Source organism: Desulforhabdus sp. TSK (genome assembly GCF_022836495.1).
Classification (GTDB): Bacteria; Desulfobacterota; Syntrophobacteria; order Syntrophobacterales; family Syntrophobacteraceae; genus Desulforhabdus.
Map to the genome: position 1 here is coordinate 1 of NZ_BQXM01000031.1, position 55268 is coordinate 55268.

The following is a 55268-nucleotide window of genomic DNA, read 5'->3' on the forward strand; positions in this document are numbered from 1 at the left end:
CTTCTTTTCTTGCCCCTGCAAGAGACCGCCTTTCTAACCCTTCCACTTCCTTCCGTCAAGAACTTTTTTTCCGTCCCCGACCGCCGTCTCTTTTTCCCGAAGCGAAGGTGCCTTTCTACACACTCTCACTTTCTCTGTCAAGCACCTTTTTTACTTTTTTCCCGCACCACGACGGCCCCCCTGATCCAAGACCCTTCCCGCGCTGCGAAGCCGTCCTTCTACACCCACTCCCGCTACCTGTCAAACCCTTTTTTCCTCAGCTGGCTTTTTCATTCGGTTCACGCCCGCCACAGCCCGCACATGCTCCACGTGCCGACTCCCGGCGGGCGATCCTCCTTCCAAAGCCCCTGCCTTTCACGGGCAGCAGCCTGCAGAGCTACCCGTCCTGCTTTGCCCGTTCCTTCTTGGCGTAATTGGCGGCTTCCATTCCCGCAACACACCCTTCACCGACGGCCTTGGCCATCTGCCATGGCGGACCACAGATGTCCCCTGCAGCGAAAACACCCGCCACATTGGTCTCCTGCTTCCTGGTCACCTCCACGTATTTCATGCTGTCCGGATCCAGGGTTACACCCAGTTTCGTTGCCAGCTCGAGGGCTCCTTTGGCTCCCAGTTCGATGAAGACACCCGTGGCTTCGATGCGCTCCCCGTTGTCCAGCAGGACGCCCTCCACGGCGGAGCTTCCCAGAATCTCCTTGATCTTCGCTCCCGGATGCCTTTGTATCCCACTGTTTTCCACCTGGTACTGCAGGTGCTCGTCCACCGCCAGCTGCCCATAGACGAGGTGAACTTCGCGAGCCACCAGCAGCAGGTGCAATGCTCCGGCACAGGCGGCACTCTCATTGCCTGCCACGACCACAGACTCGTTGCGAAAGAAATTGGCGTCGCATTCCACACAATAGCTGACACCCTTTCCCAGCAGCTCCTTTTCCCCCGGAACATTGAGCCTGTTGCGGGAAACCCCCATGGCGAGAATCAGGGCCCATGCGGTCAGGGTCTCCCCCGATTCCAGACCAAGGACAAAACGCCCTTTTTCATCGCGGTTCAAACTCATGACATCCATTTCAAAAAACCGAGCACCGAACTTTTCGGCTTGCAGCTTTCCCTGTTCGAGTATTTCCGCTCCATTGAGCGTAGTGTCCATGCAGCAATAGTTTTCCACATGGGCTTTGTAGAGGGAGCTCCTCTTCATCCTTCCCAGTACGGCCACGGCGGCCTTGGCCCGTGCAGCATGCACGGCGGCCTGCAACCCTGCCGGTCCACTTCCCAGAATGATCACATCGAAATCCAACGGAGCCTGATTCATCCAATCCTCCTTGCTGTTCGTTCAAAGGCCAGGCGAGATATTGCTTCCCATCTCTTCCAAGTCATGGGGAAAAGACATCACCCTCATTGCGTCACTTTTTCCATCTTGTCAGACAATGTGAAATCTCCGTGCGGCGGAAAAAATATAACAACTGCCCGGCCGGTTCGCAAAAATCTCCCTTCACAGAGTTTCCTGGAGACTGACAGGCTTCAGCGGCTTTCGCGCCATACCCGGCAGCATCCCCTTCCAGGAGTCTTCCGACAAACGCGCTGGCAGGCATCACGCCCGTCATTGAAATTTCACGGGTCTGTTTTATAAAGGTGAGCTGTTCCCTTGTGAATGGCCTTGTTTTGCACCGGGATGAGATGAAAAGAGCATCGAATGCCTGGAGCCCCTCTTGCCATTCCGATCGACAACGAGTTAATTATGGCGTTACATTGGTTTCTCATTCAATTGGAAAGGTTCAGAAAACATGCCACAACGAGTCGGCTTATGGCAGTCTCTCTACCAGAGTCTCGCTTCCCTGAAACTGTCGGTTTTTATTTTTCTCGCATTAGCCGCCGCGTCGGTCCTGGGGACCCTGCTGCCCCAGGGCATCACCGAACATGAGCTCCACCAGAATTTCAGCCCGACTGCCGTCTGGTGGATTGAAAAGCTCGGCCTTCACGATCTGTACCGCACCGGATGGTTTCGATCCCTCCTGCTTCTGCTCTGTCTCAACCTCATCGTCTGCACCCTGGAGCGCTTCCCCAAAACCCTGACGCTCCTGCGCTACCGTGAGGATCATATCGATCCCCAGAAGCTTTTGAAATTTGCCCACCACAAGGAGCTCACCTCGAGACTCCCCTGGGATGATATTCAGGAGCGCATCACCCGCACGGTTTCCAAGGAATTCGGCCCCGTGAGGCGGTTCGATGCTCAGGGGAGCTACAGCGCCATAGCCGAAAAAGGGCGTTGGAGCCTCCTGATGGTCTACGTCGTTCATTTCAGCGTGCTCATCGTGCTGTCGGGAGCGCTGGTAGGATCCATCTTCGGGTTCAAGGGTTTCATGAACATATCGGAGGGGCAGGCGTCCGACCAGGTGATGTTGACCGAAGAGGATCAGACTGTCCATCTGCCCTTCCAAATCCGATGTGACAATTTTGAAGCGTCATTTTACGAGACGGGAGCACCGAAGGAATTTCGATCGGACCTGACCATCATCGAGGGGGGGAAGGAGTCCCTGAAGCGCACCATCCGCGTGAACGATCCCTTGACTTATGGAGGAGTCACCTTTTACCAGTCCTCTTACGGCTCATCGGTGCGGCGGGCTGAGGTGGAATTTCGCGACCTGGATTCAGGAAAAACCTACCAGCTCACCCTTCCCTACCGCGAGCCCGTGGAGATCCCCGGCACGAAGGACCGTGTTCAGGCCATGCAGTTTCAGCAGAACATGGCGCAGTTCGGGCCTGCGCTGGGACTGGTGCTTTTCAGGGAAGGCCTGGAGCCTTCCGGATCCTGGATCCTCGTGGATATGCCTCAATTCCACGGCAACCGCATCCAGAATTACCAGATCAAGGTCAACGCAGTGGAACAAAGCGAGTACACCGGGCTCCAGGTCAAACGAGATCCCGGAGTCTGGCTGGTCTGGCTTGGCTTTGTAGCCATGCTGACCGGTATTGGGCTCACGTTCTATTCCAGCCACAGAAAGCTCTGGATCTGGAGCGAGCCGACTCCCGAAGGGAAAAGCTCGGGGAAAGTCATTCTTGCAGGCAGGACCAATAAGAATTCACTTGCTTTTGAACAGGATTTCGCTCAGCTTTGCGAACAATTACATGACGAGCTCAATCCGGACAAAAAGAGGAAATAGATAGATGCCCGACAGCTCCCTTCTTCTCAGCATCACCACCTTCGCCTACCTTCTCTGCGCCATCTTCTATCTTTCGGGAGTGGTCTTCCGGGTGGACCGAATGCTCCTGGCGGGCACTTTCACCGGCTTAGGAACCCTCGCCCTGCAAACGGTGGGGCTTCTCCTGAGGTGGAAGGAATCCTACCAACTGGGATATGGACATGCCCCCCTTTCCAATCTTTACGAGTCTCTCGTATTTGCCGCCTGGTCCATCATGCTCATTTATATCATCCTGGAATTTCGCAGCAAGCAACGGGTTCTCGGAATATTCCCTTCCCTGTTCGCCTTCCTGGCCATGTCCTATGCCTCGTATTCCGATCAGATCGATTCCAAAATCCAGCCCCTCGTTCCAGCACTCAAGAGCAACTGGCTGATTGCTCACGTGGTGACCTGCTTCCTGGGTTACGCCGCTTTCGCCATTTCCTTCGGCATCAGCATCATGTACCTTATCAAGAAGAATCAGACCTCTCAGGCCACTGCCCGAGGGCCGGCAGCCCTTCTTCCCGATCTCAAGCAGCTCGATGCCTTCAACTACCAGATGATCTTCTTTGGCTTCCTCTGGCTTTCCCTGGGCATCATCACCGGCTCCGTGTGGGCCAATTCGGCATGGGGCACCTACTGGAGCTGGGACCCCAAGGAGACTTGGTCTCTCATCACCTGGCTCATTTATGCGGCCCTGCTGCATGCCAGAACCATCAAGGGGTGGAGGGGCAACCGGGTGGCATGGCTGTCTGTGCTGGGGTTTGGCTGTGTTCTCTTCACGTACTTTGGCGTCAACTTTCTGTTGAGCGGACTGCACAGTTATGCCGTCAAATAAAGGAGTGAGCATCCATGTTTGGCATCGGATTCCCCGAACTGCTTTTGATTATGGCCATCGCACTCATCGTCGTGGGTCCGAGCAAGCTCCCGGATCTGGCCAGGGCACTGGGCCGCGGCTACGCTGAATTCAAACGGGCAACCAATGAGCTCAAGGAGACTTTCGATCAGGATGAAACCGTGAGAGAAATCAAGGATGAATTCCACTCCGCTCAACGTGAGATCCTGTCGGGAAAAAGCCTGTTCAAGCCGCTGGCCCCCTCACCAGATGGAAATCCCTTGCCTCAGGGGAAAACGCAGCCCTCCGGCATTTCGACCGATCCGCAGGAAGCCGATACACCGACTGCACCCCCCCAGGCCGGCGGAACCGAAAGCGATTCCAAACCGGCTGCCAAAACGAGCCATTCTGGTGAATAGCGAGGCCCGCTTCCCCGTGATTCTTTTCCTTGGTCTTTCCCTTGCGGATGGATTCGGTCAGGTCTTTCCCGCCCGGATCACGTGTTTTACAGAAACGTCCGGTTCCTTGCCGCCAGCCAACGAGTAAACGCCCATGTCGAACGATAAAATGCCCTTCACCGAGCACCTGGAAGAGCTCCGAAAAAGACTCATCATCAGCGCCGTTGCCATTGGAATCGGCTTTCTCATCAGCTACGCCTTCAAGGAGAAAATCTTTGAGCTGCTGCTGAAGCCCTGGCTGGAGGCACTGCCTAAAGGCCAAACATCCAAGCTCATCTATACGGCGCCCCACGAGGCATTTTTCACCTATCTGAAGGTTTCCTTCATCGCGGGGTGCGGTCTGGCCGTCCCCGTTGTGCTGCATCAATTCTGGCTATTCATCGCTCCCGGCCTCTACGAGAATGAACGGCGGTACGTTATCCCCGTCGTCTTCTTTTCGACCCTCTTCTTCCTCGGGGGAGCGCTTTTCGGCTATTTTTTCGTATTCCCCATCGGCTTTCAGTTTTTCACTTCTTTCGCCAACGACTACATCACTCCCATGATCAGTACGAAGGAGTTTTTGACATTCTCCACCAGGCTCCTCCTGGGATTCGGTTTTGTCTTTGAACTGCCCATCTTCGCTTTTTTTCTGGCCAAGTTGGGATTGATCACCGCTGCATTCCTGAAGAGACAGCGTAAAATCGCCGTTGTGGTCATTTTCATCGTCGCGGCGGCTCTAACGCCCGGCCCCGACGTGTTTTCCCAGCTCATGATGGCCGGCCCGCTTCTCATCCTTTACGAAGTCAGCGTTTGGATCGTTCACTTCTTTGGGAGGAAGGAAGAAACCGAAGAGGTGGAAAATCCGGTGGATACTGCCGCCTGACAAGGGCTCCATGAGGAGCGCTCGGCTTGCCCGCAGAATTTTAAGGAGAAAGGGACTCACCACCGATGGAAGGAATCATCCTGGTAGTTGCAACACGCAATAGTGGAAAATCTAAAGAAATTAAAAACTTTTTCCAAGGCTATCCCGTGGAGGTCAAGGATTTGAATGATTTCGGCCCGATCCCTGAAGTTCAGGAAGACGGCAGGACGTTCGAAGAAAATGCTTACAAGAAGGCCAGCTTCACGGCCAAAGTTCTGGGATTGCCCGCTCTGGCCGACGATTCAGGGCTGGAAGTGGAATCCCTCAAGGGCGAGCCCGGCGTCTATTCCGCCCGCTATGCCGGCGAAAAGGCCTCCGATGCCATGAACAACGCCAAGCTGCTGGAGGCCCTTGCAGGGAAAAAAGATCGCAACGCACGCTTCTCCTGCGTACTTTCCCTGGCGGTTCCCCTGGGGCAGGCCCTCACTTATGAAGCAACCTGCGAAGGGGTCATTCTGGAATCTCCGCGCGGTACCAACGGTTTCGGGTACGATCCCCTCTTCCTCTATCCGCCCATGGGCAAAACTTTTGCCGAAATGACCCTGGAGGAGAAATCCCGGGTCAGCCACCGGGGCAAAGCGCTCCAGGAATTGAAGGATGAGTTTGAAAAAGTTTTGAAGTGGATCCAAATCAGGCTGACCGAGGAAAAAAAGCTCCGGGGCATGGGCGAAGAGATGTGTCATCATTGAGGAAGCATACCTGATGCCGTATGCAGGCCCTGCCTCAATTGAGTCTCCTCCCGAGTACTTTTCAAAGCCATGCGCAGGGCCTCCACGGCCAATTCGGCACAATGGGCTTCGTTTTCGGGAAGTGTGCCCAGATATTCCATGACATGCTCGGGAGCCAGATCATGTGCCTCCAGGAGGGATCTTCCTTCGGCAAGATGCACGACGGCATTGGCGCATGCCACGGCATAGAGGCACCCATTGGTTTCAAAAGAAGCCGATCGAATTCTATCGTTTTCCAGCATGAGGAAAATTTCCACCGTATCGCCGCATTCCCTGGTGAGCTTCCCATAGCCATCGGGTTTTTCGAGTGTTTCCCGTTTATGGGTCTCAAACGCCATTTCTAGAAAATTCAGGGAATGACGTTCCCAAAATTCCAGACCACTCCGTTCCATATTTCTATCCCCTTGTATCTCACTCCGTTTCTTGTGTTCTTCTCTCACCCATTTTGATGGATTGTAACCTTCGGCGGGTCGCTCGGGTACCTTCCGTCCCATGAAACGGATGCAGCACTCGATGCATGAAGCGGGTGCATTTGCAAAGCCAATCATTGCACGGTATGCTCAACGCACTTATTATGGCCCCATAAACCCTACGTTCAGGAGGTAAATCCGATGGAAAAGCATTTTCTCGTTGCAGTGGGCGATGACCTGAGCTCCCTTCACGGGATCCGTTTCGTGGCATCCTTTTTTTCCCAGCGCAAGGACCTCAAGCTGACGCTCTTCAATGTTACGCCGTCACCCTACTCGTATGATTCCGACAAGAAAGTGCACACCAGACTCAAGACGAGCGGAACGGTCATCGATCCCGACAAACTGGAGGGGTATCCCTCCCTCCACGAAAGTCAGAAGCTTCTCCTGAGTCACGGGTTCCTTCCCCAAAATATCAGCATCAAGCTCTTTTCCAAGCGGACGAGCACGGTCAAAGACATTGTTCACGAAGGCAGGAAAGGCCAGTACGACGCCGTCATTCTGGGAAGACGCGGGTACAATATTTTTGAACAGGCTTTGGCGACCAGTGTCAGCCGAGAAATCCTGGACCAGGAAATCGATTTTCCCATCTGGATCTGCCGTCGCACGGAAGAGGGGCGGAAGAATGTGCTGCTCTGTGTTGATGAAACGGAGCCCAGCCTGCGTATCGCAGACCATGTGGGGTTTATCCTGCAGAACGAAAAGGACCACAGAGTGACTCTTTTCTATGTGGACGAGGGAGGAGGCAAAAAGGCGGAAAGCATTATGGAGGAGGCCCTTCGCAGGCTCACGGACAATGGCGTGGAAGAAGACCGAATTCAGAGCAAAGTCATTTGGACGCAGGATGTTCCCAAGGCCCTCCTGAGCGAAGCAGAGCACGGGGCTTATGCTGTTGTCGCCATGGGTAGAGGCGGGTCCCATCAGTCGGGATTCCTCAGGAAATGGCTCATCGGATCCAGGAGTCTGAAGGTGATGGAGGTCTTGGAGGGAAGCGTCCTCTGGCTGAGCAAGTAGTGCGTGCAGTACAACAATTCCTCAGCACGGGCCGTTATCCAGGAAAAAAACCTGGGCGAACGTCGTCCATGTTGTTATAAAAGTAAGTTTTCAGGTGTAAAGGTGTTTTGGTGATCGAGGATCGTGACTCATTCCAGAAAAAAGAAGAAATATGGATAAATTTATAGCATTGGGACTTTCCGAAACAACCATTTCCGCAATCCGTTCCAAGGGGTTTGAAGAACCGACAGAAATTCAGACCCTGGCAATTCCCCTGCTGCTCAACCGGGAAATCGATATTATCGCCCAGGCCCAGACGGGCACGGGAAAAACGGCGGCCTTTGCCCTTCCCCTCATCGAACGGGTCGATCCCGCGTCAAAGCATGTTCAAGCCATTGTGCTCGCTCCAACCCGGGAGCTGGTGATCCAGGTCTGTGAAGAAATCCTGTCCCTGAGGAGCGACACTCACCTCTCTGTAGCTCCCATTTACGGCGGCCAGTCCATTGAGCTGCAGCTCAAGAAATTGAAGCAGGGGGTTTCCATTGTCGTGGGAACACCCGGCAGAGTCCTTGACCACATCGACCGGGGAAGTCTGAAACTCGATGCCATACGGTATTTCATTCTGGACGAGGCGGATGAAATGCTCAATATGGGCTTCATCGACGACATCGAGAAGATATTTGGGTATACGCCCGAAGACAAGCGGGTGCTCCTCCTTTCCGCCACCATGCCCGAGCGCATCAAGAAGCTCGCCGAACGGTACATGGGTGAGTACACTCATTTGAAAACCCAGACCGAGCCCACGACGGACCTCACCGACCAGATCTATTTCGAGGTGGCCAGGCAGGATAAGCTGGAGGCATTGAGCCGAATCATCGACATCGAAAGCGAATTTTACGGAATGATCTTTTGTCGAACGAAGATCGAGGTCGATGAGCTGGCAACGAAGCTGATGGAGAGAAATTATCCCGCAGATGCTCTGCATGGCGACATCTCCCAGGCACAGCGGGAAAAAATCCTGGGCAAATTCAGGAAACAGCAGATTTCCATTCTCGTGGCCACCGATGTGGCCGCCCGGGGCATTGACGTAAACAATCTGACTCACGTCATCAATTATTCCCTGCCGGAAAATCCCGAAGCCTACATTCACAGAATCGGGCGAACCGGGAGGGCGGGAAGACAGGGCACCGCCATCACCTTCATCACTCCGGATGAATTCAAGCGGCTCGGCTTCATCAAACGCGTGGCCAAGGCCGTCATCCGCAAAGAAGATGTCCCCCGGGTCAGCCAGATCGTCGATGCAAGGAAAAAGCGCATCACCGAAGACATCCGGGCCATCGCCCTCGGCAGCGACCTCTCCGAATATAAACAGTGGGCCAACGAATTGGTTTCGGAAGCCCCCGTACAGGATATTGTCGCCGCAATTCTGAAATATTCTTTCGGGAAGACTCTCGATGTCAGCAATTACAAAAAGATGACCCCCCTCAAGAGCTACCCGAAGAGCGGCATGGGCAAGACGCACCTCAAAGGGGGAGGCAAGACACGACTCTTCATCGGCAGAGGCAGGAGCACCAAGACCACGAAGGAAAACCTGCTGGCGTTTTTTGAGAAGAAAACGGGGACGGCTCAGCACCTCATTGAAAATATAGAAATACACGACACCTGTTCTTTCGTAACGGTGCCATTTGCGGAAGCGGAATACATCCTGAAGAAATGCAAAAAAGGTGCGCAGGGACAAGGCTCCGTGGTGAAAAGAGCCGGAACCTTTAAACCCGGCGTGAAGGGCTCGGCTTAGGCAAGCGGCAATCAATCGGCATCCATCCCCCGGAGTAGGACGCATTTTATGCACCATCCGAAGTGAAAAAAACGTTTCTGCCAATTGAATAAGGATTTAAAGCTGTTGCGCCCACGATGGTGCGTAAAACGCACCCTACGGGTTATATGAAAACGCAGTTGGGGTTTCCAAGGCTGGGAGACCGGGGCGGTCCCGGCTCCCAGCCTGAAGCATCGCATCCATCACTCTGGACGCGATGCCGGGAAGGAAGTTGTGTTTCTAAATTTCAAATAATATCCGTTGGATGATTGCCCCAACCCCCGCCCTGCCTTCCGGCAGGAACGGGGAGCTTCAGCAGCCTTTCCTACAGACGCTATCCCTTCTCAGGACAATCAAGGCGGTCTCCTCGCGGATGACGCCGGGGCATTTCACCGGCATCGAGAGTGCCGTCATTGTTCTTGTCGAGCTTCTTGAATCGTTCATCGGAGCCCGGGAATTCCGCCCTGGATATTTTTCCGTCCTTGTCCTTGTCCAAGTGCATCATGCCTTCCCTTCCATGCCCTTTGCCGCCGGGATGGCCCTTGGGGAGCTCGCTTTCATCCAGGTAACCGTCGTGGTTCTTGTCCAGTCGTGCAAAGCGCTCCTGCAAACCGGTCATGAATTCCTCTTTGGAAATCTTTCCGTCTTTGTCCTTGTCATGCCTCTGCAGGAATCTTCCCCTGCTCGGCGCTTCGTCCGGGCTGATTTTTCCGTCTCCATTGCTGTCCAGTTCAGCAAATTCCTCTTCAGGTCCTGGAAATTCCTCACCCGAAACCATGCCGTCGCCATCGTCATCAAAATGCTGGATGAACATCCCCGGAGGGTCGGCCGGCGGCGCCCCCTGCTGGGCATACCCGTACATGGGCGCCCAAAGCATCATTCCGGCAAATGCGGCAGAACAGATCCATCTTGAATTTCTCGTCGTTTTCATTTTGTCCTCTCCTTGTGCGATGATTTTGAGTTGATTTCCCGCTTCAAACTTTCCTGCACGATACCGAACCATTTTGGAGAAACTATGAAGAAGGCGTGTGATGTTCGTGTAGCTGTCATGGGCCGGTCGCTTTCTTCATCCCTCGCACTTTTCCCTCCAGGGGTTTCTGGATGGATCAAAGAGCGCTTTGGCAATAAACAAGGACGGCGGCGGCAATCACGCCAATTTTGAGTGCGGTCATGAAAATATCTTCCAGTGTATCCTTCAAAGCATCTTTCATGATGTGTCCCCTGCTGATGTATTTTGAAGAATCTTTCCCGTCAGAAACCGTCAAACTTCATGCAAACCAGTAGCAGTCGTTTATGGAGAAACTATGGAGGAAAGGTGTGAACAGTGTGAAATGCTGCTCCACATGAAGGGCATCGGGGTACGCCGGTCGGAAGGACGCCGTGCAGCTGCCGGATATGTGGAAAAGATGGAATTCCCATGGGGATTTTGTGATGGGCAAGGAATCCTTTGAAATTGATGCGGGAGTTGTTTAGTCTTCCATGGAGACAAGACGCAAGGCGACAAACGGAAAAGAGCTTTCTGCCGGAAGGGTTTGTACGTGAGAATCAAGCTGACCTATAAAATCTTCGGTGCATTTCTACTGACGTGTGTGATGATCGTTGTCCTGACGGTGGGAATCATCCATTTCTACGTTGGACGTAACTTCAGGGACTTCATCAACAAAATGGAATTGGAGAAATTGGACAACATCGTGAACGCCCTGAAAGAAGAGCACGAGCGCGATCCCGGCTGGACGGCGTTGCGGACCGACCCTCACCGGCTCTGGCGAAAGATGCTCCGATGGAGTGAAAAACCGCCCAAGCCCGACATCCCCGTCGGGATTCCCTCCCACCTCCATCCTACCGGCCGCCCACCCGAGGAGATGGAATCCATCTCCAAATCCGGGGGAATTGGTCGATTGCTGCCGCGCCCCCCGAGAGATCCTTTGCCCATCATACTCAGGCTCACACTCGTCGACGCCCAGGAACGATTTGTGGCGGGAATGCCAACCCGAATATCCGAGAAAAGCCATACACTGCGGCCCATTATCCTCAATGGAAAAACAGTGGGCTGGTTGGCGCTTCAAAAGCGGGAACGTCTGTCCAACCCTCCAGCCCTCGCCTTCCTGAAGCAGCAGAGCCAGGTTTTCTTCCTCACGGGGGGAGGCATTCTTCTGCTGGCCTCCATAGTCTCATTCCTGTTGTCCAAGCATCTGCTGGCCCCCATCCGTGAGCTCACCATGGGAACCCAGGCTTTGACTTCTCTCCAGTTCGACACCCGCATTCAGGTGCGGACCGGCGACGAACTGGGGCAGCTGGCCATGGACTTCAACCGCATGGCCGAAACCCTCTCGAGATACGAAACCATGAGGAAACAATGGCTGTCGGACATTTCCCATGAGCTCAGAACTCCCCTGTCCGTTCTCCGGGGAGAGATTGAAGCCATGCAGGATGGAGTGAGGGAAATAACGGATGAGGCGTTGGAATCCCTGCATGCCGAGGCGCTCCACATGGGCAAGATCGTCGACGATCTGCACGAACTGTCCCTGGCCGACAGCGGAGCCCTGCGCATGGAAAGGCAGCCGACCCAGCCCGTTGCCGTACTGAAGGAGACGCTGAAGCTGTTTGAAACCCGGTTTCAACAGGCACGGATTGCCATCGCAGCGGATCTGCCGGTGGAACCGAAAGTCACCCTGCAGGGCGATGCGAGCCGCCTGTCGCAGCTTTACACCAACTTACTGGAGAATACGCTACGGTATGCGGACGCTCCCGGGACGCTTCGCATATGGCGGGAAGTTTCGTCAGACCAGCTTTCGCTTTTTTTTGAGGATTCAGGCCCTGGCGTGCCGCAGGAATCCGTTGACCACCTGTTCGATCGCCTTTACAAGGTGGATGCATCCCGGACCCGCAACAAGGGAGGCAGCGGTTTGGGACTGGCCATATGCAAGGCCATTGCCGAAAGCCACGGAGCGAGCATCCACGCATCCAGCGCCCCGGGAAGCGGGCTCAGGATCGGGATCCTTTTTCCGCCTCCCCCCCATGGAAAACAAAACCAAAAAGGTAAACACCATGCCCCATCAGAATATTCTCATCGTTGAAGACGAGAAGAAAATCGTGGAACTGCTCCGGGACTACCTTCAAAAGGCTCAGTACAAGACCACATTTTTAGAGCGCGGGGATGAAGTGATTGCTTCGGTCAGGCAGAATCCGCCGGACCTCATTCTCCTGGACATCATGCTGCCGGGCCTGGACGGCATGGAGGTGTGCCGGGAAATCCGCAAGTTTTCCACGGTTCCCATCATCATGATCACGGCACGGATCGAGGAGGTGGATCGTCTCATCGGTCTGGAGCTCGGGGCGGACGATTACATTTGCAAGCCTTTCAGCCCGCGGGAAGTGGTGGCGCGAGTGAAGGCAGTACTGAGGCGCGTACATGCGGAGCCTTCGGGAGAAAAAATCAAGGCCGGACCGTTCATCCTGGATGCGAAGACTCACCAGGTGACCATCGACGGCCGGGAGCTGGAGCTGACTCCCAGCGAATTCGGCCTGTTGAAGGTCTTGATGACCCACCCGGCCCGGGTCTTTTCCAGGAATGAGCTTTTGAATCTCGTCCAGGGTTACGACTTCGAAGGCTACGACCGCACCATCGACACACACATCAAGAACCTGCGGAAGAAAATCGCCCAACAGCTCCCCAATGTGGAGATCATCAGTACGGTTTACGGCGTGGGCTACAAATTCCTTGTTCCTTAGTTCTGTCCCCGGGACTGACAATTCAGATCTGCCTGTCCCGCGCGATTTTGAAGTGTGATGTAAATTCCAGTACAATCCGCTCTTCTTCATTGTAAAGGATGGCCCGCCCTTCGATGGACCGCCCCTCCCGACGCGCGGCCAGGGCACGCGCAGTCACCGTGCCCTGCTTCACGGGATACAGGAACTTCACATCCATGGAAACGGTCGCAAAATGGGTTCCCTCGGGCAAAAGACTTTTGATGGCCATGACCACCGAGGTATCCGCGAGAGAGACCAGGGTGCCACCGTGCAAGAGACCACTTCCTTGAGCGAAATCCGCCAGGAACGGCATGGTGAGTGTCGCCCGGCCATCCACGGCTTCAACGATGCGCAGGTGCAACAACCGCTCGAACGGCGCACAACTGATCCAGCGCTCCATCTCTATCCGCTGCGGTCCCGTCGATCCTTTTTCTTCCCCATCCGCATTCAATGATATCGTCTCCAACGGTTCAGGCTCCTCCATGAAAAAGTATTTTATTCCAACGCGATAAATGATATCAAACCCCTCGGATTGCACGGAGGACAACCCTCCCTCCAGGCAGGTGGTGTGTAGGGTGCATTTCATGCACCATTCAACTGAATCCATCTTGTGCGAACAATGGTGTGCCGGACGCACCATGGAATCGATCATAGTTGATACATGGACAGGCGGAACGGATATCCATTCCCCGCCTGGCGCCTCGACATACCCAATTGGCATCTGAAAAAAGGAGCTGCACGTGCTGACCGTCATTCTGCTCTACGTTGCCCTCGGTCTCATTGCCGGAGTCCTTGCGGGACTCCTGGGAATCGGCGGGGGGCTGGTCATTGTCCCCATGCTGGTCTTTGCCCTGACCTGGCAGAAGGTCCCCCATGAATTCATCATGCACCTGGCCCTCGGGACATCCATGGCGAGCATCATCTTCACTTCCGTGTCGAGTTTTTGGGCACACCACAAACGAGGGGCGGTGCGCTGGGTCATCGTTCAGCGCATTGTCCCCGGAATCCTCCTGGGAACCTTCCTGGGGACCTGTGTCGCAGCCCGCCTGTCCACCAATTTCCTCAAAGGGTTCTTTGTAATTTTCCTTTACTACGTCGCCGTCCAGATGCTGACGGACCGTAAGCCGAAACCCTCGCGGGAGATCCCCGGCAACCTGGGGATGATCGGCGTGGGCAGCGTCATCGGAGCGGTTTCCAGCCTGGTGGGCATCGGCGGCGGCACCCTCTCGGTGCCTTTCATGATGTGGTGCAACGTGCCCGTGCACGTGGCCATCGGAACTTCCGCAGCCATCGGGTTTCCCATCGCCATTGCGGGGACTGCGGGGTTCATTTACAACGGCCTGCAATCTGTCGGCCTGCCGGGCTATCCTCCCTATTCCCTGGGATATGTCTATTTGCCGGCCCTGGCGGGCATCGTCGTCACCAGCGTCCTCACGGCGCCCCTCGGTGTCCGGCTGGCGCACAGTCTGCCGGTTCCCAAGCTCAAACGAGTCTTTGCCATACTGCTCCTGGTGGTGGCGACACGCATGCTCATCAGCCTGCTGTGAACGATCGACGCGCCGACTATTCCTGAAGCCATTCTTCCAGTGTGGGTGGACTCAGGGCGCATTCCGAAAAGGTTTTCCATTCGCACTGCGTACTCAGCTCCACGCCGCCCTGCAGGATGGAAACCGGCCTGTCGGACGAGACCACCACCACGATGAGGTGCTCGTGCCTGGCTGTAAACCGGAGTGCCGAGTTGTACCGGGCTCCCCGCGACCGGTCTTCCCCGGGAACGGCGAGCCCGTCCAGGAGGCAGGCGAAGCCGTACAGGCGGAGGTCGGCCCCGATATGGAGCGCTCCGTCGATCTTGGCAAGGGATTTGGCCAGCTCCAGAAAGGAGGGCTCCTGCAGGTCGATGGGATGCTCCAGAGGTTGTCCGGGGATCTCCAGCGGGGGATCATTGAGGTCGATGACGAGGGTGCAGCCGTGCTTCTGCTCTCCTGCCTTCTGCACGATGCTCGAGACGATCTTGAAGAGAATGTGAGTGGATGAGGAGTCGAACTGACACCCCAGCAGGGCTTCCTCCAATTGAACGAGATTCGGCTTGCGTGTCGTGGAATGGAAGCTCCCGTCGGAAAAACTGCAGATGGACTGCCCTCCCAGCTTCAAGAATCCGTAACCCATTTTGAAATCCGCCGTGAGGCGGCAGCGGGGCAGTTCGCCCGTGGCAATTCCCACGATGCTCTTTCCCGCAGCCACCAGCTTGCGCTCGGAATGTTCCACGGCCACGAGGAGTTTGCGAACGTGCTTGAAGTTCTGGAGTCCGGGCTGCTCCAGGGGTGGAAAGCGGACCAGGAAGTGCATCTGCGAAAGGACCGTTAAGGGTACAAACACGAGCTTCCCATGGGGCCAGGCCCCTTCCTCGAGTGTCTTGGAGATTTCCAGGACGACATCCAGGATGGGAAAAACCCTGAAATAGGTGTCCCATCCCAGCAGGAGATTCAGCTCATCCATGACATGATCCCGGACGGCGTGAGTCGCATATTCGCGCAGAGCATATCTCGAGGTGCCGGTATAAAAGGCGCAGTCGTTGGCAAATTCATGGGAAAGCAGCCAGGCGGCATATTCCAGCCACTTCTCCGTGGGGGCAACCGAGCACATGTCGGGATGGTGATCCGTAAACCACATCTGGTAGGAAATGGAATGGCTCCTCCCGCCGCAGGAAATCAAGCCCGTCAGCTGGAGATTTTTTTCGGGATGGATATGCCCGAACCGTTTCATGTTGCCTGCGGCAACGGTGCCGGTCCGCCAGGCATTGGAATCCAGGTACAACTCCCGGAGCTTGGGCTCATGCCCGCGAAGCAGGTCCTGGGGATCGTAGATGCGGATGGAATCCTCGGGGGCGACGGAATAAAGGAGGGCGGCGCGACTCGGTCCCGAGAAGAGCGACAGCCCTTTGCGCAGGCCATCCACCATATTGGAAATGCAGATATTCTTAACGGAGTACTCTGACATGAGCTCTCTCCGGCATCTCTCGAACCTTTCCGTGGGAAAAGCGTCTAAAATTTAAAGGCTGTCTAGAAATTCGTTTCCTCGTCATTCCGGCTGAAAGACTGCCGGAATGACGAAACAAGGTGCATGCCCAGAGTGATTGACTCATTTTTTAGACAGCCTCTTAGAGGAAGGTTACCCGCATTCCAACTGCGGCGTCATCCATCCTTGGTGAAGCCTCCGCACCCGTTGAGCTCTGGTCAGAATCCTTTTACTCCGGCCATCCCGCTTTCAAGAAATACAAGTTCTGCAGCAAAAGAATGCGACCATTCTTTATCATGCCGCTCTGTTCTCCTCAACCTGCCTTTTTGTCATTATGAAACATTTTTAACGCATTGTACTTCACAGAGCTGCCTTCTTCGGCTAAGATGCTTCCTGATCCGGGTTCACGAACAATCCGCTGGGCACGTCCTGCAAACGACTCCCTGACCCGCTCATGACCTTGCTGCTGCTCGCCCGCTCCCCCTCCATCCTCCCTGCCGTCCTGCGGTGGCCCGAATCGATGTGTGCTTCACCCCGCATCGGAAGGAAGTCCCCTGATGCAGTCCAACAACCATGAATGGAGGAATGACATGAGAAGATTGGCAGTTGTGTTGACGGTCTTTTTCCTGGCGCTTGCCCTGACCTGGACGCCGGCGCAGGCTGAAGAAACCATCAAGGTCGGTATCATTCTGCCCCTCACGGGAGGCCAGGCTGCGTTTGGAGAGATCGAGAAGAACTCTTTTGAAATGGCGTTGGAAGAGATCAATGCGGCAGGCGGCATCAATGGGAAAAAGCTCGAATTCTTGTTTGAAGACGACACGGGAAAACCTGAAGTCGCCCGCTCGGCTGCAGAAAAGCTCATCAACAAGGACAAGGTGGTCATGCTGGGAGGCGGGTACGGGAGCTCGGAAACCTTCGCCATTTCCGGCGTCGCCCAACAGAACAGCCTCCCCTTTCTCGTGAATACCGGCTCGGCCGACAAGATCACGGAACAGAACTGGGATTATGTTTTCCGGCTCAATCAGGCGGTCAGTGAATACCCTACGGGCCTGGAATCCTTTCTGACGGAAGTCGTCAAGCCTCAAACGGCCGCCATCCTCTTCGAAGACAGCGCCTTCGGCTCCGGAGGGGCCAAGAGCTTTCAGGAAACCTGTGACCGGATGGGAATCAAGGTCGTCCTTTCGGAGGGGTATTCCAAGGGCGGAATGGATTTCAAGCCGCTGCTGGTCAAAGTCAAACAGGCCAACCCGGACCTGGTTTACATGATCTCCTACGTCATGGATGCAGCACTCCTGATGACGCAATCCATGGAGCTGCGCATCATGCCGAAGGCTTTCATCGGCGGTGGAGCGGGCTTCACCCTTCCCGAATTCGCCAAGAACGCCGGGAAAGCAGCGGAAATGGTTTTTTCGGCGACCCTCTGGTACCAGACGCTCCCCTACCCCGGCGCCATGGAATACTATGAAAAGTTCGTGAAAAAGTTCAACAAGGAGACGGAATATCACGGCGCCGAAGCCTATGCGGCGGCGTACGTCATGGCGGATACCCTCAAGCGCGCCAAGTCCCTCCAGGCCAAGGACGTGCGGGAGGCACTCGCCGCCACCGACATCAAGACCGTTTTTGGTCCGGTGAAATTCATCTCCTACGACAAAAAGATCAACCAGAACAAACTCCCCACCTACCTGGTGCAATGGTCCGGCGGCAAGCTGGAGCTCGTCTGGCCCAAAGAAGTCGCATCCAAGCCCTATGTCTTTCCCATCGATTGGGAAAAAGTCTGGAAATAAGATTCTCATAAACGGCCTGTGCACCCGGCGGCGCACAGGCCGCTGCGTTCTTTTCCCCTTTGCAGGAGAGGATTGAACCGTATGGACGTCCTGATCCAAACGCTCGTGTCGGGGATTCTCATCGGAGGGATCTACGCCCTCATCGGACTGGGGATGACGCTGATCATGGGCGTCATGAAGATCATCAACCTGGCCCATGGCCAGTTGATGATGGTGGCCATGTACATCACCTACATGCTTTATGAATACCTGCACCTGGACCCCTACTTTTCCCTGCTCATCGCCATGCCGGTTCTCTTCGCCCTGGGTGCCCTCATTCAGAAATATCTCTTGAACCCCCTCCTGAAGGTGGACTCCATCCTCCCGGAAAACCAGGTCCTCATGACGGTAGGCCTCGCCATGGTCCTGACGGAGATCATTCGATTCATCTTTCATTCCGATTACAGGTCCGTCAAGACGGTCTACAGCAATGCGACCCTTTATATCTCCGGCATTTCCTTCAATGTTCCCATGATCGTCGCCTTCGGCATCGCGGTGCTCCTCAGCGCCGTCCTCTTTTTCTTTCTCCTGAAAACCGATCTGGGCAAATCCGTCCGCGCCACGGCTCAGAACAAGGATGCCGCCATCCTCATGGGCATCAATGCCGAATGGATCACGATCCTCACCTACGGGCTGGGGTCTGCCCTGGTGGCCGCTGCGGGCACGCTCCTGCTGCCCATCTTTTACCTGTTTCCGGATATCGGAGGCCCCTTCACGTTGAAAGCCTTTGTCATCACCATGCTGGGCGGAATGGGAAGCACCGTGGGAGCCATTGTGGGGGGCGTCGTGCTGGGAATCGCCGAATCCCTGGGAGCCACTTACATCTCCATGGCCTTGAAAGATGCAGTCGCCATGGTGATCTTCCTCCTCGTCCTCATCTTCCTGCCCGGAGGACTGAAGACTCTGACGAAAATTTAGGAGGGGAAACCTATGAAATTACCGCGCTGGTCGACGCTCATCGTTATAGTGCTTCTCCTCGCTTTCCCGATGGTCGTGCCCTCCGATTACTACCGGCATATCTTCATCATCGCCCTCATGTGGGTCGTCATCGGGTCCGCCTGGAACCTTCTGGCCGGCTACACCGGGCAGGTCTCCTTCGGCCATGCCATCTTCTTCGGGTCGGGTGCCTATACGGCGGGCCTGTGCGCTTCCAAGCTGGGGATTTCCGCGTGGTGGGGAATGCTGCTGGGAGGCCCCGTGGCGCTGCTGGTGGGGCTGGTCATCGGCTGGATCTGCTTCCGGCTCCGGGGGCCCTACTTCGCCTTGGCCACCATCGCCATCGGCGAAATCTTCCGCCTGGTGGCAACGGACTGGAGGAGTCTCACGGAGGGCATGGAGGGTATCCTCATCATTCAGACCTTCCGAAGCAAAATTCCTTACTACTACCTGGCGCTCTTCCTGGCTGGAGCGAGCGTCTACGCCATTCACCGCATCATGCAGTCCAAATGGGGCTACTACTTTGTCGCCATCCGCGAAGACCAGGATGCCGCTGAAGCCATGGGGATCAGCGCCTTTCGCTACAAGAGCCTTTCTCTCATGGTGAGCTCTTTTTTCACCGGACTGGCGGGCACCCTGTACATGAACTACATGGCCTTCATCGATCCCCATGTGGTCTTTTCCCTCCATGACGTGTCCATCATGGCCATCCTCGTAGCCATTATCGGAGGAGTCGGAACCCTGTGGGGGCCACCGGCAGGGGCGTTCATCATGGTCCTGCTGCAGGAGACTTTCCGGAGCGCCTTTTTCGGGCTGTTCCCGCCCTGGGTGAGCGAATCCCACGTCCTGGTTTTCGGGCTCCTGGTCATCTTCGTGATCCGCTACATGGCCAACGGCATCGTGGGGGACTGGCCAAAGATTCAGCGCCTGTGGACCAGGAAAAATCCAATGCTTCCAGCAAATGACGGGAATTGATCATGAGCTTTTTCGAAACACGTCATCTCACCAAGCACTTCGGTGGCCTGACGGCCGTGAACGACTTGAGCTTCCAGGTGGAAAAAGGCGAAATCTACGGACTCATCGGGCCGAACGGATCGGGGAAGACAACCGTTTTCAACCTGATCACGGGCTATCACCCCGTGAGCGCCGGGGAGATCCTTTTTCGAGGAGCTCCCATCAATGGTCTTCCCACATGGAAGATCTGCAAGCTGGGAGTCGGGAGGACTTTCCAGGTGGTCAAGCCGCTGCGACGCATGTCTGTCCTGGAAAACGTCATGACCTCGGCCTTCAACCGAACGGGCAAAAAGAGCGAAGCCATGGACAAGGCCATGGAAGTCCTGGAGTTCTGCGAGCTGCTCAAGAAGAAGGATTATCCCGCGAAGGGCCTCACCATCGGGGACCGCAAGAGGCTCGAAATCGGGCGTGCCCTCGCTACGGGCCCGGAGCTCCTGCTCCTGGATGAAACCATGGCCGGGCTGACTCCCCAGGAACAGACGGCGGGAGCCGAGCTCATCCGAAAAATCCGTGATTCCGGCATCACCATCATTATCGTCGAGCACATCATGCACGTCATCATGAACATCTGCGATCGGCTGCTCTGCATCAATTACGGCCAGGACATCGCCCGGGGAACCCCCGTGGAAGTCGCCAACGACCATGCCGTCATTGAAGCATACCTGGGAAAGGAATAGAGATATGCTGCGTGTAGAACATATCGATGCAGGTTACGGCGACGTCCAGGTGCTCTGGGATGTGTCCTTCAAGGTGGAAGCCGGGGAATTCATCGTCCTCGTGGGAGCCAACGGCGCCGGTAAGTCTACGATCATGAAGGTGATTTCCAATCTCATCCAGCCCACCCGCGGTGCCATGTGGTTCGAGGATCAGCGCATCGACCAGGTGCCTTCCCACCACATCATCGATCTCGGCATCGCCCATGTGCCCGAAGGGCGACAGCTTTTCCCGGAAATGACCGTGCGCGAAAATTTGGAGCTGGGATCCCTGAGGTCGGAAGCCAGGGGGCGTCGGAAAGAGACCATGGAATGGGTCATGGAGCTGTTCCCGCGGCTCCGCGAGCGGCAGAAGCAATTGGCGGGAACGATGTCGGGAGGAGAGCAGCAGATGTGCGCCATCGCCCGTGGGCTCATGTCCCGCCCCAAAATGATCCTCTTCGACGAGCCTTCCCTGGGCCTTTCGCCTCTGCTGACGCAGGATATTTTCCGCCTGGCACGCCAGATTCACGATGAAGGCTTGACGATTCTCATGGTGGAGCAGAATGTCAAACAAACGCTGGCCATTTGCGATCGAGCCTACGTATTGACCAATGGAAGAATCGTCCTGGAAGGTACGGGAACGGAGCTGCTGAACAACGAGGAAGTGAAGGAAGCGTTTCTCGGGATTTGAACGGATGGGGGCGCGCAGCACTCTGCACGCCCCCTTGTCCACCCGAGTCTCGACATTTCTTCACACGAAAAATTCTCTTTTGTCTTCCCGGTGATCCACTGTGTAGAGCATTGTCGCGCGCTTCTTGAGCTCTTCTTTCAATTGGGGCAGACGGCTGCGGTCCAGGTCGTAGGCCCGGATGTAGACCTTTCGAAAGCCCGCCGGAACGCCTTCGTAAGATCCCAGAATACTTGCAATACGCCCCCCGTATTGCCGGACCGTGTCCGTCAGATTCCGGATGGAGCCGGCACGATCCTCGATCTGAAATGCGAACTGGACCCCCTTCTTTCCAAAGCCGCTGAGAGAGAGCAGCACCTTCAGGAGGTCATCACGGGTAATGATTCCCTGCAGCTCGTTCTTTTCGTTCACGACGGGAGCCCCGGAAATCTTTTCTCGAATGAGGGTCTCCGCAGCTTCTTCCACGGTATAATCGACGGGAATGGTGACAGGATTCTTCGTCATGATATCCTTGATCTTCAGCTTGGACATGAGATAGAGGAGCTCATGAACATCGAGCGTGGTGGCATCGGAGGCGGAAGCCCTCTTGAGATCTGTTTCGGACACCACGCCCGCCAGCTTTCCACGGCTCATGACGGGCAGCATGTTGACCTTGTGCTCCTTGACGAGGCTCAGGGCATGGGACATGGAGTCATCGATGTCGATGGTGATGACGTTTTTGCTCATCCAGTTTTTGACCAGCATACGCAGTTCCCCCTTCTCATATCAATCGTTGTCGTTATACTCGGTGAGGTAAAAAACTTTCGATTTGACGGTTCCCTGTTTTTGTAGGAGCGGCATCCTGCCGCGACGATGAGCCGGTCGCGGCAGGATGCCGCTCCTACAAAAAAGAAGTTTTCAATCCTCAGTGCGTATACAACACCCATCATCCTCAACCGAACATCCACTTGCAGCGAGTGAAGCGCCGAGCTGCCCGCAACCCGCTCGAATACTTCCCCCGCGGGATCGACGCAGAGAGACAAAAATCCCTTCCTCCCCGAGCCATTGGCAGAACCGGTGCACATGCTCACGGGAGGGCGGTTCATACGCCGATGCAGCACCTCCATTGTAAGGAATCACATTGACGCGCACCGGGAGGCCCTCCAGGTAGCGGACCGCATCCAGGGCATGGGCCCTGGAATCGTTCACCCCACGGAGCAGGACATATTCCATGAACAGGACGCCCTTTCTACCGAGAGGAAATTCCTGCAGCTCCTCCTTCAGCCTGATAAGCGGATACCTCGTGTTGATGGGCATGAGCCGGCTGCGAAGCGCATCATTGGCCGCGTTCAGGGAGACCGCCAGGCGAAGCTGCGGCAGGTGCAGCGCACCCAGCCTTCGAATGCCGTCGGCATGGCCGCAGGTCGACAGGGTCATGTGACTGTAAGCCACATTAAAACCGCGCTGGTCGTTCAGCACATGCATGGCCTGCAGAACGGCCTCGAAATTGTCGAGGGGCTCTCCCATGCCCATGAACACGATGTTGTCGATGCCGCGCCCCAGCAGGAACCGAGCCGCAAAGAGCTGCCAGACGATTTCTTCAGGCTCCAGGTTGCGCACAAACCCCATTTCCCCCGTCGCACAAAACCTGCAACCCATCCTGCAGCCCACCTGGGATGAAAGGCAAAGCGTCGTTCGCCCCGGCGCGGAGATGATGACCGACTCGATGCAGCCGCCATCGGACAGGGCGGACGCAAACTTCAAAACCCCTTTTTCCTCCTGGGCGACAATGCGGCAGGCAGGAAGCTCCAGGTCACGTTCCAGCTGCCGGGCGAAGGCTTGGGAACGGGAAAACTCGGGCAGGTGCTTCAGCGAGATGCTGCCCCTCTTGAAGATCTCCCGATACAGGGCGGCGGCGTGATAAGCCCCCTTCCCGTAACGCTGCTGCAGGACCGTGGTCAACTCCCCGAAGGTCAGAGCCAGCACCTTTACGCCTGATTGTTCCCTGTTCACTGTGTGACGTTCCTCAGGTAAGCATCCCCAAGGTTTTTCATCTGCCTCTGAATCCACAGGGATCGTTTCAATACATAGGTAGTTGGGGCCGGCACTCTGTACTTTGCCGGGTTTGGAAGGACTGCGGCCAGCAGGGAGGCTTCCCGCCTGCTGAGCTGCGAAGCCTGCTTCTTGAAGAAAACCTTCGCCGCCGCCTGGACGCCGTAAATTCCCTCTCCAAACTCTGCAATGTTGAGATAGGTTTCCAAAATACGCTTTTTAGGCCACAAAACTTCCACCCACACCGTCAGAAAGGCTTCCAGCCCTTTGCGGATGAGACTCCTGCCGTTCCATAAGAAAAGATTCTTGGCCACCTGCTGGGTGATGGTGCTCGCACCCCGATATTGCCCGTCATCCGCCCCCTCTTCCAGGGCCAGCCGGATGGATTGAAAATCGAAGCCCCAATGACGCAGGAACTTTTGATCTTCCGCCGCCACAACGGCAAGGGCGACGTGGGGAGAAATGGAATCCAGCGGCACCCACTGGTAACGCATTCCTCTCCCCTTCTTCTCCTCCAGCATCCCGGCTATGTATCGTTCCGCCATGAATGCACTGAAGGGCGGGGGAACCACACGCAGTACCAACAGCATCACGCATGGAAAGAGCAGTAGAAATACCAATGCTATTGAAATTTTCCGTCGCAATGTTCGATGAATTCCCACCTTCGCGCGAGTACGCGCTTCCTGCAGATTGCCCTTCCGTGTGGTGCTCGTCGAGAAGGTGCCTGCGCTTCCGGAGGACCTGCGGGGAAGCATTGTATGCTTGAGGCTGCGCCACATCCCTGCAGTCCTTAGCCTGCTATTCAACACTTTTCGCTTTTCATTTCCCACAGGCTGATCCGGGTGGGCTCGGCCATCAGGCCTTCAGCCCTTTCCCTGAATTTTTTCATATGCTCTGTTCCCAGGTGAGCGTTCAGAGCTTCCCTGCCGGTCCAGTTCTCATAGAAAAGAAATGAAGTCGTGTCCTCCAGCGACTGATGCAGATCATAATTCAGACACCCGACATCGGAACGGGAGGGTTCCACAATGGACAGGAGCTCCTGTTTCAGCTGGTCTTCCATCCCTTTTTTCGCCTTAAGCTGCGCCACTACAGTAATAGCACCCATCATCATCTCCTCTACGTATACTCGATAAGGTACAAAACTTTCGATTCTATAGCTTCCTGTCTTTTGTAGGAGCGGCATCCTGCCGCGACTGGCCGGCACCTGTCGCGGCAGGATGCCGCTCCTACAAGAACAAAGTTTTCAATCCTTAAATGCGTATATCTTCCTCCATTGGTATTGCTCACTCCCAAAGCATATTTCCGGCGACCGCATCGTCAATGAGCTTCGCAGCGTACTTCCACAGCGTCGGGGCGCCCAGTTCCATGTGCCGATTCCGTGCGACCACCAGGTCCTTCTTCACTCCGTGGTGCTGCCACATCTTTCCACCCGTGGTGTAATTGTGGATCAAGGGCTGCAGGCGATCGAGAGCGGCGGCAAATCGCGATTCAGGGGTCTGTCCCCTTTCGAATTCATCCCACAATGCACGCAGCTCAACTGCCTGATCAGCAGGCAGGATATTGAAGATACGGTCCGCCGCCGCCTGCTCCCTCTGAGCCTTGTCCGCATGACCCTCTATATCGTAACAGTACGTGTCTCCGGCGTCGATTTCAACGAGATCGTGGATCAGCAGCATTTTGACGACGCGAAAGACGTCGATGTCCCGCTCCGCCGCATATTCGTGAAGGAGGATCGCCATGGCGGCAATGTGCCAGGAATGTTCGGCGGAATTTTCCAGGCGCGAGGCATCGGTGAGCAGCGTCTGCCTCACGACTTGCTTCAGCTTGTCAATTTCAATGACGAATTGAACCTGTTTTTCAAGACGTTCCATGGTCACGGCCAAAGATCTTCCCCTTTCCTGTTGGTCTGTCTGTTCACAAGGTTGGTGACTCGACGTCACCCCGGTGAAAACCGGGGGCCAGAACATCTTCATTTTCTTGGATTCCGGCTTTCGCCGGAATGACAAAAGTTGGTTAAGCCATGAACAATGCAGTCTGTTCAGGCCCCATGCGCTTCATTCGCTTTTGACCCTACTGCCACCCGTCGTTCAGGTGCGTTTTCCGTCCGCATCCTTCAAACCGACGGGAATAGAAAATTTCGACGACTGAATCAAGCTTTTACCATCTAATCGTTGAAAGTCGATAGATTCTCTGGTAGGGCTTACCGCCGACAGGATCTTCGTCTTGCGCTTTGGCAGAACGAGTAAAATTGAAGCTGAACAGGATGGTTGATACGAATCGACGGTTATGCCTTCTCTTGAGGCCGGCTTGGACGGGGCTTTTCCTTGCCTGCATCCTGCTGTGCGGCTGTGCCCCAAAGCAGGTCAATCTCAACCAGATCTATGACCGGCCCCATCCCGAGGAGGAAAAGGAGAACCTGACCAAAACGCCCCAGGCCTCTCCTCCCAAGGCAGCCGTCAAGAAAGCAGCCCCCGAGAAGCAATGGAAAAAGCGGGTTGTCACCGAAGCAGAGCTTCAGAAGCTCCGGCAGAAAGATCCGGAACTGAACCGACTCACATGCCTTGAGATTCTGGCGCGCCTCAACGGGAAAGCCTCTTATTACATAGCCCGGGACATCAAAGCAAAGCGCCCCATGAAGGTACCCCTGGATTTTCATTCTTTCAAGACCTGGTCCCCCTTGCCGGACCGCATCGAATGTATTAAAACATTTCCCAAACTTATTCTGGTGGTGAAAAATATTCCCTTCATCGGATGGTACGAGAAGGGAAAGCTCGTCGGGGACACCATCGTCTGTATCGGGAAAAAATCTGAATGGACTCCGAGAGGCCTCTACAAAGTGGAGGAAAAGGATGAACAGCACGTCTCTCAGAGTTATCCCAATGCCTATGGCCGGCCGGCAGCCATGCCCATGGCCCTCAAGGTCTACAAAAATATCTGGATTCACGCAGGGGATGTCGTGGGAGGTTATTCTTCCCACGGCTGCATCAATCTTCCGTTCGCCTCCGCCGAAGCACTCTTCAGGTGGGCGGAGATAGGAACGGCAGTCCTCATTACGGCATCACTGAAGGATTTACAGACGGACCTCAATGGGTGTAAAAGGATTTCGCCCTCGGGATCCGCTCCCCAAAAGGCTTCAGGCCCCCCCAGCACAAAATGAGGCGCGCATTTTGCAATTTTCTCTGTCAGCGATTTGGTAGGGAGCATGTTTGCTGCCGGTGAGTGTTCCAGTCGGAAACACAAATGAGTGAGGAAGAAAAGATGAAAGGGAGCCCGTTGAATCGCAGGAAAAAATCCAGGATTGTTTTGCCACTCTTTTTTTCACTTGTCTTGTTGCTGCCTTCTTGTACGTCCGTGAGCAAACCGCCCGCCCTCACCAAATGTACATTCCCACCGCCCAGCACCTTCATCCCGGAATTTGAAGGCGTTCCTTACTGCGGAGTCAATTACGACCTGCCCCTGTCTGCGGTTTCCAAGCCGGAAATCTACGTATTGAAAAAAGACAGACGGCTTTTGCTCATCAACGAGGGGATTCTGGTGAGAGACTACAAAGTCGGACTCGGACCCAATCCCACAGGCGACAAGAGCTATCGCGGAGACGGGCGCACCCCGGAAGGGGAATTCATTATCTGCAAGAAGAACGGCAGCAGTAAATTTTACAAATCCCTCGGGCTGAACTACCCCAATTTCAGGCATGCCGAGGAGGCCCTCCGAGAGGGACGCATCTCCCCGGACCAGTACAATGAGATCGTTAGAGCCAATCAATGCATGACCCTCCCCCCCTTTAACACCACCCTTGGGGGAGCCATTTTCATCCACGGCGGTGGAGGTCGCCTGGACTGGACGGAGGGTTGCATCGCCGTCAGCAACAGCATCATGGACGAGCTTTTTCAAGTCATTGACGTCGGAACCCCTGTAAAAGTCCTGCCATGAAATAAAGATCTGAGGGCACCCAACATTGAGAGGAGCTAATGCCGCGTAGATTGCATATCCTCAAGGACAATGGGTGACTGTAGCGCCAGAGTTAAGTACCTTAGCAAAAGTTTTCTAACAAAACGAACCGTTCGTCCTGAGCCTGTCGAAGGGCACAACCAGACATGCCCTTCGACAGGCTCAGGACGAACGGACAGCAAGACAAAATGTTAAGAAATATATGCTCAGGTACTTAAGTCTCGCATGGTTATATGCTGCTACCTTCGGGGCTCGCGAGAAACTCTCCTCATTCAGGCATGGTTTCGAGTTATCGAAGCCATGCCTTTCCCCATGGCCTTTGGAATATGTAAGCGCTGAAACCCATGGTTGTCACAGTAATATTTTGAAACTGAGTGGAGACTGTGTCGGTGCGGCAGGTTCGGTACTGCCTCTCCGAGTTCGTCCCTGATTTATCACGTGGCGCAAGAAGTTCGACGTTTTATTTGCATGGGAAGGGTTTCCGTGACCGGAAGAGAAACCGTGAAGGTAGTTCCCAGATTGTCGCGCACTTCCTCCTCGGTATGGCTCTCGCACGAGACAGTTCCACCGTATTTGGAGATGATCCCGTGAGTTACTGAAAGGCCAAGTCCCATTCCGCCCCCCACATCCCTTGTCGTATAAAATGGATCAAAGATCCTCTGCCGGGACTCTTCCCTGATTCCGTGCCCATTGTCCGACACCAAAATTTCCAGTCGATGCGCGTCAGCACCCAGCCTTGTTATAATGCCAAGTTTACCTTGCCCATTCATTGCCTGAACAGCATTTTGGAGCAGATTGAAAAATGCCTGTCCCAATTGTCTTGGATTTCCTCTTGCTTTCGGCAGCCCGTCAGTCAGTGCGACAATCAGCTGGATTTCGCGTTGACTCAAGACAGGTCGCATGTCAGATAGAACCGCGCTGATTATGGCATTCACGTCACAGTATGCATCCTCTTCCTCACTGATTTGGGCGAAGCGCAACAGATTTTCTACGATGCACTTGCAATGCAGGCCATGTTTTTCGATGGTCTTCAGATCATCGTATTCACTACTCTTTGGCTCAGTTTTTTCGAGGAGCAGCTCACAGAAGCCTAAAATTATACCGAGTGGATTATTGAGCTCATGGGCCACACCCCCAGCCAACGTCCCCAGTGAAGCCAGCTTTTGGTCCCTCATACACTGCTCTTCCAGCCTCTTCCGATCTGTGATGTCCCTTCCGATGCACAGAGCAAGTTTCCCGTCATCAACACCTCCTTTGAACGGAATGTAACGAATGTTGAACCAGCAGCTCCGGTCATTAAATCTGAATGACGTTTCCATCCATTGCCCGTCCCCTGTTTCAACAGTTTTACGTATCAAGTCCATCTGCTCATCAGCCTTTTCTTTTTCCATGAAGCAGCTGAGCTTCTGCCCATCCAATGGATCACCATCAATGCTAAAACGTCTGATCATTTCGGCATTTGCCGTTTGGATAGTACCATGACGATCCACCGTGAAGATAAAGTCCTCGGCGCTCTCGACGAGTGAACGGTATTTTGCCTCAGAAAGCTCCAGCTCTTTGATGTAACGCTTCATATCCTTTGTCCTAACAGCTACCTGCTCCTCGAGTGGGGCCGACCATCGCACTTCATAGAGCAATATCGACACGGTGCAGAGAACAATGATAAAGACAACCAAACACTGAAGCAGGATCTGTTTCACATAGACCCAATTGACCATCCCGTCGATTTCGTGCGCCGGCGTGACAACAGCTACAGACCATTGGTGCGAAACATCAAGGCAGCGTATTTGAAGAGGAGTGTAGGCAATGATTTTTTCGATTGGCTCTGCTCCCTTCCTCTGCCAACCAGAAAAATATATCCCCACGCCTTCCTTTCCCTCCCGCATGTTTTTTCTCTGCAAATCATTGATTCGAATCACGGATTCATCAAGATTGCTCGCGTGGCGAATAGTGAATGCATCTTCGCCGACTAAGAATCCTTCCGGGTGGTAGAGAAAATTCCCCGAGGCATCGATCACCCAGGCATATCCGGTCTTCCCGGACGTGATGGGTTGGCAGATCCGATGAAGTAGCCCACCAACATCCAGAGTGGCGCAAAGATAGCCTGCGAATTGGATGCCTTCATGTGGATACGTCCCATTGGTGAACTGCTTATAGATGGCAATGACCAGGTCCAAAACCACGCATCGCCTGCCGCCTCCAAAATCACTCCAGTAAACCTTGCTTCCCATCGTTTTGCCGCGGTTGTTCACGTCCGAGGCCCATGCGAGATATTTGTCCTCTGACTTGCATCGACCTGAAAACCCAAGTTCCATCCCTGCTTTGTTTAGCAAAAACAATAGATTGCCATTAGGGTCGACTTTGCGGAATTCAATGATGTCATCCTGGCCTAATATGGACATTGCAGAAAGAAAAAAGGCCTTATCGGATACAAAATCAACAGATTGGATGGAGGAGAAGGAACTGAGAAGAGCCAAATCAGAGGTGGCATTGCGAAAACTTGCTTCAACCATGAAAGCGGATGCTCTGGCCAAAACCAATTGCTGTTGATTGTACCGGTCCCTGATGATCGCCCTCATATTACGTGCTGTCGATATGCCAAGATACAAGGATCCTCCCACGAGGAGGATAACGACGATACCCGTTAACCTCAAAATCCCATGAAGTTTGATCCTCTCGTTTGTTTCCATAAAGACTACTCTACCTGCAAGGCGAGGGTTTTACTAAAGTATGGTTTGCCCCATCATCGCAAGTCAATGACGCACGATGCTTTCAACGGCTTGAGTTTTATACGGATTCAACCGATCATTTCGTGGGACTGGCTGGTCCGCGAGCGCAACATTCTAATGCAAATTTTCGCAACAACGAGGGTAATGAGGGCCATGGGAATGAATGATCGTAAAAAAATGGCGGTCATATTTTCCATGTCTTGTTGGGCAAGGAAAATGCTGCAGGTCAACTCCGCCAGCAGCAGCACATCCATAACCACAACAGCAATTCTTTGCTTCAGATTGGACACATTTTTCATACCCGCTGCGTCTCCTTTCCTTCAGTGGAGCCTATTGCTTCTCTGATATGGCCAGCAACAACGTGAAATGCCCGTCCTGCCCAGAAGGGCATTTCACGCCATTCTCTCACGGTTGAGTCTACTTTTTCCTTAAGTCTTGCTTGGAGACGTTCATCACCTTAAGGGCCAGTCTTTCGGTCCCTTTCACGTCATAAGCGATTCGCAGTATATCTCCTACTTCGGGCGTGATACCGATAACCGCATCTTTCACATTGTATGAGGAAAGCACTCCCGTAGGCTCTCCGTAAGGATGCTTCTCGCTGAAGTTCAAATTGTACTCTTCTATGGTGATTGTCTTGGTTTCGTTGTTATAAATGCTGCACTTTCCCTGGCTGACTTCTGCCGCCCTCGCCACACCCATGAAGGAAAAGAACGCAATGACAAAAATCATGCATTTGGAAAGCACTCTCGCACGTAATCGTTTCATAACCAGCTCCCTTTCCATGTACTGTTAACTTTAGACGACGGCTGCCGCATCTTCCCGTATTCGCTTTTCCCGAAGCTCGTTGGCTGCGCCTTTGAACATTATTCCCATGATATATATACAGATGATGCCGATGGCGCTGAGGATAACAGCTGCGGCAGAAGCACTGTAGTTGAACTGTTTGAGAATAATGGAAACCATACACGCGAGCACTGCACACCCAAATGCCACTCGGATTCCATAACCTTTGGCGTATTTTGTGGCGACGGTTCCTATCTGTGCGCCAATGGCAGCACCCGTGAGCATTACAAACACCGCTATGAGCTCAATGCGCCCCTTTAAAGTATAGGTGAAGGCACCGTAGAGTCCGGAAATCATGACCTCAAAGAGGTCTGTTCCGACGGCGATATGCGTCGGGCACCCGATGAGATAGACCAGTGCCGGCATGCGGAGCAATCCGCCGCCGATGCCAAGGAAGCCGGCGAGGACGCCTGTTACGAAACTGACCGTAATCGGCAGCCAAGCTGAGCAGGTGAAACCGGCTGTCTTGAAATGGACCATGGGAGGAATTTTTATTTTATGGAAGGTCTTGTACCAAGTGATTCCTTCAGCACCTTTTTCCCCGTCAACCTGACCGGCCTTCCTTTTCTGAACGGCTTTGAAATAATCGTAAAAAACCATGAAAGCTATCAGCATGAGAAAGCCTACATAAACCCAGCGCACTACGGATCCCACCATGCCCAACCGCTCGAGATACATGATGATCTGAGCACCACATTCGATGCCCACCATCGTCCCGACCAGCATGACAAAGCCCAACTTGTAGTCAACATTGCCGAATTTTGAATGACGCATGGTCGAGATCATGGACTTGCCTGCGATATGGGCGATGTCCGTTCCAATGGCAAACGCCATGGGAAATCCCAGGATATTCAGCCCCGGAGTCACCATCCAGGCGCCTCCCATTCCGAAAAACCCCCCGATAACACCGACCGAGAATCCGATAAGAACGAGACCCGGCCAGAAGATATTCACGCCGGCAATTGGCATATACATATATAACCAAGAAGCATCCATCTTTTTGTCTCTCCTTTCTGGAGGTTTAATGTTCGATGATTTTGCGTGACTTCAAATCCAGACCGGTTCTCGACATTATAAAATCCATGAGCACACCCAGTATAACGCCCCAAAGAGCGGTTAGTACGACTGCCCATACAGCGAAGAGCAATATGTTCGTATTGTAGAGATTGGCAAAATACTTTTCGATTCCACTTGAAACACGACGAGTATCGGCGACAACGACAAGCATTGAGGCTGGGCCTCCTGCCGCCCAGCCCATAGAGGTGATAGATAAATAGAAAATCGTGCATAACGTAATGATTTTTCTAGATAGTGTTTTCATAAGGTCCTCTTCCGTAAGGATTGATTGCCGAAGTAGTCATCTGAACTCGCGACTGCCTATCTTTAGGCTTTGTTCTCTCCAGTATTTTTATCCCCCTTGTCTTTGAAATGATTCGTTAGGCCATAGTTTCTCCTCAAAATGCTTATGCGTCCTCGGCCACGGCATTGCCTAATTATCAAGAGCAATTGGTGCGCCAAGGCGTATTGCTCGATTCATATTTTTGTGAATATTCCTATTCATTGAAGATATTTAAAAGTTTTGAAGAAAACTTATCCAAAGGGTATACTGCATGGTTCAAGTTTATAATCATGCAGTACACCCGCAGAATAAATTTAGAGACAACAGAATCTGGCAAAACCATCCTGAAAAAAGGGCAAAAATAGGTCGAAACAGGCAAGTCATTTGAAGATCGCGCAAAAGAATGGTATATTATTTTGAACATATCCTGCTGGATTGAGTTTCTGGTTTGGACAGCAAGTTCGCGTCCCAGGGATGTGACGCGGTAATTGAATGTTGGCTTCGAAATGCCCAAGGATGCCCATGAGCTTCTTTCAGGACGTTTATAATGAATCGAAACCCCGTTTCTTTGGCATTTCCAATCTGCGTTCTTTGCGCATTCGAACGAAGCTCCTCTTTGCTCTGATTCCCCTCACCATTCTGATTCTCATCGCAACCGGCTTCATTACAAACTGGTTTTCCAGCCAGTTCCTGAATGAAGCCATACAAAGAAATGTTCGTCTCCAAACTCTTGCTTTGGGACATGAAGTGGAGATCTTTCTCAACCAGTGCAAGGAAGACCTCTTGGAACTGCGCCATGGACCAGTGACTGAGCTGAAATTGATCGAATTTTGGAAATCTCAAAAAGCTATCAGGGGATGGGAGTATGCTGGACTGGCTTATCTATCAGAAAATATAAGTGAATCAATCTATCTCGTTTCAAAGGATGGAACCATGATGAAGGTTTCATACACGGATATCCCTCTCATTCGTCCCGACCCTCGAAACCTGCTGGAGAAGCTGCAGGCATCGGAGAAGGATAGCGTCTGGCTTTCTCCCGTCATAGAAGGCGTTTATCCTTTGACCTCCGACTTATCACACCCTGAAAACATAGCCAAGAAAGTCATTCGTCTTGCCACGCATGTTCTTAAAGAAGACGGCTCACCCAATGGAGTTCTTTTACTTGCAGTGAGCGTATACCAATTGAGGGACATCCTCTCGCGGTTCAATTCAACCCAGTCTCCAATTTTTGCATTCATCAGGAGTCCTGAACTCAGATATTCGTTTTTCTTCGATACGGACGGATGGACATGGTTTCAGTCGGAGGAGGCAGTGGGAAAAGACATAAAGCTCTCCACCGAGACAGCACGTAGCGGCTTTTCGGGAACATTTGGAAAACCCGGTTTGCCCAGTGCTTTCAGACCATTCCCAGAGCACCTCGATTATTGGCGAATGGTAAAGGATGTTCAGCAGGGAAAGTCGGGACTGATAACTCTGAAGCAGGATGGCTCCAATTATCCTTCCATGGCCCATTCATTCTACATGGGATATACTCCCGTACGATTTGTGTCCGGACCAGATATGGATCCAATCGTTTTTGCGGGTGTCGGCCTTGTGGATCGTAGCAGGTTGGGACTTTGGGCTGGATATCGCCAAGTGGATGTGATCTTCATCATCGCCTTGGGCACCACTTTTCTCATTTCTCTTTTCGTGTACATTCTGAGCCGAGTCATTACTCGTCCTATCCTTGACTTGGCAGCTGCAGTAAATAGAATCCAAGAAACGGGTCAGATGGACGAGATCTCCCTCTCCGACCACGACTATGAAACAAGCTTTCTCAAATACTCCATCAACAAAATGCTTGCGACCATAAGATATCAGGTTGAGGAGATCCGGCTAAAGGACGAAAGTCTACTGGAAGCGGCTCAGCGCGAAACGGCGAAATTAGAGGAAGAAATCAGGGCACTCAAACAGCACTTTTGCTTTCATGATATCAAAGAGATCGTGGGAATGAGCCCGGCTGTCGAAGCGCTCAGGGTCGATATTCTGAAGGTCGGTGCTGTGGATGCCGATGTCCTCATTCTCGGGGAAACCGGGACAGGAAAGCAACTGACTGCCGAAGCAATCCACAGGATCAGTCATCGATCGATCAAACCTTTTGTCTCCATTAACTGCGGTGCCTTGGACGAGAGTCTTCTCCTGGATGAGCTCTTCGGACACGTAAAAGGTGCCTTCACCGAAGCTAAATGGGATCGGAAGGGCGCTTTTCTGGCTGCGGACGGCGGAACCCTTTTCTTGGATGAGATCGGTACGGCATCGCCCAAGGTACAGCAGACCCTGCTACGCGCTATTTCCATGCGAAGGGTTGCACCACTCGGAAGCGACCGGGAATATGACGTGGACGTTCGACTTCTCGCCGCTACAAATGAGGACCTCAAGAATTTGGTCGAAACGGGTCGATTTCGTGAAGATCTTTATTATCGCCTGAACGTTGTCACCATTCGAACCCCCGCATTAAGAGACCATATGGAAGATGTTCCGCTTCTTTTAGACCATTTTCTAAAAGAAGCCAGCAGGGAGATGCACAGGGAATATATGGACATAAGCCGAGGGGCTCTAAACAAGATCAAGACCTATCGATGGCCCGGAAATGTCAGAGAGCTCAAGAACTGCATCACCCGTGCCGTCGCCATGGCCGAAAGCTCAGTGATCCAGGAGGTGGACATACGCCTGGAACTTGAGGGCAATACGCTTATGAGCACTTCAAACGAGAGAAGTACTCAGTCCCATTCGTTCAGCATAGTAAATGAGGATGATTATCCACTTCCTCCAGGAGTGCAACTCAATGAACGTCAGAAAAAAGCCCTTCCCGTTCTCCTTAAAAATGGCCAAATCAGTCGCTCCGAATACCAGACAATCGTGGGAAATGGATTTCCCACACGCACAGCAGCATATGATTTGCAAGAACTGGTAAAAAGAGGGGTTGTTGTTATGATAGGGCGTGGCCCCGCAACACGCTACAAGTTGGTCAAACCACAGCGAGTGGCAGACCAAGACATGGATGGCTGAGGGATGGCGGTCACTGACCACAATGCAAGGCGGACCAATGATAGCCAACGTATCGAGGTCACATCATCATCCCGACAATGCTCCGCGCACTAACGCTTGTCATTAAATTTATGTCAAATTCATCAAATTTGCTAAATTGCATGATCGATGCCGCCGGAGCATTACGAAGTACGTATAAAATCATTGAGAAGGATCAGAAAAGTGCAGCAGAGGCAAAACAAGGTGGGATGGAAATCTCTCTTGATTCTGATGGGGTGCACGCTCTTCTGGGGATGCGCCGGCCAGAATGCTCAGCCCATTCGGGCAGATCGGATACAGCCTTCCCTGGCGATCCCGGAACCGACGCTCCCCCCCGCCTCCCAGCCCACAGACTTCGGTTGGACGCGACGCTCCCTGACGGAGGACGACATCATGCTGGCCTGCGAAAAGGACCCTGACCTCACACCCAACCAGTGCAAGGAAATCCTGGCGCGCATGAACGCCAAGGCTCCCTACTATATTTCCGAGGACATTCGATCCGGCCGTACGCTGAAAGTTCCCAACAACTTCAGGGCATTTGCCCACTGGACACCCCTGCCGCGCGCCATCCCGGAAATCCGCGACATTCCCCAGCTGGTGCTCATCGACAAGGAAAACTTCTTCATCGGCTGGTACGAAAAGGGTGCGCTCAGGGGAGACACCCAGATCTGCATTGGCAAACCGGGAGAAGACACTCAAACGGGAATCTACCGGGTCCTCGAAAAGGACCCCGACCACTACTCGCGAAGCTACTCCAATTCCTACGGCCGCCCTGCCTGGATGCCCTGGGCCCTCAGGATCTATGACACGGTGTGGATCCACGCGGGAGACATCACAACTCCCTATTGTTCCCACGGGTGCGTGACGCTTCCCCTGGAACCGTCCATGGAGCTTTTCCGCTGGTCCGATGCCGGCACTCTGGTCCTGGTCATCGACTCCCTGAACGACCTGCAACGGGATCTCAGAAAGCACGCTGCCTTCATGCGCTCCGTGAAGGTTTCTTCTCAATAGCGGTCCATTCGACAAGTCCCAAAACAGTGGCAAAGACCGAAAGACGTTCAGCGGCAGTCAGCGCACGCCAGTGTCAGCGTTCATCAGCGTACGCCATGGCGTCGTGTCCCTTTTCCGCCTCCAAAGAACGCACTGCTCCCTGCATCACGCCTCTCGCAAGGCTTCCACAATGTTCATGCGGGCAGCCCGAAAGGCGGGCAGGATGCCGCCGGCAAAGCCCATGAGGATGGAAAAGACGAGGGCCTCGCAGACGACTTCGCGGGTGAGGGCGAAGCGGAAGGCCAGTTCAGAAAAGGTCTGGAAGTTCGTGGTGGAGATGGTGAAAAATTGCAGGAATGATGCAAAAAAAAGCCCTGCCAGCCCTCCGAGGAGAGCCAGAATGAGGGATTCCAGCAGGAAGGTGAGGAGGATGCTGCCCCGCTGAAATCCCAGGGCTCGCAGGGTTCCGATTTCTCCCGTCCGATTGGCCACGGCGGAATACATGGTGATCATGGCCCCCACGATGGCCCCGAAGGAAAATACGACCGTGAGAGAAATGCCCTAAATGCGCAAAAACTTGGCGAGGGCTGCCGACTGATCTTCGTAGTACTGGGTTTCGCGCTTGGCTTCCAGGGTCAACCTGGGATCGCCTTCGATGCGCTCCTGCACCGCTTTGAAAGCCTCTGTCCCTTTCAGTTTGAAGACAATGGAAGAGTAGACGGGCCTGCGGAATGCTTGCATGAGCTGGTCCACATCGCCCCACATTTCTGAATTGAAGCCCATCTCCCCGGCGTCAAAGATGCCCACCACCTTCCATGACTGTGTGGCGAAGAAAATCTCTTCCCCCAGTCCCACATTCTTGAAACGCTTGGCCACACTCTGCCCCACCATGATTTCCGCGAGCCCCGGCCGCGGCAGGCGCCCGGCGATAAGCTTCACCTGGGGCCGCAGCGCCAGGGAAGCCTCGGAAATGCCCCGGATGACGACGTTGGCGCGGCTCTCCGTCCCCCGTTTGACGAGGGTGATGAGCACCACCAGCTCCTTGGCCAGCAACCGCCTGCCGTCGGTTCCAATGGCCACTTCCGGCTGTGTTTCCACGATGGCCGCCTGGTCCCGCTCCACGCCGCTCTGGACCTCCGACCCGGAGCCGCGCCGAACGACAACAACATTTTCGAAGGACCCCGTCTGCACCAGTGTCTTCCGAAGCCCCTCGGCCAGCATGACAATGGAAGCGAAGGCAAAGACCACGAGGGCCATTCCCGAAGCGGTGAGCACCGTCGTCAGGCGGCGTGTCAGCAGGTTTCGAACGCTGTAGAAAAAGAGCAGTCGCATTCAGGCGATTCTCCCGAGGCCCTCGGCAATGCGCACCGACACGGCCTTTTTGTAGCGTGCCTCGGCAGCATCGACATCCAGCTCGGACACATAGCCCTTTGCCACGACCTTCTTCCTGCGCTCATAGGCCTGGCGGGCATCCACAAGCTCCGCCTCGGCCTGCTTGAGGTTGAGGCGCGCCACTTCCACATTGGCTTTGGCACGCTCCCGGGTAGACTGGGCGTCTTCGTTTTCCAGGCGGGCCACCAGGCCACCCTTCTTCACCACACTCCCCTCTTCCACCCCAAGATAGACGAGCCGACCCGTGATCTTGCTCGCCAGGGCCGCCTTGCGCTGCGCCACGACATAGCCGCTGGCATTGAGGAGTGTGAAGGTCTGAGAGGGGAAAAGTCTCTGGACGTTCACCACTCGAACATTCATGGCGGGCGTCAGCAGGCCCTCGCGATAAAGAGCCACGGCAACCGTGAGCAACAGAAGGCCCGTGATCAGAAAGATATAGCGCTTCCTTCTGCCCCGGCGGGCAGGTGCAGAAGACTTGTCGATGCGGAGCTTCGAAAGGTCTTCATCGGCCATACATGGAGGCTCCTCTTATTCAAGAACTTGAGTGCTTGAGCGGGAAAAAAATCAAGATGCAAAGAATGCCAAAGCAACATAATACCCGTGCAGGATCATGAACAGAAGAAATGGACGGACGATGTGCATTGAGATTGAGCGAATCGTTTCTATATTGAGTCGAGTGGAACTGAACGAATAGTTGGAACCGACTGTTCTGATTTGCCAAAAACATATCCATCGAAACATTCAGCAGGAGGAAACAGTTCATGGAAACACACGAATGGAATCCGGGAGCGCTGCTCGAGCTTTCCGGTTATTATTGGAAGACTTGCACCCTTCACGCGGGTGTGAAGCTGGGGGTCTTCACGGCCCTTGGGAACGAACGGCTCACCAGCAAGGCCCTGGCCGGGAGGATCGGAGCCGATGACCGCGCTCTCGCCATGCTCCTCAACGCCCTCGCAGCCATGGGGCTTCTGACGAAAGCCGGCGACACCTATTCCAATACCGAAGCAGGCAAGAAATTCCTCTCCAGGGAATCCCCCCAGTACCTCGGCCATATCATCATGCACCACCACCATCTCATGTTTTCCTGGGCCGAGCTGGACCGGGGGATCATGACGGGAAAGCCCGTGAGAAGCCGAGCCTCCTTCGCCGATGCCGAATGGCGGGAGAGCTTCCTTCTCGGCATGTTCAACATGGCCATGAGCATTGCGCCCCAGTTGACTCCCCTCGTCGATCTCAAGGGGAGAAAGCATTTCCTCGACATGGGGGGTGGACCCGGGACCTACGCCATCCACTTTTGCATGCAGAATCCGGACCTCAGGGCCACCATCTTCGATCTGCCCACCACGCGGCCTTTTGCTGAAAAGACCGTTGCAAAGTTCGGCCTGATCGATCGAATCGCCTTCCAGGAGGGCAACTATCTCGAGGACGAGGTCACGGGATCTTATGATGTGGCCTGGCTCTCCCACATCCTTCACGGTGAAGGCCCCGAAGACTGCCGGATGATCTTGAAGAAAGCGGTCGCGGCCCTGGAGCCCGGCGGTCTGATCATGGTTCATGAGTTCCTTCTGAACAACACTTTGGACGGCCCCATCTTCCCCGCTCTTTTTTCCCTCAACATGCTGCTGGGAACTCCCAGGGGCCAGGCCTACTCGGAACAGGACATCACGGACATGCTGGCGGAATGCGGCATCAGGGATATGCGACGCCTCTCCTTCAGAGGCCCCAACGATTCGGGGATCATCGCCGGCATCAAGTAGAAGGGAATGAAACCAAGACATGATACGCATGCAGGAAATTTCCGTCAGGGAGTATCTCCGGGAGCTGGCGTCAGCCCGCCCGACACCCGGGGGAGGGAGCGCAGCGGCTTTCTGTGGGGCTTTGGGGGCCGCCTTGACGGCCATGGTGGCAGGTCTCACCGCACGGGGGGATAGATTCAGTGCAGTTCGCCCTCAAATGGAAGAAACCAGGAGGCGCGCGGACTCACTTGCGGAATTATTCCTTCGATTGGCCCAGGAGGATGCGGATTGCTATCTGAAGGTGTCGGCCGCATGGAAGCTGCCGCAGGGCACCGAGGCACAAAAGAAAACCCGGGACGATGCACTCCGGGAAGCCATGAAGGCCGCTACGCAGGTCCCCCTTGAAACCCTTCGGGCAGTGGAAAAACTGCTGAGGGAGACCGTGCGGGCCCTCCGGGACGGCAATCCCCACGCCCAGGGAGATGCCGCTGCGGCCGCAGCCCTCGCCCACGCTGCGGCTATCGCAGCGATTCAGAACATCCGCATCAACCTGGCCGGCATCCGCGAGGCCTCTTACGTGGCAGGCTGCGAGGAGGAATCCCGGAGCCTCATGCGGAAGATCACGGCCCTCATGTCCGAGGCCAATGACGGAATACCCGCCGACATACGCGCCGGGTAGCCTCCTGAGGGCAATGTTGTTGACTTAACGTCACCCCGGTGAAAACCGGGGTCCAGAAAGTCCTTATTTTGCTGGATTCCGGCTTTCGCCGGAATGACGAACGTTGGTTAAGTCAACCCCCCATGGGCTTTTGCCCACAACGAGGGATGAAATGTGCCCCCCTCTGCAGGGACTTTTCAGAGAAACAGCACTGCCCCCTGAGGGATGCTTTCGTCTTAAAGTGGTGGGCACGATGTATCCACCCAGTGTGGGAGGACAACATCAGCTGCCTTTCAATGGCTTGCCTTGGCCGCGTCCAGATAGGCTTTCAGGCGGTTGCTCTTCTGGGCCTCCATCAGTTCCCGAAGCACGGCGCTGAGATCTTTCTGAATGGCATTGGAAATCATCCATTCGTTGGGAATGAAAGCCAGGATCATGCTGAGGAACGCGATGGTGGCTTCCCCCTGAACGGCGCTGGTGAAAATCTTGTCGAAGTTGGTGACGGCATTCACCAGGGCAAGCAGAGCGATGACCACTGCCAGGGTTTCAATGGCAAGGTTCATTTGCCGGTTGAAGGGCTTGCGGATGAGGGCAATGGTGCGCAGCCATTTCTCTTTGTGCTCCATGACCGTGGCAAGATATTTTTCCACATTCCCTTTTTGCAACTGGGCCTCGCACTCGCTGAAAAGCTTCTGCCGGAAATACCTCTCCTTTTTTTTCACCATGTAGCAGAGCAGTATGCCGATCGCCGCTCCGAGAACGATCATTCCTTGAATCATTACGAAACTCCTTCAAAAACAAAATGAAGGCCCGCCTCTAAATTCCTGCGGACCTTCCCTGAAAGCACGACGGCACAGCCTGGCAGGCCGGAAATACCGCCGGGATCGTGCGTCTGTACGGTTCGAAAACCCCCTCAAACTTTGGCGATGGCGCTCAGTTCTTCCTCCACAATGGCTCGAAAGAGGGGCAGTTTGTAATCGTTCTGAGCCAGGGGCTCCGCATTCTTGACCACCGCCTCGGCCGCCGCCGATATGGTTTCGGCATCCAGCCGCTTTCCGAGGATAACCTCCTCTACTTCAACGGAACGCCAGGGGATGGGAGCCGCTCCGCTCAGCACCACGCGCCCCCCGGCCACTTCTTCACCACGGAATTGCAGCGCCAGGGCCACGCCAGCGAGGGCGAAATCCCAGGAACGGCGGGCTCTCACCTTGCGATAGGAGCTGCGCAGTCCCTGAGGCGGCGGGGGAAGAAGAATTTCCGTCAAGATTTCATTATGTTCCAGAACCGTCTCCCGGGTCAGGTCCTGGGTCGGCGGCACGAAAAACTCTTCCACCGGAACTGTCCTGGGACCGCCGGCTCCGGTGATGCGCACCGTCGCGCCCAACGCCACCAGGGCCGGCGCCGTATCCGAAGGATGGACGATGTAGCATGCATCCCCTCCCAGGATGCAGTGGAAGGCATTTTCCCCCACCATGGCATAGCAGAGGTCTCCTCCCTTCCTCAGGCAATGGAAATCTCCGCGGTAATACCAGCAGCGGGGCTTCTGGCAAAGGTTGCCGCCCAGGGTTCCCTGGTTTCGCAGCTGGGGGCTGGCGGCTTCCGCGGCGCCTTGGGCCAGAACCGGGTATTTGGATCGAATGAGAGGGCTTTCGGCGATTTCCCGGAGGGTCGCCAAAGCTCCGATGCGCAGCCCCCCCTCCGCCGTTTCAGTGATCCCTTTCAGCTCCTGGATGCCGCTGAGACTGACGATTTTTGCCACCCCGAACACCCTCTCCCGAAGACACCCCAGCAGGTCCGTGCCGCCGGCATGGATCCTGTTTTCAGGGGAATCCAAATGCCGGACAGCCTCGTCCAATGATTTGGGGCGCACATAGCTAAAGTTCGGCAGCATGGTCATCCCTCCTTTCGCTTCTCCGCCAACAGGCGGCAGAGCCTTTCAGGGCTGATGGGTGTTTCCGTGATGCGGATGCCCGTGGCATTGTACACGGCATTGGCGATGGCCGGAGCGGTGGGGATGGTCACGGGCTCTCCCAGCCCCTTGGCGCCCACTGAATTGGCCTGGGAATCTTCGCGGTCAACCGGGAGGGAGGTCATCTCCAGGGGCACATCCAGGGCCGTGGGGAGCTTGTAGTCGTGCCAGTTCCGGTTGAGCATTCTGCCCGTCTGGTCCCGGTCCAATACCCGATATTCCGTCATGGCCAGCCCGATTCCCATGGTGATTCCCCCGATGACCTGGCTGTCATAGGTCAAACGGTCCATGACACGACCACTGTCGTTGGTGCTGACAAAGCGAAGGATTTTCACCTCACCCGTTTTCGTGTTCACTTCCACTTCGCAGAACTGGGCTGCAAAGGGGATGATAGCCTTATTTTCCGGGTTGGGTCCCCGGTATCCGATTCCCACCACGACACCGCGCTTCTTGAGCTCGGAAAGATCGGTAATCTTGACGGATTTGGAAGGGTCTTTGGCAGGCGCAATGCTCCCCTCCTGGAAGACCAGGGAAGCCGCATCCAGCTTCAACTCTTTAGAGGCCATCTCCAGCAGCTGTTGCTTGACGCTGATGGCGGCAGCCCGCACCGTGGGGGCTTCCGTCGGCACGGTCTTGCTTCCGCCGCTGGGGGTGGCGTACTGGGTGGTCCCCGTGTCGGCGTGCTCAATCTCAATCTTGCCCAGGGGGATTCCCAGTTCTTCAGCGGCCACCAGGGCCATGACCGTTTTCGTACCCGTCCCGATATCGCTTGCCCCCATGTTCAGGTTCAAGCTGCCGTCGGGAAAAAGCTTCAAGATGACCGTCGAGGGTGGCCATCCGCCTCCCACCACCCAGAGGCAGCTCGCCATCCCCACGCCACGCTTGATGCGCCCCGTTTCCCCGGGCGCCAGGGCCTTGCTTCGGGCGACCTTCCACTGGAACGCTTTGGCCCCTTCTTCCAGGCATTGCTTCAAACCCGTCGAGGAGTAAGGGGGATTGCCCTCCTTGCCCTGGCTGAAATTGGGGATGTTTTTCAGGCGCAATTCCACCGGATCCATTTTGATGGCTTCGGCCAGGGCATCCATCATCTGCTCCAAAACCCACGCTCCCTGGGGATGGCCGGGAGCACGGAAGGGCCGGGCCGGGCCGGTGTGGATGGCGATGTCGGTGCATTCCGTCCGGACGTTGGGACACTTGTAGAGGTCCCGCACGAGCCAGTCCACGAGGGACGTCCCTCCCGAGGGATAGGCTCCTCCCGTGCCGGTGCAGGAAAAATCGAGGGCCGTGAGTGTTCCGTCCTTCTTCACACCCGCTTTGAGCCGCATGTTGTTGGGAGGTCGGTTGCCAACAGCCAGGTACGTTTCTTCCCGGGTCAGGAAAAGCTTGACAGGACGGGCGGACTTTTTCGCCAGGAGGGCCGCGATGACGGTGTACTTGCCCGCCTTGAGCTTGCTTCCGAAGCCGCCTCCCATATAATGGCCCACCACCCGCACCTTGGAAAGGGGAAGCTTCAGGACCTCGGCCACTTCGGCCTGGACCGCATAGACGCCCTGAGTCGATTCCCAGAGGGTCAAACGGTCCCCGTCCCATTTAGCCACGCAGCCGTGCAGCTCCATGGGCGTGTGCAGCTGGCACTCGGTCCGGTAGTTTTCTTCCAGCACCACATCGGCTTCCCGAAAGCCGCGATCCACCTGCCCGCGCTCGTACTTTTCCGTCTTCAGCACATTGCCGGCCCCGTGGACAGAGGGGGCGTTCTCCTTCAGGGCATCCCGCTCATCCACCACAAACGGCAGAACGTCGTATTCGACGCGGATAGCCCGCAACGCATCCTCGGCCTGGTAGGGGGTTTCAGCGGCGACCGCCGCCACGGGCTCCCCCTCGAAACGGCAGTGGGGGTCAAAAAGGGATGACCTGGCCTCTTTGGAGTAGGTCCACTCCACACGGGCTTCCGGCGTATCACCGGTAATGACGGCCCGCACGCCCGGCATTTTGCTCGCCGCCTCCACATCCACCTTCTTCACCTGGGCGTGGGGATGGGGGCACCGCAGAACGGCCCCGTAAATCATATCCGGGAGCAGAACATCCGACGGGTATACCGCCGTGCCGCTCACCCGTTCGTAAGCATCCACGCGCGGGATTCCCTTGCCGACCATCTGGGTCTGTTTCCAGGGCTTCGGTTCCTGCGCGGAGGCAGGAGTTTCGGGAACCGAAAGCCCTTTCACGGCGTAAATCTCCTTCTTCGACATGGCTCACCTCACTGACCGCGCTTGAGCTGGGCTGCACGCCCCGCCGCTTTGAAAATGTGCACATAGGCTCCGCAGCGGCACAGGTTGCCGCTCAAGCCCATCTGGATTTCCTCCTGGGAGGGCTCCGGATGGGCGCGCAGGAGGCCCTCCACCGCCATGATCTGGCCGGGAGTACAGTAGCCACATTGAAATGCGTCCTCCTCCACGAACGCCTGCTGGACGCCCCCGAGCTCCTCCCCACGCATGAGCCCTTCCAGGGTGGTAATTTCACTTCCCTGAGCTTCGACGGCCAGCGTCATGCAGGCATAACGGGGAAGATCGTCCATGAGCACCGTGCAGGCCCCGCATTCGCCGCGTTCACAGCCGACCTTCGTTCCCGTCAGCCCGAGGCGTTCCCGCAGGACGAAAAGGAGGGACCATCGGGGCTCCACGAGGAGCCGATGGGTGCGCCCGTTGATGTTGAGGGTGATGGGGGTCATCTCGGCAGAAGGAAGGACATCCGCTCCCTGGGATGCAGCCGGTTGAGCAGCCAGCTTTCCGGCCGCCGAGGCCACAGCGACCCCGGCGCCCACCGTCGAAAGAAATCCCCGCCGCGTCAGTCCCCGGGAGCACCGACATTCACCTGGCTCATGCTTTTGCGTCATAAGAGACCTCCCCTAAGAAAGAACGAATCCCTGCACCCCGCCCGGTCAGATCAGTCCCGACGGCAGGGCACCTGCAGAGGCGGTTCGCAGTGTTATCGCCGCGCTCCGTTTGACATTGAGGGTAAAACCGTTTCGTGTTGATGGTAAAGCGAATGAGAGTCAGATGGAAGGATATTTTTCAGAAAGTGCATGCTTCATGGGAGGGGAGGATGGGCTTCCTCAGGCGAAGCCCGGCAAGATGGTTATCATCCCCACGGGCTTCGCCCTCTGATTCCGGCTCTGCCGTTGTCCCGGCAAGTCCATCATTCCAGTATTGAAAACATTCAAATCATCCAATGGGTTTTGCCTTGCACAAGTGGCCCGCTTCCATGGCCACACGTCCACACCCTTCACAGACATATTTCATGGCTGCCAGTTTGTCTTTGCACATATGAGCGGTATCCACCGCCGGGGCTCCGCAAAAGCTGCACTTCTTCTTGTCTCCACAGGGGTTGCAGAGATGACCGGGTTCTTCCGCTACGGCGCCGCAAGTTTTACATGTATAAGCCATGATGGTTCTCCTCTAATTGATAGCGACGGATACAGGGATCGAACAAAAAACTTTCACTTGAATTAATTACTGAAGATGGGAAAGGCAATCACAGGCGTGCTACAGCACCGCTTTTTTCACGGTATCGACCCCGACGCGGTCAATGAATGCGGAAATACGCTCCTTCTTTTTGGCGTTTTCCTTGAAATATTCCAGGGAGCGTTTGACGAGAGCCAGCACCTGCTCCGTGGTGAGATCTTCGGCAACCACGTCCCCAATGCGAGGACGGCCACCCGAATGACCTCCCAGGATGAGCGTCCACCCGTTCTTTTTGCCGAGAACGCCAATGTCCCTGACAAAGCTTTCGCCGCAGCAGATGGGGCAGCCGGAAACGCCGAACTTCACTTTGGAGGGGAATTGCATCCCCTCGTACATTTTTTCCAGCTCGAGGCCCAAGCCAAGGGAATCCTGAACACCAAACTTGCAGACCGCCGTCCCGGGACATGCCTGCGAATAATGGACACACAGCTCCGTGGCCTGTCCCACGTCCATTTGGAGCTCTTTCCATACGGCATCGACATCCTCGCCCTTGATTCCCACGAGGGCCATGCGCTGACCGGAAGTGATCTTGACGACGGAGATCTCGTACTTGCGAACCACTTTGGCGATATTCTCGAGGATATCGGCGGTCACCAGCCCCGCAGGCGTCCTCGGCACAATGGCGTATGTCGTTTTATCTTTCTGCAAAATGGCACCCTTTGGCGTATCGGCCATAAATTCCTCCTCTTTCGTATTTGTTTTCGTGGTGTTTGAATGCCGATGAAATGCTCTTTAACGCCGACAAACTAAGATGCGATCTCCGGCGGTCAATGCCCCGCAGGGTGAGCACTTTCAGCACTCCAGCAGCTATTTTCCAACATTCGGAATTCATCATCTCCGGGCCTTACTGATGGCCTCCCGCGCCAGTGCATCACAGCGCTCATTCTCGGCATGCCCTGCGTGTCCCCTCACCCATCGCCATTCGACGGAATGCTCACTGCAGAGGGCATCCAATTCTCTCCACAGGTCGGCATTTTTGACCGGCTCTTTGGCCGCGTTGATCCATCCGTTCCTCTTCCAGTTCTTGATCCATTGAGTGATGCCCTTCTGGACGTACTGGGAATCCGTCGTAAGCACCACCCGGGAAGATGGCGGCAGGATTTTCAAAGCCTCTATGGCGGCGCTGAGCTCCATGCGGTTGTTGGTGGTGTGGCGCTCTCCTCCCGAAAGCTCCTTCTCCGTTCCGTTCATCCGCACGATGGCCCCCCATCCTCCCGGCCCCGGGTTGCCCTCGCAGGCTCCATCGGTAAAAACCTGCACCGTGGCGGTCCCACGACCGACGGCAGGAGCAACCGGCACCGTCCCGCTTTCGGAGGAGCGCTTCACGGGTTGCGTGGGTTCCGCCCTCCGGGGCTTTTCTTCCAGGAAAGCACGAACCGTAAAAATCAGATGTTCAACGTCCTTATCCGTCACTTTGCCGGCACGGAACCGCTTTTCGATGGCCTCCAACTGCCTGGCGGACAATTTTCTCAACAGCATGTATATCCCTTCTTCATCCCCAAGACATCCCCGCCATCGCCCGACAGGCAAGCTCCGCTGGAAGGCTGCGGGGACTGATTTTCCAATGCGTGAGGGGCAAGCTCACGTCCAGCGGTAGCCGTCCCAAGGCATCATCATTCACGATGATTGGGGATCTGGTCTTCTCGAGCCTGCTCCCATTACGGGGCCAGTGCTCTATCAGGAACGAATCCAATCCCAGGCAGCTTCCATGTCGGATCGATTGAAATGCTCCCCCTCTGCGTGCGTAAAGAGGCCGCCCACCTTCAGCCAGGCCTTGATCCACGTTCGATCACTCACAACCGCCATCCGTTCAATATCCTCGGAGTGATCCCGGGCAAACTTCAGTTTTTCCAGGAGTGCTTCTACATCCATGTGGCGGAAGCCTTCGATCTCGATCAGAAGCCGAATCTTTCCCGATGCAGCAATAGCGTCCGCCATAATGCTGCTCATGGTGAGCACATCTTCGGCTGTAATGTGGTCTCCGATCTTGAATCCAATGACGTTTCCGGAACACCCGCTCAGTTTTTGGAACATATCACCCATCCCCTTTTAAGCTCAGCCTCCAATGCGGCACTCAAGGAGAAGTGCACCGTTTTCCTCTGCCACTTAGAACAGTTTGCTTCCGACCTTAGCATTGGCCATCGGGGAGACGAAGGTCGCCTCACCGCTCTCCGCTTTCGGGAACTGCACCCCCAGCACCAAAACCTCGGAAATCACATTCCCAATGGGTCTGGGCTCAAAATTCAGCACTCCCACTACGAGCCTGCCCTTTACCTCTACCATGGGATGCCGGGTAAAACGCCCCACACTGACACGCCTTCCAAACTTACCGAAGTCGATGAGCATTTTATAACTTGGCTTCGGTGCGGACGGCTCCATTTCTACCTCGATGACTCTCCCAACCCGAATTTCCAGCTTATCGAAAACCTCTTCTTTACGGACGGCAGGCTTGATCTCTTGTGACATCGCCGTAATCCTCGCGGTAAAAATTGACTCTTTATTCCATACCGGTCAGCTTCCAAAGAGAATGGACTCGAGAGTCATTGACTTCCGCATGCCCGTTTGTCTCCCTGGTGAAGCAAGCCGCCCGGACTTTAATTGCAGACCCATGCAGCAGGCTTTCTAACGATCAAACAATTGCGAATTATACCACGAAAAAGCGAGAGATGCGTTTTGATTGGCAGTCAATAGGAAGTATACTGGCAAGGCAAGGGAAAAAAGAGCTTGGAGGCTTGGAGGAACCGGGAAATGCATTCTAAAGAAACTTTCATGAGGAGGCTGCAGGAGGCATGAAGACTATCGGTTTGATCGGCGGCATGTCCTGGGAATCAACCGTTGAGTACTACCGCATCATCAACCAGGAAGTGAGCCGGAGACTTGGAGGATTCCATTCCGGCAAAATTTTGATGTATTCCGTTGATTTTGGCGAAGTGGAGAGCCTGATGCGGGAAGGAAAGTGGGATAGGATCGGAGACCGCGTTGCAGCAATCGCCAGGACTCTGGAGGCCGGCGGCGCCGATCTCGTCCTCCTTTGTACCAATACCGTCCACAAGGTTGCCGACAGGATTGAAACTGCGGTCCAGGTCCCCTTCATCCACATCGCGGATGCCACGGGCGATGCAATTGTCGGGAAGGGACTGACCAGGGTCGGCCTTCTGGGGACGCGTTACACCATGGAAGAAGATTTTTACAGAGAGCGCCTGGCCCAAAAGTTTGGACTGTCAGTCCTCATTCCTCCCGACGAGAAACGTGGAATGATCAATGACGTCATCTTCAATGAACTGTGCAAGGGGGTGGTCAAGCCATCGTCCAGAAATGCATTCAAGGGTGTCATTGAAGAACTGGGGGCACGGGGAGCCCAAGGCATCATCCTTGGATGTACGGAGATCCCCATGCTGATGGGCAGCGAAGACTGCGGAATTCCGCTCCTGGATACGACAAGAATCCATGCCCTTCGGGCAGTGGATCATGCTCTGGATTGAGGAGCGCGAGATGGACTGCGCATTCTTGAGTACATGATCACTGCTGATTGTCACATTTGGCGGCAGCAGAGTCGCACCACCTCCCAAACCCCTTGAATTTTGTATGGGATGATCATTACACAGGATTGGAATAAAGGCACAGGCGAGGCGAGAAGCTGTGGATCCTGAGAAACTATCGGCATGCACCGGCTTTGAATGGGATATTCCGTACCAATCGTTGCTGAAAGTCTTTGTGGCAGAGCGCATCAAAGAAGAGCTCAGATCAAAAAGGAGAGGCTGATGGGGTAGCCGGAGGTTTTTCTCCCCCAGCCCCCCACGTCGACAGGAATTCCTGGTATCACTTCACGTTAGGCATTTAGAGAAGATCACTCTCTGCCGCCACATCAGAATTTCATCGAAAACAAAAGGGCCTGAGAATCATCTTCTCAAGCCCTCTTTTTTCTGGTGGAGCTGAGGGGAGTCGAACCCCTGACCTCTTGAATGCCATTCAAGCGCGCTCCCAACTGCGCTACAGCCCCGAAGTGCGTGTATCAATACAAAAGACCGGGATGAATGTCAACCGTTTTATTTCAGTTTTTCCTCATGGATTTTCCTTGACACCCCAAACAGTGTCCGTCTATATTCGCGCGGAAATGCCGGAGTGGTGGAACTGGTAGACGCGCTGGACTCAAAATCCAGTATCCGCAAGGATGTGAGAGTTCGATTCTCTCCTCCGGCACCATAGGCCAAATATAGTCGTAATTCTCAGGAGTTACGGCTTTTCTATTTTCAGTGGTTGCGTATAGGTTGCGGATGGTTGCGAGTCGAGGATGTTCACCATGTGGTTTCCCGAGGGTATCCAGTGGGCATATCGGTCAACGGTCATCTGAATGGAAGCGTGTCCCAATTGCTCTTTCACATAGGCAATGGGAGTCCCTTCACTGATGAGAATGGATGCGTAGGAATGCCGGGAGTCATGCACGCGGATCTCTCGAAGGCCCGCCTTCCTGGATGTTCGCTTGAAAGCGTGTCTGAGGGTGTTTTGTGAAATGGGCTGCCCCGTCCGTTCGGAAAAGACGTAATCACTCGCGGGAATGCCCTTTGCCATGCTTTCCTTCTGCTTTGTCACCCGGTAAGCCTTCAAGGTTTCCCGCAATTGGTCCGTCATATCTACACGTCTTGTTTTGCCCGTCTTTGGGGTGTCGATCCGGCCACGCCTGAAAGACTGCTTCACCATGAAGAAACTACCGCGCCAGTCAATTTCCTTCCAGGTCAGCGCCAGGGCTTCCCCCAATCTCACGCCCGTCCGAAAGAGAGTGAGAAACAGGGAATAAAATGCCGGTTCCTCATGCTTCGCCGTCTCCAGAAAAACCGCAACCTCTTCCCGGTCGTAAACGTCCGCCGTGCCGCTTCGGTCGCTTCTCACTCCAAGCCGCTTCAAGACGCCCGTGCATGGGTTCGCCGGGATCACCTCTTCATCGATGGCAAGATTGAAAGGCCCGCTGAACACGTCCTTGATGAATTCAACGCTTCGGTGACTGAGCTTTGTTTGAAGCAGGTCGGAAAGGAAGCCCCGCACGTCCTTCCGCTTGATCTCATCGATTGAGGTTTTCCCGAACCTGGGAAGAATGTAATCCCGGTGAAGCCCATGATAGCGTTCATATGTGGTCGGCTTCCTGAAAGGTTTGATTTGAGTTTCGAGCCACAGCTTTGCATAATCGCCATATGTGGGAATGACGGGCTTTTCTTCGTTGATCGAGAATTCTTTCAACGTCAACTTAGCCTCGATCTTCTTCGCCGCCTCCAGTGCAAGCTTTTTGTCCGTGCCTACCTTCTTCGCCTTACGCTGCCCGTTGTGGTCGATGAACAGCCACCAAACGCCGCTTCCTGCCGGTTTCTCCCGCACCTTAACGCCCATGTCCCGCCCCCCTCTTTTCAACGTGATCGGCCATAAGGCGCAAGATCAACTCCCGCATGGTGATTTGCTGCCGCACCGCCGCAAGTTTCAGCTCCCGGTGGAGTGCCGACGGGATATCCCGAAGCAAGAAATTTTTTTTCATGGCGTGCCGCCCTCCTGATAATCAAAGTAATCTGCTCGCGCCTTAAAAAGCCCCCGGCTTCCAAGGGGGCTTGTGGGTCATTTCATGAAGCCTATCCCGCCGCTGTTTCGATAAACTGCCCGCCATCGGCCAGGCTTTCCGCCCGTTCAAGCGCCATACCCATGAGCACGGCAATATCGGCAGAGCTGACCATTTTCATTTCACCGTCCAGTAAATACTTGAGCCCGTAAAAGGGTTTCAAAATGTCATTCACAAGTTGCCGCTCCGCAGCCATTCTTTCGTCAAATTCTTGGTTCGTCATGGTCATGCCTCCTCAATCTGGTCGCTAAAATGCTCTTCCAATTCGTCCGTGAAATCATGCTCCTCAAGCCATCTCATCGCCTCTTCCGCCGTCAGCACCTCCAGACCGTCACCACCGCCCCACGAATTGCTTCCCAATGGACGGGAATACTTCGACATCGGCCCGCCCTCTCCCGACAGAAACCAAGAGCCTTTCCGGGTCCGGTATAGCCCTTCCGAATAGTGGTGAAAGTCCGTGCAGCCGTGCGGTGAATCGTATTCTGCCACAAGCGTGGCCGTTTCCGTGTTGTAGCTCCGTCCGTTTATGATCCTCTTCATGTTCACTGCCCTCCTGATCGGTTTCTTTCCTTGTTGCCATATAGTTAAACTAGATATATACTACGTTTAACGCAATGGTCAATAGGAATTTACAACAAGGTTTAATTTTGTTATACGGAAAGGCATGAAAATAATGATCGGGTTCAAAGCATCGAAGGAGTTTAAGGAATTTCTCCAGGGCATGGCGAAGTCGGAAAACCGCACCTTGAGCAATTTCATCGTGAATGCTCTTCTGACTTACATTCGGGAGCATAAAGGGGTTGAGTATCGCCCGGACGATGAAAGCGAGGAATCCTAAAAAAATGGCCTCGAATTTACCCCCTAAAATCCATTTTTATGAGGCAGGGCAGACCTAAACACGTCTCGAAAATCACCCGGTCCCCTCCTGGCCGGGATTAATCGCCCGCGTCCTCAGTCTCTAGCAATCCCCGGATCACCGTCCCGAGGTCGAGTGTCTTTTCAGTGGATACTTTCAGGAAAACATCCCGGTAGGGCACGGGCTTAAGTGGCGCCCCGGTCCCGCTTGCCATGACGTTATCCATGCACGCGCAAAACGCTTCCAGGCCCGCCCCCGCCGGCAGTCGCGCCGTTGTTCCATCGTCCAGTGTGAATTCCTCCATTTCTTCGCCCATCTTCCGTTCAAGCCGCTTGAGCCGGTCTTTCAAGTTCATCGGTTCGCCTCCTGCTTTTCCACAAGCTCCTCAAGTTGTTCAAGCCGCCGTTCAAGTTCGCCGTCCTTGATTGCCCCCGATAGGATATTGCACAGGTATCCAAGGCGCCCGGAAATAGCCGGGTCCACTTCACCCCGTTCAACCCGGTTAATCAGATTTGCCAGGTACCGCCTCACATCATCTAGTGTTTTCAGCCGTATGGCCATAGGTGCCCTCATGATTAAGCAATGTTTTTAAATGGATCGTCAAATATTTGACATCAAAAAGCATATAGAAATGGTACAATTTTATTACAAAAAGCGTCATCTGGGAGGCAGCCGGATAAACGGCTTCCCGCTCTGGTTTAGATCGACGACAACAAAACGCCCATAGGCAAATAGTTGAAACTGCCCTTGTCACCGTACAGGGTGCCTACCCACTTTGTCCCGGCTCCATAGCCCGAAAAAATGTCCCACATTCTAGGCGAGGTTTGGCATGTCGGCTCTTCCCCGGTAAGACCAAACTCCCGATAATGAGGGAAAATATCTGCCAGCCGTTCCCAAACTCGTGAGCCTCCCGTGAGTTTTTCAAGGGTCATCGGTGCGCTTGCATCCTCATATTTCCAAAAGCCGTTCACATGAAACATGAAGCCGATATGCTTTTCTCCTGGGGTGCCGTGGTCGAGATAAACGCCCCACACGTGCCCGTGATCGTCCAACCGAACCGCGTCTTCTTGCCCGGAAAGCCCCCACACCGCATATCTGCCGGTGAAGTTCTGAATTTTGTCGCGCCAAACGTAGCAAGGGATATTGGTTGCTTTCATTGTCGGAGTCCTTTCTTTGCTTTGGTCGGTCCAGTGCCAGTGCTTAAGCTATCGGAAATCGCCGGGTCCACTTCGCCGCTGGTCGTCCGCTTCCAGCCGCGAGGCTTTCGTGTAGAAGTCCCGCACCTGCTCGGGTAAATCCTCCCACCTGGTAGGCGGGTCGTCCTCTTCCATCATGCAGAAGATATGGGTCAGGAGAAAGGTCATGTTAAACCGCCGGTCGTCCGGTCGTGTGAAGTTCATCCCGCCGCCGCCGTGGTACGATTCAAGAGCCTTTTCCACGTCATAGCTCACAAGCCGCGCGACGTTCTGAGCCCGTTCCAATGACAGCTTTTCGTACCAAGGTTTTACGGGAAATTCGATTACGCTCATTGTCTATGTTCCCTTCTTTGTGCTAAATTCTCGTTGTGCTTTTACACATGCCCTGGGAGGCCCGCCGCCTGCCAGGGTTCACTTTTTGCCCTTGCGCTTTCCTCTGCCCTGCCGGGTCCGCTTCGCTATCACGGCTTGACATACCAGACATGTGATAGGAGCGTCCCCGGTTCCGTAATATGGTCCACCCCACAGGTGCCCGTATCGCCCCCAAACACATCCAGCTTTTGAATGAATCTTCATACCGCCGTTCCTTTCTCAAGTCGTCCGGTGCGCTTCTCGTCCTCGGCTTGAAACTTCTCCAGGAGGGAAAAGGCCATGTATTCCGCCCCGGCCCGGCTGCCGCACCAAATGAAGGGGACGCGATACCGAATCGAAAACGCCGCGATTGATTGAAGGACGCTATGCGATTTCATCCCGCTGGTGTACCGATGGTCCCGGACGTCGGCCATGCTCCCCTCGATCAAAACCGCGAAGAATTCCAGCGATTGCGCTCGGCAAAGCTCCCGCTCAAAACGTGCCCGGTTCGGAGGCATGAGGCATGAAATCAAGTCGTTCAATTCCTTCCGTTCGAGCGCCACCCGGTCTTGATACCCGTCAAGCGAGTAGTCGCCGGTCTTCAACCCGGTCCGCTCCACGATGGTCCCCGGAAAGCGTTTGAAGGAAAACGGCCGTTGTTCTCGGGTGTCGCATAGGATCTTCATCAAACCGCCTCCCTTTTATGTGTCCCGGCCTTGAATTTGGGACAATCGCCCCCATCGGTCGGCATCTTGGTGAATCTCCCGTCCGTTGCTTCGGGACAGGTGCCCGGTTTATTTTTGGGATCGGATCGGTTCGCCGTGAAGTTCAGGCAGTCGGCACAGGTTGAAGGGTGGGTTTTGAGTGTTTGGTGGGTGTGTTTTCCCCCATTATATAAATATGTCACGTGACAGTTTTCTATAAAGGGTTTAGCAACATCCACAGATTCCACTAAACCCACTTTCCACACCGTGATTTTTTGTCGGGTTCCATCTTTGGAGAAGCGCAAGCCTTCAACTATCCGCCCCTGGTGTTTTTCGATCCAGCGGCCAAAACGTCTGGGATTAATTACGCCCCGCTCGCCCGCGATTTCATCCAGAGCGGCCCAAAGTTCCGAATCTTTGTCCTGTTCTGCCGTGCGGATAACTTGTGCGACGGTCTTTCCGTCTTTCCCGAAATTCGTATGCCATGCGTCAAGAAGCGCCGCGAGTTTGCTCGTTTCCGGGTCCACTTCAAAATTCTTCGTGATCGATTCAACCGGGTCTATCACGTCCAGCCATCCGTTTCCGCCGATCCAGCGCACGCAGCCGCGTATGAAGTCGCTCCAGACTTCGAAAGAAGCGAGTCGTCCCTTTGGTTTCTCGTATCCGCTTGACAAATAACCGCGAAGCAGCATCAGCCCGGCCCGGATCAACTCAAGGCGGTGCGTCCGGCAATAGTCCAGCGGGTCAAATGGAAAGCTACGGGTCCAAGGTGTTTCCATTCGCGGGTCAATGCGAACCGTGATGAACCGCCGTCCCAAATCGCCGACAAGGGCGACGTTGTTGCCAGTGGCAAGCGTCAAGCTGTTGGTCGGTACGCTCAAAATACTCGATGCACCCAACACGCGGTCCGTGAGGGTTTCAGAAGTCAGAAAGGCACAAAGACAGTCTGATTCAACATGCCCGCTCAAGTTGTCGAAAATGATACAGCCCGCACCGCCCCGGCAAACCGCAAGTAACCGCTTGCGGAGCTCGTCGTCATCTTTCGCCCTGGGAA

General features: G+C 54.7%; 59 protein-coding genes, 2 tRNA genes and 1 pseudogene (1 of these 62 running past the window's edge). 24 read left to right on the forward strand and 38 right to left on the reverse strand.

The window, feature by feature from the left end; genetic code table 11:
• Positions 1 to 376: 376 nt before the first annotated feature.
• Entirely contained in the window at positions 377 to 1306 is a 930-nt protein-coding gene (locus tag MWC30_RS16195) for an NAD(P)/FAD-dependent oxidoreductase (protein WP_244085241.1), read from the reverse strand.
• Positions 1307 to 1778: 472 nt separating this feature from the next.
• Here MWC30_RS16195 and MWC30_RS16200 point away from each other — a divergent pair, with 472 nt between their 5' ends.
• From MWC30_RS16200 to MWC30_RS16220, 5 genes are all read left to right on the forward strand, one after another.
• Positions 1779 to 3155, forward strand: coding sequence for a cytochrome c biogenesis protein ResB (locus MWC30_RS16200; protein WP_244085242.1), 1377 nt, complete (start codon positions 1779 to 1781; stop codon positions 3153 to 3155).
• 4 nt (positions 3156 to 3159) lie between these two features.
• Positions 3160 to 4011, forward strand: coding sequence for a c-type cytochrome biogenesis protein CcsB (gene ccsB / locus MWC30_RS16205; protein ID WP_244085243.1), 852 nt, complete (start codon positions 3160 to 3162; stop codon positions 4009 to 4011).
• Positions 4012 to 4025: 14 nt separating this feature from the next.
• The gene (gene tatB, locus MWC30_RS16210; RefSeq protein WP_244085244.1) at positions 4026 to 4427 is read left to right on the forward strand and encodes a Sec-independent protein translocase protein TatB; all 402 of its coding nucleotides are present in this window, start codon (positions 4026 to 4028) and stop codon (positions 4425 to 4427) included.
• 133 nt (positions 4428 to 4560) lie between these two features.
• Positions 4561 to 5328 carry a twin-arginine translocase subunit TatC gene (gene tatC, locus MWC30_RS16215; protein ID WP_244085245.1) on the forward strand — a complete coding sequence of 256 codons (768 nt, stop codon included), beginning with the start codon at positions 4561 to 4563 and terminating at the stop codon, positions 5326 to 5328.
• Between the two features lie 65 nt (positions 5329 to 5393).
• The gene (locus tag MWC30_RS16220; protein WP_254006172.1) at positions 5394 to 6056 is read left to right on the forward strand and encodes an XTP/dITP diphosphatase; all 663 of its coding nucleotides are present in this window, start codon (positions 5394 to 5396) and stop codon (positions 6054 to 6056) included.
• Here the strand turns inward: MWC30_RS16220 and MWC30_RS16225 are convergent.
• On the reverse strand, positions 6050 to 6487 hold the full coding sequence (locus tag MWC30_RS16225; protein ID WP_244085246.1) for an iron-sulfur cluster assembly scaffold protein: 438 nt from the start codon (positions 6485 to 6487) through the stop codon (positions 6050 to 6052). The genes MWC30_RS16220 and MWC30_RS16225 overlap by 7 nt on opposite strands.
• A 219-nt stretch (positions 6488 to 6706) precedes the next feature.
• On the opposite strand from MWC30_RS16225, the gene MWC30_RS16230 reads away from it, so the two are divergent.
• Complete coding sequence (locus MWC30_RS16230) at positions 6707 to 7576, forward strand: universal stress protein (RefSeq protein WP_244085247.1); 870 nt, start codon at positions 6707 to 6709, stop codon at positions 7574 to 7576.
• A gap of 151 nt (positions 7577 to 7727) precedes the next feature.
• A complete protein-coding gene (locus MWC30_RS16235) occupies positions 7728 to 9350 on the forward strand; it encodes a DEAD/DEAH box helicase (protein ID WP_244085248.1) in 1623 nt (540 codons plus the stop codon).
• A 352-nt stretch (positions 9351 to 9702) separates the two neighbouring features.
• On the opposite strand, the gene MWC30_RS16240 is transcribed toward MWC30_RS16235, so the two are convergent.
• Complete coding sequence (locus MWC30_RS16240) at positions 9703 to 10299, reverse strand: EF-hand domain-containing protein (protein ID WP_244085249.1); 597 nt, start codon at positions 10297 to 10299, stop codon at positions 9703 to 9705.
• Between the two features lie 607 nt (positions 10300 to 10906).
• Here MWC30_RS16240 and MWC30_RS16245 point away from each other — a divergent pair.
• Entirely contained in the window at positions 10907 to 12445 is a 1539-nt protein-coding gene (locus MWC30_RS16245) for an ATP-binding protein (RefSeq protein WP_244085250.1), read from the forward strand.
• Positions 12417 to 13100: a response regulator gene (locus tag MWC30_RS16250; protein WP_244085251.1), complete on the forward strand. Its 684-nt coding sequence runs from the start codon at positions 12417 to 12419 to the stop codon at positions 13098 to 13100. Before MWC30_RS16245 ends, MWC30_RS16250 begins: the two co-directional genes overlap by 29 nt.
• A gap of 22 nt (positions 13101 to 13122) precedes the next feature.
• Here MWC30_RS16250 and MWC30_RS16255 read toward each other — a convergent pair whose 3' ends face one another.
• The gene (locus MWC30_RS16255; protein WP_244085252.1) at positions 13123 to 13584 is read right to left on the reverse strand and encodes a PaaI family thioesterase; all 462 of its coding nucleotides are present in this window, start codon (positions 13582 to 13584) and stop codon (positions 13123 to 13125) included.
• A 274-nt stretch (positions 13585 to 13858) separates the two neighbouring features.
• On the opposite strand from MWC30_RS16255, the gene MWC30_RS16260 reads away from it, so the two are divergent.
• Positions 13859 to 14665 (forward strand): sulfite exporter TauE/SafE family protein, encoded by an 807-nt coding sequence (locus MWC30_RS16260; RefSeq protein WP_244085253.1) that lies wholly within the window; start codon positions 13859 to 13861, stop codon positions 14663 to 14665.
• Positions 14666 to 14681: 16 nt separating this feature from the next.
• On the opposite strand, the gene MWC30_RS16265 is transcribed toward MWC30_RS16260, so the two are convergent.
• Positions 14682 to 16115, reverse strand: coding sequence for a DNA integrity scanning protein DisA nucleotide-binding domain protein (locus tag MWC30_RS16265; protein WP_244085254.1), 1434 nt, complete (start codon positions 16113 to 16115; stop codon positions 14682 to 14684).
• Positions 16116 to 16514: 399 nt separating this feature from the next.
• Positions 16515 to 16673, reverse strand: a complete 159-nt coding sequence (locus MWC30_RS16270) for a hypothetical protein (protein WP_244085255.1) — start codon at positions 16671 to 16673, stop codon at positions 16515 to 16517.
• 50 nt (positions 16674 to 16723) lie between these two features.
• On the opposite strand from MWC30_RS16270, the gene MWC30_RS16275 reads away from it, so the two are divergent.
• The 5 genes from MWC30_RS16275 to MWC30_RS16295 all read left to right on the forward strand — a co-directional run bounded on the left by MWC30_RS16275 (position 16724) and on the right by MWC30_RS16295 (position 21292).
• Positions 16724 to 17917: an ABC transporter substrate-binding protein gene (locus MWC30_RS16275; RefSeq protein WP_244085256.1), complete on the forward strand. Its 1194-nt coding sequence runs from the start codon at positions 16724 to 16726 to the stop codon at positions 17915 to 17917.
• A gap of 81 nt (positions 17918 to 17998) precedes the next feature.
• Positions 17999 to 18874 (forward strand): branched-chain amino acid ABC transporter permease, encoded by an 876-nt coding sequence (locus MWC30_RS16280; RefSeq protein ID WP_244085257.1) that lies wholly within the window; start codon positions 17999 to 18001, stop codon positions 18872 to 18874.
• 12 nt (positions 18875 to 18886) lie between these two features.
• The gene (locus tag MWC30_RS16285; RefSeq protein ID WP_244085258.1) at positions 18887 to 19867 is read left to right on the forward strand and encodes a branched-chain amino acid ABC transporter permease; all 981 of its coding nucleotides are present in this window, start codon (positions 18887 to 18889) and stop codon (positions 19865 to 19867) included.
• 2 nt (positions 19868 to 19869) lie between these two features.
• Complete coding sequence (locus MWC30_RS16290) at positions 19870 to 20583, forward strand: ABC transporter ATP-binding protein (RefSeq protein ID WP_244085259.1); 714 nt, start codon at positions 19870 to 19872, stop codon at positions 20581 to 20583.
• Between the two features lie 4 nt (positions 20584 to 20587).
• On the forward strand, positions 20588 to 21292 hold the full coding sequence (locus tag MWC30_RS16295; protein ID WP_244085260.1) for an ABC transporter ATP-binding protein: 705 nt from the start codon (positions 20588 to 20590) through the stop codon (positions 21290 to 21292).
• A gap of 60 nt (positions 21293 to 21352) precedes the next feature.
• On the opposite strand, the gene MWC30_RS16300 is transcribed toward MWC30_RS16295, so the two are convergent.
• The 5 genes from MWC30_RS16300 to MWC30_RS16320 form a co-directional block, all read right to left on the reverse strand.
• Positions 21353 to 22033 carry a CBS and ACT domain-containing protein gene (locus MWC30_RS16300; RefSeq protein WP_244085261.1) on the reverse strand — a complete coding sequence of 227 codons (681 nt, stop codon included), beginning with the start codon at positions 22031 to 22033 and terminating at the stop codon, positions 21353 to 21355.
• Positions 22034 to 22186: 153 nt separating this feature from the next.
• A complete protein-coding gene (gene rlmN / locus MWC30_RS16305; protein ID WP_244085262.1) occupies positions 22187 to 23281 on the reverse strand; it encodes a 23S rRNA (adenine(2503)-C(2))-methyltransferase RlmN in 1095 nt (364 codons plus the stop codon).
• Positions 23278 to 23982, reverse strand: coding sequence for a monofunctional biosynthetic peptidoglycan transglycosylase (mtgA, locus tag MWC30_RS16310; protein ID WP_368860872.1), 705 nt, complete (start codon positions 23980 to 23982; stop codon positions 23278 to 23280). Before mtgA ends, rlmN begins: the two co-directional genes overlap by 4 nt.
• 140 nt (positions 23983 to 24122) lie before the next feature.
• Positions 24123 to 24425 (reverse strand): putative quinol monooxygenase, encoded by a 303-nt coding sequence (locus MWC30_RS16315; RefSeq protein WP_244085264.1) that lies wholly within the window; start codon positions 24423 to 24425, stop codon positions 24123 to 24125.
• A 178-nt stretch (positions 24426 to 24603) separates the two neighbouring features.
• On the reverse strand, positions 24604 to 25197 hold the full coding sequence (locus tag MWC30_RS16320; RefSeq protein ID WP_244085306.1) for an HD domain-containing protein: 594 nt from the start codon (positions 25195 to 25197) through the stop codon (positions 24604 to 24606).
• Between the two features lie 386 nt (positions 25198 to 25583).
• On the opposite strand from MWC30_RS16320, the gene MWC30_RS16325 reads away from it, so the two are divergent.
• Together MWC30_RS16325 and MWC30_RS16330 are read left to right on the forward strand one after the other, a co-directional pair.
• On the forward strand, positions 25584 to 26477 hold the full coding sequence (locus MWC30_RS16325) for a L,D-transpeptidase (RefSeq protein ID WP_244085265.1): 894 nt from the start codon (positions 25584 to 25586) through the stop codon (positions 26475 to 26477).
• Between the two features lie 101 nt (positions 26478 to 26578).
• Complete coding sequence (locus MWC30_RS16330; RefSeq protein ID WP_244085266.1) at positions 26579 to 27250, forward strand: murein L,D-transpeptidase family protein; 672 nt, start codon at positions 26579 to 26581, stop codon at positions 27248 to 27250.
• A gap of 452 nt (positions 27251 to 27702) precedes the next feature.
• Here the strand turns inward: MWC30_RS16330 and MWC30_RS16335 are convergent, their stop codons facing one another.
• From MWC30_RS16335 to MWC30_RS16355, 5 genes are all read right to left on the reverse strand, one after another.
• Positions 27703 to 29958: a sensor histidine kinase gene (locus tag MWC30_RS16335; protein ID WP_244085267.1), complete on the reverse strand. Its 2256-nt coding sequence runs from the start codon at positions 29956 to 29958 to the stop codon at positions 27703 to 27705.
• 107 nt (positions 29959 to 30065) lie between these two features.
• Complete coding sequence (locus MWC30_RS16340; RefSeq protein WP_244085268.1) at positions 30066 to 30296, reverse strand: hypothetical protein; 231 nt, start codon at positions 30294 to 30296, stop codon at positions 30066 to 30068.
• Between the two features lie 118 nt (positions 30297 to 30414).
• Complete coding sequence (locus MWC30_RS16345) at positions 30415 to 30762, reverse strand: hypothetical protein (protein WP_244085269.1); 348 nt, start codon at positions 30760 to 30762, stop codon at positions 30415 to 30417.
• Positions 30763 to 30792: 30 nt separating this feature from the next.
• Complete coding sequence (locus tag MWC30_RS16350) at positions 30793 to 31836, reverse strand: sulfite exporter TauE/SafE family protein (protein WP_244085270.1); 1044 nt, start codon at positions 31834 to 31836, stop codon at positions 30793 to 30795.
• Between the two features lie 25 nt (positions 31837 to 31861).
• Positions 31862 to 32161 (reverse strand): DVU0150 family protein, encoded by a 300-nt coding sequence (locus tag MWC30_RS16355; RefSeq protein WP_244085271.1) that lies wholly within the window; start codon positions 32159 to 32161, stop codon positions 31862 to 31864.
• Between the two features lie 540 nt (positions 32162 to 32701).
• Between MWC30_RS16355 and MWC30_RS16360 the strand changes: the two genes are divergently transcribed.
• Both MWC30_RS16360 and MWC30_RS16365 read left to right on the forward strand, forming a co-directional pair.
• Positions 32702 to 35227 carry a sigma 54-interacting transcriptional regulator gene (locus MWC30_RS16360; protein WP_244085272.1) on the forward strand — a complete coding sequence of 842 codons (2526 nt, stop codon included), beginning with the start codon at positions 32702 to 32704 and terminating at the stop codon, positions 35225 to 35227.
• A gap of 201 nt (positions 35228 to 35428) precedes the next feature.
• A complete protein-coding gene (locus MWC30_RS16365) occupies positions 35429 to 36256 on the forward strand; it encodes a L,D-transpeptidase (protein WP_244085273.1) in 828 nt (275 codons plus the stop codon).
• Between the two features lie 144 nt (positions 36257 to 36400).
• On the opposite strand, the pseudogene MWC30_RS16375 reads toward MWC30_RS16365, so the two are convergent.
• Both MWC30_RS16375 and MWC30_RS16380 read right to left on the reverse strand, forming a co-directional pair.
• A pseudogene (locus MWC30_RS16375) lies at positions 36401 to 37567 on the reverse strand (ABC transporter permease).
• On the reverse strand, positions 37568 to 38140 hold the full coding sequence (locus MWC30_RS16380) for a hypothetical protein (protein ID WP_244085276.1): 573 nt from the start codon (positions 38138 to 38140) through the stop codon (positions 37568 to 37570).
• Between the two features lie 248 nt (positions 38141 to 38388).
• On the opposite strand from MWC30_RS16380, the gene MWC30_RS16385 reads away from it, so the two are divergent.
• Together MWC30_RS16385 and MWC30_RS16390 are read left to right on the forward strand one after the other, a co-directional pair.
• On the forward strand, positions 38389 to 39384 hold the full coding sequence (locus tag MWC30_RS16385) for an acetylserotonin O-methyltransferase (RefSeq protein ID WP_244085277.1): 996 nt from the start codon (positions 38389 to 38391) through the stop codon (positions 39382 to 39384).
• A gap of 19 nt (positions 39385 to 39403) precedes the next feature.
• Positions 39404 to 40042 (forward strand): cyclodeaminase/cyclohydrolase family protein, encoded by a 639-nt coding sequence (locus tag MWC30_RS16390; RefSeq protein ID WP_244085278.1) that lies wholly within the window; start codon positions 39404 to 39406, stop codon positions 40040 to 40042.
• Between the two features lie 272 nt (positions 40043 to 40314).
• Here MWC30_RS16390 and MWC30_RS16395 read toward each other — a convergent pair whose 3' ends face one another.
• The 9 genes from MWC30_RS16395 to MWC30_RS16435 form a co-directional block, all read right to left on the reverse strand.
• A complete protein-coding gene (locus MWC30_RS16395) occupies positions 40315 to 40800 on the reverse strand; it encodes a hypothetical protein (protein WP_244085279.1) in 486 nt (161 codons plus the stop codon).
• Between the two features lie 134 nt (positions 40801 to 40934).
• Positions 40935 to 41912: a xanthine dehydrogenase family protein subunit M gene (locus tag MWC30_RS16400; protein WP_244085280.1), complete on the reverse strand. Its 978-nt coding sequence runs from the start codon at positions 41910 to 41912 to the stop codon at positions 40935 to 40937.
• A gap of 2 nt (positions 41913 to 41914) precedes the next feature.
• On the reverse strand, positions 41915 to 44236 hold the full coding sequence (locus tag MWC30_RS16405) for a xanthine dehydrogenase family protein molybdopterin-binding subunit (RefSeq protein ID WP_244085281.1): 2322 nt from the start codon (positions 44234 to 44236) through the stop codon (positions 41915 to 41917).
• 8 nt (positions 44237 to 44244) lie between these two features.
• Positions 44245 to 44880, reverse strand: a complete 636-nt coding sequence (locus MWC30_RS16410; protein WP_244085282.1) for a (2Fe-2S)-binding protein — start codon at positions 44878 to 44880, stop codon at positions 44245 to 44247.
• A gap of 328 nt (positions 44881 to 45208) precedes the next feature.
• The gene (locus tag MWC30_RS16415) at positions 45209 to 45430 is read right to left on the reverse strand and encodes a hypothetical protein (protein ID WP_244085283.1); all 222 of its coding nucleotides are present in this window, start codon (positions 45428 to 45430) and stop codon (positions 45209 to 45211) included.
• 99 nt (positions 45431 to 45529) lie between these two features.
• A complete protein-coding gene (locus MWC30_RS16420) occupies positions 45530 to 46183 on the reverse strand; it encodes an NAD(P)/FAD-dependent oxidoreductase (RefSeq protein WP_244085284.1) in 654 nt (217 codons plus the stop codon).
• Between the two features lie 156 nt (positions 46184 to 46339).
• On the reverse strand, positions 46340 to 46768 hold the full coding sequence (gene rnhA / locus MWC30_RS16425; RefSeq protein ID WP_368860873.1) for a ribonuclease HI: 429 nt from the start codon (positions 46766 to 46768) through the stop codon (positions 46340 to 46342).
• 417 nt (positions 46769 to 47185) lie between these two features.
• On the reverse strand, positions 47186 to 47542 hold the full coding sequence (locus tag MWC30_RS16430; protein ID WP_244085286.1) for an STAS/SEC14 domain-containing protein: 357 nt from the start codon (positions 47540 to 47542) through the stop codon (positions 47186 to 47188).
• 72 nt (positions 47543 to 47614) lie between these two features.
• Complete coding sequence (locus tag MWC30_RS16435; RefSeq protein WP_244085287.1) at positions 47615 to 47974, reverse strand: hypothetical protein; 360 nt, start codon at positions 47972 to 47974, stop codon at positions 47615 to 47617.
• Positions 47975 to 48297: 323 nt separating this feature from the next.
• Between MWC30_RS16435 and MWC30_RS16440 the strand changes: the two genes are divergently transcribed.
• Positions 48298 to 48990, forward strand: a complete 693-nt coding sequence (locus MWC30_RS16440) for an aspartate/glutamate racemase family protein (protein ID WP_244085288.1) — start codon at positions 48298 to 48300, stop codon at positions 48988 to 48990.
• Between the two features lie 442 nt (positions 48991 to 49432).
• Here the strand turns inward: MWC30_RS16440 and MWC30_RS16445 are convergent.
• A tRNA-Ala gene (locus MWC30_RS16445) sits at positions 49433 to 49508 on the reverse strand.
• 116 nt (positions 49509 to 49624) lie between these two features.
• Here MWC30_RS16445 and MWC30_RS16450 point away from each other — a divergent pair.
• A tRNA-Leu gene (locus MWC30_RS16450) sits at positions 49625 to 49711 on the forward strand.
• Between the two features lie 30 nt (positions 49712 to 49741).
• Here MWC30_RS16450 and MWC30_RS16455 read toward each other — a convergent pair.
• From MWC30_RS16455 to MWC30_RS16470, 4 genes are all read right to left on the reverse strand, one after another.
• Positions 49742 to 50887: a site-specific integrase gene (locus MWC30_RS16455; RefSeq protein ID WP_244085289.1), complete on the reverse strand. Its 1146-nt coding sequence runs from the start codon at positions 50885 to 50887 to the stop codon at positions 49742 to 49744.
• The gene (locus MWC30_RS16460; protein ID WP_244085290.1) at positions 50877 to 51029 is read right to left on the reverse strand and encodes a hypothetical protein; all 153 of its coding nucleotides are present in this window, start codon (positions 51027 to 51029) and stop codon (positions 50877 to 50879) included. Before MWC30_RS16460 ends, MWC30_RS16455 begins: the two co-directional genes overlap by 11 nt.
• A 91-nt stretch (positions 51030 to 51120) precedes the next feature.
• Positions 51121 to 51330 carry a hypothetical protein gene (locus MWC30_RS16465; RefSeq protein ID WP_244085291.1) on the reverse strand — a complete coding sequence of 70 codons (210 nt, stop codon included), beginning with the start codon at positions 51328 to 51330 and terminating at the stop codon, positions 51121 to 51123.
• Positions 51331 to 51332: 2 nt separating this feature from the next.
• Positions 51333 to 51647: a hypothetical protein gene (locus MWC30_RS16470; protein WP_244085292.1), complete on the reverse strand. Its 315-nt coding sequence runs from the start codon at positions 51645 to 51647 to the stop codon at positions 51333 to 51335.
• A gap of 124 nt (positions 51648 to 51771) precedes the next feature.
• Between MWC30_RS16470 and MWC30_RS16475 the strand changes: the two genes are divergently transcribed.
• A complete protein-coding gene (locus tag MWC30_RS16475; RefSeq protein ID WP_244085293.1) occupies positions 51772 to 51945 on the forward strand; it encodes a hypothetical protein in 174 nt (57 codons plus the stop codon).
• Positions 51946 to 52042: 97 nt separating this feature from the next.
• Here the strand turns inward: MWC30_RS16475 and MWC30_RS16480 are convergent, their stop codons facing one another.
• From MWC30_RS16480 to MWC30_RS16505, 6 genes are all read right to left on the reverse strand, one after another.
• Positions 52043 to 52318 (reverse strand): hypothetical protein, encoded by a 276-nt coding sequence (locus tag MWC30_RS16480; protein ID WP_244085294.1) that lies wholly within the window; start codon positions 52316 to 52318, stop codon positions 52043 to 52045.
• Positions 52315 to 52524 carry a hypothetical protein gene (locus MWC30_RS16485; RefSeq protein ID WP_244085295.1) on the reverse strand — a complete coding sequence of 70 codons (210 nt, stop codon included), beginning with the start codon at positions 52522 to 52524 and terminating at the stop codon, positions 52315 to 52317. Before MWC30_RS16485 ends, MWC30_RS16480 begins: the two co-directional genes overlap by 4 nt.
• Positions 52525 to 52661: 137 nt before the next feature.
• Positions 52662 to 53120, reverse strand: a complete 459-nt coding sequence (locus tag MWC30_RS16490) for a hypothetical protein (RefSeq protein ID WP_244085296.1) — start codon at positions 53118 to 53120, stop codon at positions 52662 to 52664.
• A gap of 48 nt (positions 53121 to 53168) precedes the next feature.
• Positions 53169 to 53492: a hypothetical protein gene (locus MWC30_RS16495; protein ID WP_244085297.1), complete on the reverse strand. Its 324-nt coding sequence runs from the start codon at positions 53490 to 53492 to the stop codon at positions 53169 to 53171.
• A 239-nt stretch (positions 53493 to 53731) separates the two neighbouring features.
• Positions 53732 to 54196 (reverse strand): ERCC4 domain-containing protein, encoded by a 465-nt coding sequence (locus tag MWC30_RS16500; protein ID WP_244085298.1) that lies wholly within the window; start codon positions 54194 to 54196, stop codon positions 53732 to 53734.
• Positions 54196 to 55268 carry the 3' end of a hypothetical protein gene (locus MWC30_RS16505; RefSeq protein ID WP_244085299.1) on the reverse strand. Its footprint extends 1861 nt past the window's final position, so only the last 1073 of its 2934 coding nucleotides appear in the window; its start codon lies beyond the right edge, outside the window; its stop codon occupies positions 54196 to 54198. The genes MWC30_RS16500 and MWC30_RS16505 overlap by 1 nt, the downstream gene beginning before the upstream one ends.

Excerpts from the sequence above, each read along its gene's own strand:
- MWC30_RS16315 (WP_244085264.1), bottom strand. The coding sequence starts at position 24,425 with ATGGGTGCTATTACTGTAGTGGCGCAGCTTAAGGCGAAAAAAGGGATG.
- MWC30_RS16330 (WP_244085266.1), top strand. The coding sequence starts at position 26,579 with ATGAAAGGGAGCCCGTTGAATCGCAGGAAAAAATCCAGGATTGTTTTG.
- MWC30_RS16390 (WP_244085278.1), top strand. The coding sequence starts at position 39,404 with ATGATACGCATGCAGGAAATTTCCGTCAGGGAGTATCTCCGGGAGCTG.
- MWC30_RS16415 (WP_244085283.1), bottom strand. The coding sequence starts at position 45,430 with ATGGCTTATACATGTAAAACTTGCGGCGCCGTAGCGGAAGAACCCGGT.
- MWC30_RS16250 (WP_244085251.1), top strand. The coding sequence starts at position 12,417 with ATGCCCCATCAGAATATTCTCATCGTTGAAGACGAGAAGAAAATCGTG.
- MWC30_RS16440 (WP_244085288.1), top strand. The coding sequence starts at position 48,298 with ATGAAGACTATCGGTTTGATCGGCGGCATGTCCTGGGAATCAACCGTT.
- MWC30_RS16220 (WP_254006172.1), top strand. The coding sequence starts at position 5,394 with ATGGAAGGAATCATCCTGGTAGTTGCAACACGCAATAGTGGAAAATCT.
- MWC30_RS16340 (WP_244085268.1), bottom strand. The coding sequence starts at position 30,296 with ATGAAAAATGTGTCCAATCTGAAGCAAAGAATTGCTGTTGTGGTTATG.
- MWC30_RS16430 (WP_244085286.1), bottom strand. The coding sequence starts at position 47,542 with ATGTTCCAAAAACTGAGCGGGTGTTCCGGAAACGTCATTGGATTCAAG.
- MWC30_RS16325 (WP_244085265.1), top strand. The coding sequence starts at position 25,584 with ATGGTTGATACGAATCGACGGTTATGCCTTCTCTTGAGGCCGGCTTGG.
- MWC30_RS16295 (WP_244085260.1), top strand. The coding sequence starts at position 20,588 with ATGCTGCGTGTAGAACATATCGATGCAGGTTACGGCGACGTCCAGGTG.
- MWC30_RS16335 (WP_244085267.1), bottom strand. The coding sequence starts at position 29,958 with ATGGAAACAAACGAGAGGATCAAACTTCATGGGATTTTGAGGTTAACG.
- MWC30_RS16455 (WP_244085289.1), bottom strand. The coding sequence starts at position 50,887 with ATGGGCGTTAAGGTGCGGGAGAAACCGGCAGGAAGCGGCGTTTGGTGG.
- MWC30_RS16460 (WP_244085290.1), bottom strand. The coding sequence starts at position 51,029 with ATGAAAAAAAATTTCTTGCTTCGGGATATCCCGTCGGCACTCCACCGG.
- MWC30_RS16405 (WP_244085281.1), bottom strand. The coding sequence starts at position 44,236 with ATGTCGAAGAAGGAGATTTACGCCGTGAAAGGGCTTTCGGTTCCCGAA.
- MWC30_RS16345 (WP_244085269.1), bottom strand. The coding sequence starts at position 30,762 with ATGAAACGATTACGTGCGAGAGTGCTTTCCAAATGCATGATTTTTGTC.
- MWC30_RS16420 (WP_244085284.1), bottom strand. The coding sequence starts at position 46,183 with ATGGCCGATACGCCAAAGGGTGCCATTTTGCAGAAAGATAAAACGACA.
- MWC30_RS16385 (WP_244085277.1), top strand. The coding sequence starts at position 38,389 with ATGGAAACACACGAATGGAATCCGGGAGCGCTGCTCGAGCTTTCCGGT.
- MWC30_RS16270 (WP_244085255.1), bottom strand. The coding sequence starts at position 16,673 with ATGCGGGGTGAAGCACACATCGATTCGGGCCACCGCAGGACGGCAGGG.
- MWC30_RS16490 (WP_244085296.1), bottom strand. The coding sequence starts at position 53,120 with ATGAAAGCAACCAATATCCCTTGCTACGTTTGGCGCGACAAAATTCAG.
- MWC30_RS16240 (WP_244085249.1), bottom strand. The coding sequence starts at position 10,299 with ATGAAAACGACGAGAAATTCAAGATGGATCTGTTCTGCCGCATTTGCC.
- MWC30_RS16485 (WP_244085295.1), bottom strand. The coding sequence starts at position 52,524 with ATGGCCATACGGCTGAAAACACTAGATGATGTGAGGCGGTACCTGGCA.
- MWC30_RS16475 (WP_244085293.1), top strand. The coding sequence starts at position 51,772 with ATGAAAATAATGATCGGGTTCAAAGCATCGAAGGAGTTTAAGGAATTT.
- MWC30_RS16435 (WP_244085287.1), bottom strand. The coding sequence starts at position 47,974 with ATGTCACAAGAGATCAAGCCTGCCGTCCGTAAAGAAGAGGTTTTCGAT.
- MWC30_RS16275 (WP_244085256.1), top strand. The coding sequence starts at position 16,724 with ATGAGAAGATTGGCAGTTGTGTTGACGGTCTTTTTCCTGGCGCTTGCC.
- MWC30_RS16350 (WP_244085270.1), bottom strand. The coding sequence starts at position 31,836 with ATGGATGCTTCTTGGTTATATATGTATATGCCAATTGCCGGCGTGAAT.
- MWC30_RS16355 (WP_244085271.1), bottom strand. The coding sequence starts at position 32,161 with ATGAAAACACTATCTAGAAAAATCATTACGTTATGCACGATTTTCTAT.
- ccsB (WP_244085243.1), top strand. The coding sequence starts at position 3,160 with ATGCCCGACAGCTCCCTTCTTCTCAGCATCACCACCTTCGCCTACCTT.
- MWC30_RS16410 (WP_244085282.1), bottom strand. The coding sequence starts at position 44,880 with ATGACGCAAAAGCATGAGCCAGGTGAATGTCGGTGCTCCCGGGGACTG.
- MWC30_RS16360 (WP_244085272.1), top strand. The coding sequence starts at position 32,702 with ATGAGCTTCTTTCAGGACGTTTATAATGAATCGAAACCCCGTTTCTTT.
- MWC30_RS16465 (WP_244085291.1), bottom strand. The coding sequence starts at position 51,330 with ATGACGAACCAAGAATTTGACGAAAGAATGGCTGCGGAGCGGCAACTT.
- MWC30_RS16265 (WP_244085254.1), bottom strand. The coding sequence starts at position 16,115 with ATGTCAGAGTACTCCGTTAAGAATATCTGCATTTCCAATATGGTGGAT.
- MWC30_RS16500 (WP_244085298.1), bottom strand. The coding sequence starts at position 54,196 with ATGAAGATCCTATGCGACACCCGAGAACAACGGCCGTTTTCCTTCAAA.
- tatB (WP_244085244.1), top strand. The coding sequence starts at position 4,026 with ATGTTTGGCATCGGATTCCCCGAACTGCTTTTGATTATGGCCATCGCA.
- MWC30_RS16195 (WP_244085241.1), bottom strand. The coding sequence starts at position 1,306 with ATGAATCAGGCTCCGTTGGATTTCGATGTGATCATTCTGGGAAGTGGA.
- MWC30_RS16380 (WP_244085276.1), bottom strand. The coding sequence starts at position 38,140 with ATGGCCGATGAAGACCTTTCGAAGCTCCGCATCGACAAGTCTTCTGCA.
- MWC30_RS16290 (WP_244085259.1), top strand. The coding sequence starts at position 19,870 with ATGAGCTTTTTCGAAACACGTCATCTCACCAAGCACTTCGGTGGCCTG.
- MWC30_RS16285 (WP_244085258.1), top strand. The coding sequence starts at position 18,887 with ATGAAATTACCGCGCTGGTCGACGCTCATCGTTATAGTGCTTCTCCTC.
- MWC30_RS16480 (WP_244085294.1), bottom strand. The coding sequence starts at position 52,318 with ATGAACTTGAAAGACCGGCTCAAGCGGCTTGAACGGAAGATGGGCGAA.
- MWC30_RS16280 (WP_244085257.1), top strand. The coding sequence starts at position 17,999 with ATGGACGTCCTGATCCAAACGCTCGTGTCGGGGATTCTCATCGGAGGG.
- MWC30_RS16235 (WP_244085248.1), top strand. The coding sequence starts at position 7,728 with ATGGATAAATTTATAGCATTGGGACTTTCCGAAACAACCATTTCCGCA.
- MWC30_RS16300 (WP_244085261.1), bottom strand. The coding sequence starts at position 22,033 with ATGCTGGTCAAAAACTGGATGAGCAAAAACGTCATCACCATCGACATC.
- MWC30_RS16470 (WP_244085292.1), bottom strand. The coding sequence starts at position 51,647 with ATGAAGAGGATCATAAACGGACGGAGCTACAACACGGAAACGGCCACG.
- MWC30_RS16200 (WP_244085242.1), top strand. The coding sequence starts at position 1,779 with ATGCCACAACGAGTCGGCTTATGGCAGTCTCTCTACCAGAGTCTCGCT.
- MWC30_RS16495 (WP_244085297.1), bottom strand. The coding sequence starts at position 53,492 with ATGAGCGTAATCGAATTTCCCGTAAAACCTTGGTACGAAAAGCTGTCA.
- tatC (WP_244085245.1), top strand. The coding sequence starts at position 4,561 with ATGTCGAACGATAAAATGCCCTTCACCGAGCACCTGGAAGAGCTCCGA.
- MWC30_RS16225 (WP_244085246.1), bottom strand. The coding sequence starts at position 6,487 with ATGGAACGGAGTGGTCTGGAATTTTGGGAACGTCATTCCCTGAATTTT.
- MWC30_RS16230 (WP_244085247.1), top strand. The coding sequence starts at position 6,707 with ATGGAAAAGCATTTTCTCGTTGCAGTGGGCGATGACCTGAGCTCCCTT.
- MWC30_RS16395 (WP_244085279.1), bottom strand. The coding sequence starts at position 40,800 with ATGATTCAAGGAATGATCGTTCTCGGAGCGGCGATCGGCATACTGCTC.
- MWC30_RS16400 (WP_244085280.1), bottom strand. The coding sequence starts at position 41,912 with ATGCTGCCGAACTTTAGCTATGTGCGCCCCAAATCATTGGACGAGGCT.